Raw genomic sequence first — 57,671 nt, 5'->3', positions numbered from 1 at the left:
AAAATACAACATAAGGAACTTGACGCTAAAATGGCCCCTCCGTGATAACACAAATTATTTAAAGTTTCTCTTCATTTTATGCAAAAATAATCAAAAATTTTCCTCTTTATCATTCATTAATAGAAAGGACAATAACCTAAAGGCTATTGTCCATCTGAATTATCCATTAACGACTTCTGAACAACGGTTACAAATTCCCGCTTCATCGATATCATCTACAATTAACCAACAACGTGCACATGTATGCCCTTCTGCTGCTTCGACGATAACCGATAATCCATCAAATTGTAACGCTTGATCTGGCGCCTGACCTTCTTCGATGACTAAGTCAGACACAATGAAAATTTGTTTTAAATCAGCGTTTAATGATTCTAATAATGCTTTCTTCGATGCGTCTGGATATAAATGCAATGATGCATTTAATGATTTACCAATAACCTTTTCATTACGCGCAATTTCTAATGCTTTTAATACGTCATGGCGTAAGGCTAATAATTGGTTCCATTTTGCCGATACCTCATCCGCATTTTCATACAATTTAACCTCCGGCATATCTGTTAAGTACACAGATACCTCAGTGCTTCCTGGAATATATGAATAAACTTCATCCGCCGTATGAGGAATAACTGGTGCAAGTAATCGTACTAAATCGCAAACATGATGGTATAATACCGACTGAATTGAACGTCGTGCGTGGCTATCTTTTGCATCAATGTATAAAATATCCTTTGTAAAATCTAAATAAAAGGCGCTTAAATCATTTGAAATATAGTTGTTAATTGATTTAAAGACATCATCAAAACGATATTCCTCGTATGCTGCCTTTAATTCAGCTGTTAATTCATTTAAACGAATCATCATAAATTGATCCACTTCGTTTAAAGAGTCATAATCTAATAAATCTGTTTCAGGATTAAAATCATTTAAGTTTCCTAATAAGAATCTAAATGTATTACGCATTTTACGATAGCTTTCAGAAACTTGTTTTATTAAATCTTCAGAAATACGTACATCTGCCTGATAATCAACTGAGGCTACCCACAATCTTACAATATCTGCTCCATACGTGTTAATTAATTTTAATGGATCCACTGTGTTTCCAATCGATTTAGACATTTTGCGTCCTTGTCCATCAAGTACGAATCCATGACTCACAACAGTTTTATACGGTGCTTTTCCTGTCATTGCAACTCCCGTTGAAAGAGAAGAGTTAAACCATCCTCGATACTGATCTGAACCTTCTAAATATAAATCAGCTGGATATGGTAAGCCACGCTCTACTAAAACGCCGTGGTGAGATGATCCTGAGTCAAACCACACATCCATGATATCCATTTCTTTTCTGAATTTTCCATTTGGGCTTCCAGGGTGAGTAAATCCTTCCGGTAATAAAGCTTCAGCCTCTAACTCAAACCAGATATTTGAACCTTTTTCACGGAATAAGTTAGCCACGTGGTTAATCACAGCCTCATCTAAAATAGCCTCACCATTTTCCGCATAAAAAACAGGAATTGGAACTCCCCAAACACGTTGTCGTGAAATACACCAATCTGCACGATCCTTAATCATATTTCCTAATCGCACTTCTCCCCATGATGGTAACCATTTTACTTCCTTAATTTGTTCCATCATTTGAGGCTTTAATGCTTCGATTGAAGCAAACCATTGTTCCGTTGCACGGAAGATAATAGGTTTTTTTGTACGCCAATCATGTGGGTAAGAGTGAGTAATAAACTTTAATCCAAGTAACGCACCATTTTCCTCTAGCTTTTGTCCTACAGCTTTATTCGCATCTTCATAGTATAATCCTTCGAATTCCAATGCTTCTTTTGTCATATAGCCGCGATGATCAACTGGACATAAAACTTCTAAATTATATTTACGTCCTACGTTAAAATCGTCTTCCCCGTGTCCTGGAGCCGTATGAACAAGACCTGTCCCAGCTTCTAGTGTGACATGATCCCCTAAGATTAACAATGATTCACGATCAAAAATTGGGTGTTTTGCGGTCATATATTCAAAGTCTGACCCTTTATGTGTTGCAACAATCTCATAATTATCCCAATTAAATTCTTCAGCTAAAGATTTAACAAGCTCTTTAGCAACAATAAACTTACGTCCTGAAACAGCTACTGTCGCATACTCTAAATCTGCATTGACACAGATCGCTAGATTTCCTGGAATCGTCCAAGGTGTTGTTGTCCAAATGACAAACTCTTCATCACCTGACAGAATATCTTTTCCATCCACCACCTTAAAGGCAACATAAATAGATGGTGATTTCTTATCATGGTATTCAATTTCTGCCTCTGCTAGTGCTGTTTCCGATGACGGTGACCAATAGATAGGCTTTAATCCCTTATAAATCAAACCATCTTTCACCATTTTACCAAACACTTTAATTTGCTCAGCTTCAAACTCCTTTTGTAATGTAATATAAGGATTGTCCCAGTCACCTAATACACCTAGACGTTTAAATTGTGTTTTTTGTCCTTCTACTTGTTCTAAGGCATATTGTTGGCATAATTCACGGAATTCTGCTACTGTTTTTTCTTTACGATTAATTTTTTTATTATTTGTTAACGCCTGCTCAATAGGTAATCCATGTGTATCCCAACCCGGAATATAAGGAGAATAAAAACCATTCATATTTTTATAACGAATAATAAAATCTTTTAATATTTTATTCATCGCATGACCCATGTGAATATTTCCATTTGCATATGGAGGCCCATCGTGTAAAACAAACGGTGTTTTATCTTTATTTTTATCTAATACACGTTGATAAATCTTTTCATCATACCACTTTTGTTCAATTTGTGGTTCTCGTTTAGGAAGATTCCCACGCATTGGGAAATCTGTTTTAGGCATTAATAACGTTTCTTTTAATTCCATCGTACAATTACCCCTTTTTATCTTTTTATATAGTTTCATGAGAATAAAAAAAACTTTTCATCACCTAAGGACGAAAAGTTTCGTGGTACCACCTTAATTCACAGTAAAAAAATAAAAGTTTTACTGCCTCTTACCATTTATCGCATGGATAACGTCATGCTTTTTATTCACATGAAAGCTCCTGGATGATTCTATATTATCCTTTTTGCCGATCTTTCACCGTCATCGACTCGCTGAAAAAAAGTTGATATTATAGCATGGCCCACTCATCGCTCATATTTACTATATTTGTATATCATTTTAAATAAAAACGATATAAAAATCAACATATTTTTAGTTTTTTCTAAAACAATTTCGAATGTCATCCACTTTTGTATTTAAAAAATCAATCAGTTCATCTTTAATTTGCAATTGTTGTTGTTCAAAAATTGCTGTTTCATCAATTATTCTTTCTACATCTTCCATCGCCTGTTCAATCATTACCTTAGAGATTTTTTCTGTTTCTTGAATAATTTTAAGTGCATCTCGCTTCGCGTGGTTCTTTAATGTTTCAATTTGTTCTAATTCATTTTTTAAGTGCGATTGAGAAGCCTGTTGCATGAGTTGAACTTCTTTTTTTAAAGATTTATTTTGATTCTCTAGCGATTCAATTTGTTCAATTAATAAACAAAAGACACGATAAAGTTCTTCATCTGAGAACTTCTCCCACGATTTTTTCATCTGAACTTTTAACATTTCTGCCGGTGTCATGTCTTTCCCCCTAACTACACTACTTTTCCTACGATAACAATTTTTCGTCCACTTTTAGTTTGCGATTTAATTTCCAATAGTTTATAGCGTCCATAACGTTTAATTGAAATCATATCTCCAATGTGACATTCCTTAGAATGATTTTGCTCGACCTTAAAGTTATGTTGAATATTGCCTTGCTTGATTGATTCGGACGTAAACGAACGTGACTCCTTCGTTAACGCACAGACAATAACGTCTAACCTCATTGATGAAACGATTATTTCACGTCTTTCATAGGTTTCAATACGCTCTAATTCATTTATTTTTTTCTTCACCAGACTAATCGAGTGTCTTCCAACCTTGACTAAGGCTTGCTCAATAAAAGGTGCCATCTCCTCACATACGGCTAGGAAGATTCTCTTATCTGCTAATATTAAAATATCACCGATAATCTGTCTTTCAATTCCTAAGGACATGATTGTCCCCAATACTTGAGGGTGTCTCAGATCCACCATTTTATGGGCGTATCTCACTTCATACCCTATGACTGTATAACTAAAATCTTGGTCGTTTAGATAAGTTGGAATCAATATAGCCCGCTTTCTTTCTGCATTTTTAAATCCACCAATCCATTGAACCTCAACATCAGAAAACTCATTTACTAGCATCTGAACAATTTCCTGTTCTCGAGGCGTTAAAAATTTCGTTGTCTTTAGTTGATAGCCTTCATAGACTTGGTGGATTAAATCTTCCATCCTTACTATAAAACCGTGCTCCTCTTTTTTAAAATGAGCTAAATTCATAGTAAAATATTTATTAGACCTTGCATCGCAAACTCCAATACGATAAATGCGACAATCGGTGAAAAATCAAACATTCCCAGCGGTGGAATAATTTTTCTAAAAATTGATAAATACGGTTCGACAACTGCACCTATTGCACGTCCAATCTGTGTCGAGCGAGTTTCTGGAATCCAACTCATAAAAATATAGATCAACATTAAAAATTGATAAATCCCTAAAACTGATCTAAATAGTAATATGATGTATGTCATATCTATTACTCCTCTATTTCTTGATGAGGCTCGTTCATTGTTACTTGACCCTCAGTTTCTACACTCTTTGGTGTACATAAAAATAAATTTGTTCCCACACGTTTGATATCTCCATCAATCGCATAAATTGTTCCACTTAAGAAATCAACCACACGCTTCGCTTGAGATTTTTCTAAACGTTGAAGGTTAATAAAAACTGGATAGTTTTCTTTTAAACAATCCGCAATATCCTGAGCATCAGAATACTCATTTGGTTCGCGAATAATTACTTTATTTAAATTACTATCAAATTTTAATCGATTTAATTCATTATTCATTGGCGTCACAACACTCTTTCCTTTACTCGTTGATGTATGAGTGGCGTTTGAAACAACCGTTAAATCAGGTTTAGGCAGCGGTGCCGGCTTAATAACTTCTGGCTCTTCAAACTCCTCTTCAAAATCATCCATTTCATATTCCTCTTCGTCTATTCCCATCATTGTTTTAAGCTTATCTTTAAAACTCATCTTCTTCTCCTCCTATAATTATTTGTGTTTGTGTCTGAAATATACTAGTCTTGAAATAAAATGGATCCGAGTCTTATATGCGTTGCCCCTTCCTCAATGGCAATCATATAATCTTGACTCATTCCCATCGATAAGCGATCGCAAGTTACTCCCCCTTGGTTTAACGTTGCAATCTTTTCCTGTAATTGCTTCAAACCTTTAAAGCAGCGACGTATCACAGTTGGATCATCGGTATTCGGCGCCATGGTCATTAATCCAACAACTTTTATCATTGGGTACGATTTTAACGCCTCTAAAAATGAAATTACCTCATCCACATCAATTCCATGCTTACTCTCCTCTTTACTAACGTTGACTTGAATAAAGCAAGGTAATGGTTCCCGACGGTATTTTTGTATTTCCTTTGCCAACGATAAACGGTCGAGCGAATGGAGACAAGAAATTTCGTTAATAACCTCTTTTACTTTACGTGATTGTAGGGTTCCAATAAAATGCCACTCTATTGGTAAAGATATCTGTGATTTTTTCTCAAGCAGCGCATCTACACGATTTTCCCCCATCATTGTAATTCCACAAGCAAAAAGGTCCTTAATTTGTTGCACACCCACATACTTTGTTGCTGCAACAATATTTACATTTCGTCCATCAGCAGCAACCAATTCAATATTTCGTCGCACCTTGTCGACATTTTTAGAAATATTCATACTATCCACCTATCAATTCATAATATTACTGCATGATACTATAAATTATACCATAATTCATAGGGAATGGAAAATTTTTTTCTTCTCCTTTGCGGATATTATTTGATTACCCACTTCGACACCCTTCTGTAAACTTAAAAAGGAAAGGACAACACGGCCCTTTCCTTTTTTATTCCGTTGCAGATTTACTTTTCACTAAAATTCGTTCAATTGTTGAGCCACATTAACGATAATAACATCCTCTCCAATTTTTAAAATTTGATTCCACGGAACGACAACTGATGCCTCATCTTTAGAAAAAAAACTAACAAATTTCATTGACGGTTGAACTGTAATTGCGATAATTTGTCCAGAGTTCGTATCAATTCTTAAGCTAGATACAAAACCAATTCGCTCACCTGTCACCACATTAATGACATCCTTCTCTTCAATATCACTTAAAGTCATAATTGAATCTTTCATCATTTCCCCCACCTTTATATCCATGTAATTCATTTTATGTCCTTCTTTTCAGAAATATGTAAGCTATCCCTATTTATCTACTCTGATGAAAGCCTATAAATAATAACCACGTGATTTTCATCAAAAAAAGTGTGCTAAGGGCTATTCCCTTTACACACTTTTTTTGAATGAAGCAACAACAAAAGTTAAATTAACTTTTCATCATTTCTTCCATGATATGTAACGCATTCTTTTCTAATCTTGACACCTGGGCCTGAGAAATTCCAATTTCGGCGGCAATTTCCATTTGTGTTTTTCCCATAAAGTATCGATCATGAATAATCCGTTTCTCACGACGACCTAATCGCTTAAACCCTTCTTCTAACATTAACTTAGCACTCCATTTTTCATCCGTAATACTATCATCTTTAATTTGATCAATTAAATGGATGGTATCTCCTCCGTCATTATAAATAGGGGAGAAAATAGAAACCGGATCTGAAATAGCCTCTACTGATAACACAACGTCAATGGGTTCCACACCGATTGCCTTAGCGATTTCCTCATTCGTTGGGTCACGTTGCAATTCAATCGACAATTGATCTTTCATCTGTAACACTTTATATGCAGTATCACGTAATGAACGAGAGACGCGTAAAGAATTATTATCACGTAAATAACGTCGAATCTCACCAATAATCATAGGCACAGCATAAGTAGAAAATTTAACTTCATGAGATAAATCAAAGTGATCAATAGCTTTCATTAAACCTAGACAACCAACTTGAAATAAATCGTCTAAATTTTCTCCCCTATGATTAAATTTTTTTATAATACTTAATACGAGTCGTAAATTCCCCTTAATGAGGGCTTCACGAGCATCCATATCACCACTTTGAAACTTTTTAAATAATTCAATCATTTCTGCATTTGTTAGTACTTCTAACTTTGATGTATCGACTCCGACAATATCAACTTTATGTTTGGACATGATGGTCCCTCCTGTTGCACTACATTGTTCCTACACAGAAGTATGAGCAACATCATGTCAAATCATTCATAAATTATCATTTTATTGTCATTTTCTTTCGACACATTATTTTATTTTTAAAACCTCTTTACGGATCTTATCAATAATTTTCTTTTCTAATCGCGAAATGTACGACTGTGAAATATCTAACTTTTGTGCAACTTCTTTTTGTGTTAAAGGCTCTTCTCCACATAATCCAAATCGCATATACATGATCTCACGCTCGCGTCTTTTTAGGCGATTAATAGCATCAAATACGAGTTGTCTTTCAACATCTTCTTCAATATCTTTATAGACCTCATTTTCCTCAGTTCCTAAAATATCAGATAAGAGTAATTCATTTCCATCCCAATCTACATTTAATGGTTCGTCTAAAGAAACTTCATGTCGAATTCTGTTCGTCTTTCGTAAATGCATTAAAATCTCATTTTCTATACATCTAGACGCGTAAGTGGCTAACTTAATATTTTTATCCATCTTAAACGTCTGCACTCCCTTAATCAGGCCTAATGTCCCAATACTGATCAAATCCTCTAGATTAACACCTGAACTTTCAAATTTCTTCGCAATATATACCACTAATCTTAAATTATGTTCGATTAATGTTTGTCTCGCCAGCTCGTCCCCTTCTTGAAAGTTAGTTAAAACCCTGAATTCTTCCTCCTTAGATAAAGGCTCTGGTAGTGTTTCATTTCCTCTAATATAGTTTACGTAATTTTTCTTTCGTTTACTAATCTTTTCAAACCATTTAATAAAGAACATCATTAAAGCCTGCATGTCATCTCCCCCTTGACTCCCAATCCATCTAGATACTTCTTACTATACTTGGTTGAAGTAAAAAATCGTATTCATAAAATTGATTTTCTACAACCCCTATGAGCACATTCTGTATCACCTTATCATTAATTAATAACAGTGTCGGTTTAAAAACTAACAATCTCTGTTGATCATCATTTATGACCGAGTAACCAGTCGACCATGATGAGATCGATTGCCTATTCAAGAATTCTTCAATCTCCCCTAAACAAAGCATCTCTTTTGGAACCATCATAATAGGTAATGCTGTTTTTTCATCTGTTAAATGATTCCCGGTATCAACGAATCCACTCCCCTTTAGCTCAGTTGATCCACAAAAAATACGCACCTCATAAATAAACTGGTCAATTAACTGCTGACTATTTAACCAGCGAACCTTTAAGATATATATTAATGTCACAACAAACGAAAGCACCATTAAAACACAAATATATGGAACAATTGTTAAATCAAATTTAATAAAATGACTAATCGTATAAATAGAACCACTTAAAATAAAACTCAAGCAATAAAAATATAAGGTTTTGGTAATAAACCCTTTAAGATTCCCCTTTGAAAAGACAATGAGTAAAACAACAATTGGAACACCGCCTGCTAATGCGGTAAAGTCTATCATGAATAACATAGCACTCAGTACTAGACTACTCAAAAGTCCCAAACTTAAGCGGGAGAGCTTCATTCTTTCTTCAGTTAAGATGGCTACACCATTTAAAATGAGATAGTCGTAAATTAAATTTTGAATGATGAACAAATCTAGGTACATCTATATCTCCCCCCTTTTCTATCCCCTCGATTACCTCTACATTTTATCCAAAACCATGTGTAAAATCTGTCAATTCTTTGTTCAATCCTGACTTTATTTAGAAAAAATAACCACTAATTTTGCTTCTTTTTAACAATCGACGTATAAAATAAAGGGGATTTTCTATAATAATATTAAAAATATTTATTTAAAGTCTCTTAGATAATCACGCAGTTCAAACGAACTATGTCTACATAAAAAAAAGAGAGACATAGCTCTCTTTTTATTTATAACGATTCATTAACCAGTTAGGGATCATTTCAACATTATCCCCACCGAATGGTTGACGTTTAGGTTGTGATGGTTTTGGTTGCTCCGGTGTTGTTGGAGCTTCTTGCTCCGCTTGTGGTGTAGTTGTCTTTTTATTTCTATTATCACCAATTAACATTTCTACCGGTTTTGCTGTTGCATTTGTTTCATCAAATCCAGTCGCAATAACCGTTACAATTAAATCTTCCCCTAAATCAGGATTAATTGTAGCACCATAAATAATATTAATTTCTGTTGTTGAGGCATCACGAATTGTTCGTAAAGCTTCATCAACTTCAAATAAGGCAATATCCATTCCACCTGAAATATTAATAATAGCATCTGTTGCCCCATCAATATCATTTTCTAATAATGGACTCGCAATCGCTTTTTTCGCCGCCTCTGTTGCACGATTTTCACCTGTTCCTAAACCAATTCCCATAATAGCTGATCCCTTATTATGCATAACTGTTTTTACATCGGCGAAATCGAGGTTAATTAAACCTGGAACGGCAATAATTTCTGAAATTCCTTGAACACCTTGACGTAAAACGTTATCCGCTTCGCGGAATGCTTCTAACATTGGAGTCGTACGATCTACAATTTGTAATAATCGATCATTAGGAACAGAAATTAATGTATCAACATTCGCCTTTAGTTCTGCAATACCGCGTAAAGCAAAATCTGTTCGGCGTTTTCCTTCAAATGTAAACGGGCGTGTAATAATTCCTACCGTTAAAGCTCCACTTTCTTTTGCAGCTTTGGCAATAACAGGTGCTGCACCAGTTCCTGTTCCTCCACCCATTCCGCAAGTAATGAAGACCATGTCGGCTCCCTTTACTAACTCTTTTAATTCACTTAAATTTTCTTCAGCTGCATGTTGTCCAACCTCTGGATTCCCTCCTGCGCCTAATCCGCGTGTTAAATCACGTCCGATTTGAAATTTACGATCTGCAATTGCTAAATTTAACGCTTGTGCATCCGTATTAACAACGACAAACTCTACTCCTTGCACATCATTTTCAATCATACGATTCACGGCATTACTTCCACCGCCACCTACACCTACAACAATAATTCTTGGGGCATATGTAAATTCATTTCCAAATCCGAAACCTTCCATCCCTGAAACCTCCTCTTTCCTTTTACTTCTATTCTACTTTTTCATCAAATATCATATCGAAAATCCGAACTAAGACACCACTATTTTCTAGCTTATGGTCCATAAACGTCCTCTCTTGTTGTTCCTTTATCTTGGGTGTTTCTTCTACCACTTCAAGTTCCTCTCGACTATCAATAGCATGGACTAGGACATTTTCATATTTGCTAAAGTCAATTATATTACTTTTTTGTCCAGTCAACAATGATATTTCATGAATAAATGTTGCCATCCCAATTAATTTTACATATTTAGCACTTCGGGCTCCTAACATCATTGGCGTACAAATTGTCACCTCTTGATGAAAAATCTTTTTCGCTAATGTGTTAAGTCCTTCTATTTCGCTTGCACCACCCGTAAAAATATAATCCATTTGATCATACTTATAGCAATTTTCCATTAAATACTGTTTGACTAACTTCAAAATATTCTCGTATTTAATAGTGAGACTATCGCTTAACATTTGACGCGTAATGCATGTAAATTGTCCCTCTACTTCATCTGCATAAATAATTTCAGTCGACGAAGATTCAGAACAAACTTTACCGAAATTTAGTTTTAACATTTCTGCTAAGGGTTCATCAATCTTGAGGTTTTCACTAATGTGCTTCGTTACATCTTGACCACCCGTTGACAATGATACCGAAGAAACAATTTTCCCCGAGTGGACAACCGTAATCGTGGTCATCCCCTTCCCAATATTGACATGGCATGCTCCTTTTTTCAATTGTTCCGGTGTTAACACATACATCATCTCTGTGATACTTCCTAAAACAATATCCGCAATTCGGAATCCTGCTAACTCAGCAATATTAATGAGATTATACACGACAGACGCAGAAGCCGTTATTTTTTGTGCATGTAAGACCAATTCTTTTCCAATAATCCCAAGAGGGTTTTGAATTGTATTTTTATCATCTACCACAAAAGCTCGCGGCATCACATTAATGGCTACTTGATCATGATATGTCGGTTGCGTAATAATATCACGGAACAACTGTTTAATATTAGCGTGACTAATTGGTTGATTAGAGTCTAGTTCCAATGATTTAACAACGTTATCAATACGGCATTCTACACTTGGAATAGCTAACACAACATTTTGAATGTCTTGCTTAAGATCCGCCTCAACATTAGCTTTTAATCGTTTTAATTTTTCAACAATTTGATTTACGTTAACGACAGTTCCATTTTCAATTCCAGCCGTTACAATAGATTGTTGTGATAAAACATACAGGCGTTCCTGCCTAATATTACACACCATCAATCTAACTTCTGCACAACCTATTTCTAAGCAAGCATAAATATTATTTTTCACCTCTAACCACTCCACTAACATACGGTTTTATTACCATAATATCATAATTTATTTTACTATATTTTTGAGACGATGAAAAGAGTATTTACAAAATATAATGACGATTAATCACATATTATACACATTATTTATCCACAGTCTATTCCTCTTGCACGTCCTGTTCTCCTTTATTGTCGAATAAAACCGAATTAGCACCCGAATAAGGTTCAAAATAATCCCCTACGTCTAAATAATAGGTTCCACATTGCCCTTCGGACAACTGTCTCACCTGATCAACCATTGTTTGATAATATTTTAACTTTTCAACCATACTGTAGCTATTTACCTTAATCGTATTACCATCCTGTAGAAATAAGGAAAACCGGTTGTTATCCCCATATAAGGGTTCATAGTGGATTTCCTTTATTAAGTTAATTAAAATCGGATCTAGCTTCATCATGGACTCAATAAATAATCCCAAAACTGGTTCCTTTAATGTTTTTTCGGTTAACCCGTAAATAATTGTTCCGGGACAGACAACATCTAACGTATTACTTTGTTCAATCAAATGACCATCACTTAATACATACTGATATCCATCTCCCATATCAACGCACCCAATAACATCCTTTTCCTCTACTAAAATTCTTAATTCATTTAATCCTACCCTTGTAACTACCGCCTTTGTAATGAGTGGATGTTTTTGAATTTGCGACGCGATTTTCTTTGTTTTAAGTTTAAAATAGTCATCATCATAACTAAGATTTGCTAATTGCAAAACCTCAGAACGTGATACGTAATTGAGCCCCTCAAAATACACCATAGATAATTTTCTCAGGGGAGACGTAAAATAAAAAACCCCTCCAATAACGCCCATAACAAAGAGACTAAAAAAGAAGGTATTAAGCCTCTTTTTTAGTCTTTTTTTCGGTTTATTCTGTTTATTTTTTTGACGGTACTGCTCCATAAAAACAACTTTTTTTACATTCATGCTCCCCTTCACCTACCAGTTAAACATTTCAACCTCTGGATGTAACTCGATTCCACTTTTTTCAAATACGACGTTTTGTACGTGTTGGATTAAATCATAGATATCTTGTGCAGTGGCATCTCCTACATTTACAACAAAATTACAATGTTTCTTTGAAACTTCAGCTCCACCTATTCGTACCCCTCGTAATCCTGCCTCCTCAATTAGTTGCCATGAATAATGAGGTAACGGATTTCTAAAAGTACTTCCAGCCGATGGTAGATTAGTAGGTTGTGATTCAATGCGGCGAATTTTACGCATTTTCATTAACTCAACGATTTCTTCATAGACTCCCTGCTCTAATTCTAAAACGGCTTCAACAATTGTCCAATGACGATTCATTTGCATAATCGATGTTCGATAGCCAAAGTTTAACTCATCCGGTGATACCCAATTTAATTCACCCTTATCGTCTAGAATTAAAACCTTCACTAAAACATCTTTAATCTCTTTATTATAAGCCCCAGCATTCATGTATATTGCCCCACCAACTGAACCTGGAACACCTGATATAAATTCTAATCCTGATAAATTTTGTTTAGAGACACGGTTTGCAAGAAGAATCGTCGAAACCCCGGCACCTACTGTAACGTAATTCTCGTTAATCTCAATATGATCAAGTCCTTTATCACACTTAATGATTACGCCATCAAATAAATGATCTGATGGTAATAAATTTGAGCCACGTCCAATCACCTTATAATTCAAATGATACTTTTTAACAAGACTTATGGTTTGGATTAAAGACTCCTTTGCATTCGGCACGACAAAGATACGGGCAGGCCCCCCTACCCGAAACGTTGTATGCTTAGCAAGTGGCTCATTCTCAATTAGTACCCCAAGGTCATTCCCTCTATACTCCTCTATAAAACTTTTAAACATTAAAAACACCTACTTTTTCTCAATAATTTCATTCATCACATTAATTAAACGATGCGCTGCATCTGGAATCCCTAGTTGTTTCGAGGTGTTTTGCATATTTAAACGCAATTGGCAATCTTTCATTATACGATCAATCTCCTGATAGAGTCGTTCTCCCGTTAACTCTTTTTCAAGCAACAAAACTCCCCCGCCATGGTCAGTTAAACTTCGTGCATTATATTCTTGATGGTTAGCCGTCACATACGGTGAAGGAATCAAAATACACGGAACACCTAGTGCCGTCACTTCAGCCAAAAATGTTGCCCCTGAGCGCCCAACAAACAGATCCATATTCACAAGATATTGTGGCATGTTATTAATAAAGGGTAACACGTGAACATTTTTTAACTGTTCCACATTTTCTATTTGATTTTTAATCGTTTCATAATGTTTGTTTCCTGTCACAAAGACGACCTCATAATCCGCTTCCTCGTATTTTTTAATCATAGACAAGACCGCCTCATTAATCGGCTCTGCTCCACGGCTTCCACCACTAATCATTACGGTTTTCTTATGAGGATTTAAACCAAGGGCACTTTTTCCAAGCTTTAATGTTGCCGCTACCTCTGTTGCTCGCGGATTCCCTGTTAACACTACCTTATCTTGCGGAAAATATGAGCGCGCCTCTTCAAAACAAATCGCGACTTTATTCACATATCGTGATAAAAATTTATTCGTAACCCCCGGTAAACTATTCTGTTCATGAATAATAGTTGGTACCTTTAATCTCGATGCACTGTAAACAACAGGGCCACAAACATATCCCCCAGTTCCAATCACAACATCCGGTTTAAACTCTTTAATATATTTTTTTGATACTGAGACAGATTTAAAAAATTTCATAATTGTTTTGACATTCTCAAAAGATAAAGAACGCTTAAATCCAGCTATCTCAATATACTTAAACGGTATTCCCTCTCGGGTCACAATTTCATTTTCTAATCCTTTTTCAGTTCCTATGTATAAAACTTCCAGTTGGTCATCCACCTCTTGCAATGCTCGAATAACAGCAAGCGCAGGATAAATATGACCACCCGTTCCACCACCAGTGACAAGGACGCGCATATTCTCACTCCTTATTAGACCTTATTGTCTTTTTATCATTTTATATTCTAACATATTTTAAACAAAATCTGTTAGCGTATTTTAAAATTCATCGAAATATTATTTAATTTCATTTTTTTCGTTAAAAAAAATTTTTTTTCATTTCCAAAACTTCACCTCATTTATATTTTTTTAATATTTATCTCAATTCCCTTCACTTTCTGTCATATACATTATTATATATTTTGAAGCAAAGGGGAATTCTAATGAAAAACAAATTACCTTCAATTGATTTATTAACCCTACTCCTCGCTTTAAGTATTAGTACCATCGGTTTAATTTTTGTCCTCTCCTCTTCTTATATTTGGGCAGAATATAAATTTGATGATGCTTTCTACTTTTTCAAACGACAATTGTTGTTTGCTGGAATAGGAGTTATCGGGATGCTTGCAGTTTCGCGAATTGATTATCCCATCTATAAAAAATATGCCTCAACTTTTTTCTTCGGAAGTTTAATTTTACTTATTCTTGTTCTCGTCCCAGGAATCGGAATGGTTCGTGGGGGGGCGCGAAGTTGGATTGGAATCGGTGCCTTTTCCATCCAACCTTCAGAGTTTATGAAATTTGGTCTCATCATCTTTTTGGCCAAGTACATGAGCACCTATGTAGAAGATGCAAAAACATTCAAAAAGGGAGTTATTCCTTTACTTTTTTGCATCCTACTGGTCTTCGGTGTGATTATGCTTCAACCCGATTTTGGTAGTGGGATGGTGCTCGTTGGAACAGGGTTTGTCATGCTATTTGTTTGTGGTGTCCCTATTCGTTATTTTATGTACTTTATCCTCACCGGGGTCGCTGGAATTGTGGCCTTAATTATATCCGCACCTTATCGTTTAGAGCGAATTACCGCTTATCTTGATCCTTGGAGTGACCCAATTGGTTCAGGATTTCAGATTATCCAATCATTATATGCCATTGCCCCAGGGGGGTTATTCGGTGCAGGATTAGGAAATAGTGTTCAAAAGTATTTTTACCTCCCTGAGCCCCAAACCGACTTTATTTTCGCTATTGTTTCCGAAGAGTTAGGGTTTATTGGTTCAGTTGGAGTCCTAATTCTATTCATCCTTTTCTTTGCTAGATGTACCTATCTTATTTTAAAAACAGATGATCTTTTTGCAAAATATATTGTCGTTGGAATAATGTCTATGTTAATGATTCAAGTTATGATTAATATTGGGGTTGTTATTGGCCTATTGCCCGTAACAGGAATTACCTTACCATTAATGAGTTATGGTGGATCATCTTTAACAGTCACCTTATTATCAATTGGGATTATTTTAAATATCAGTCGTTATATTAAGTAATTTAAACAATAAATTTAGTAAGTATCGTAGTTCTAACCACTAATAGTTTATTCAAAATGACTTTAAATGCTCCTTCTTAAAAAAACCGCCTTCATCTAAATGAAGACGGTTTTTTTCATGCCCACCATTTTTACAATGATACACGCTTACTGCAAATCAGACCGTACCTTTTACATCCCCCTCAGTCTAAACATTGTTAAAAAAATATATACGCCCACCATACCAAGCACTATTAATCATTTATTAATTTGCCGCGGGTTTTGAAATTGTCGTTTTATCTTCCCTTCCATAAGCTAATAAAAAATAGAAGTCTTTCATTTAATAATCAATTATCCCTCATGAAATGCCACTCCTCAAATCAATCTAGATAGTCAACGAGAAAAACAGGATAGATCCGTAGTAAATACCTATTTATGAGCCTTTTTCCTTGAATCATGTTGTCATATATTCCATAAAAAAACTAGGAGATGGATCGTATCCAATGCTCCTAGTTCAATCATTTAATTTTCTATAAGTTTTTATTTTTAAGTTTCTCTACTAAGTCAATAAAATGATCCCCGCGAGTTTCAAAATTTGGATATTGATCCCAACTTGCGCACGCTGGAGATAAGAGAACATGATCCTTCTCGCGGGCAACCTTAACGGCGGCATCCATTGCCTCCTCCAACGTATCAACGGCTACGCATGGAAGTGAATATTCATCAGCCAATTGTTTAAAACGTTCTTTCGTCTGCCCGAAAGAAATAAGCATTTTTATTTTAGGGAAGTATGGAATTAGACCGCTCAAATCATGTTGGCGATCCAAGCCACCCGCTAAAAGAATGATAGAGTCATCAAAGGCATTTAATGCTGTTTGGGTAGCAATGACATTAGTTGCCTTTGAGTTATTATAATAATCAACCCCAGCAATGGTCGCCACATATTGTAAACGATGTCTAACCCCAGAAAAACGCATTAATACACGTTGAATCGAAGCCGTGTCACATCCGTACAATTTACTAACTGCGACCGCACCTAATACATCCTGTAAATTATGCTCCCCTTTTAATAAGATGGCATCAACATCAATAATTTTTTCACCTTTAAAATAAATCGATCCATTAGATAGATATGCTCCCTCTACCTCCCTGTAAAGAGAAAAAGGAACGCATGTTGCTGCCGTTTGGGTAATTCCCTTGACAATCACCTCATCATCCGCATTGTACACACAATACTGATCAGATGTTTGATTAGCAATGAGATTAAGCTTTGCCTGACGATACTCCTCAATATCCGAATGATAGTCTAAATGCGCCTCCGTAATATTTAATAGCAGTGAGATTTGTGGTTTAAATGAGTCAATTCCCATCAATTGAAAGGAAGATAGTTCGGTAACCAATACCTGATCTTGACTTGCTCCTTCCGCTACCAATGAGGCAACTTCCCCGATATTCCCCGCAATCAATGGATTTAATTGACCTTCTTTTAACATTTCATAAATCAATGTTGTTGTTGTCGTCTTCCCATTTGTTGCTGTAATCCCAATAAAAGGGGCTTCGCTCACATCGTAAGCCAATTGCACTTCTGTTAAGACAGGAATCTGGCGTTTGAGTGCCTCCATTAATAACGGAACCTTTAAATAAGGAATCCCAGGATTTTTAACAATAAAATCAAAATTTTGATCTAATAATTCTAGGGGATGCCCTCCTACCACTACCTCAAATCCCTCTGCTACCATTTCCTTAGCATCTGAATTTTCAGGCAATGGTTGACGATCATTAATCACAACATGGGCACCTAATTTTCTTAAAAGTCTCGCCGCAGCCTTTCCACTTTTGGCTAATCCCATGACTAAGACTTTTTTATTTTTATATTTCACTATTTTTTTCATTTCAATCATCCTTTTCCACAATCTAAGGGTCTCCTACCTTAGATTGCGATAACTAATCCGATTGCGGCACACACTAAAGTAACAGACCACAAGAAAATAACAACCTTCCATTCACTCCAACCGCATAACTCAAAGTGATGGTGAATAGGTGCCATTTTAAATAGACGCTTCTTCGTCCGTTTATAGTATGCAACCTGAATAATAACTGATAATGTTTCAATAACATAGACAAGTCCGATAATCACCAATAACAACTCTTGTTTCAGTAAGATAGAGACGGCTGCAATAGCTGCTCCAAGTGCTAAAGATCCCGTGTCACCCATAAATACTTTAGCTGGATTTAAATTAAAAACTAAAAATCCAAATAGGGCCCCCACAACTGCAAAACAAAATAAAGCAATACTCGGTTGTTGCATCGCAACGGCAATCATTCCGAATGCTCCAAAGGTAATAACGCTCACGCCACCGCATAATCCGTCTAAACCGTCTGTAAGATTAACAGCATTTGAAAATCCGACCATCCAGAATAAAATAAATAATCCATAAAGCCAATGTAAATTTACACTAAATAGATTAAAGAACGATAACTCTGTAGAATATCCACTCTTTAAAAATAAGTAGAAAAAGACTGCTGCTAATACAAGTTGTGCCAATAACTTCTGTTTCGGTTTAAGTCCTTCATTATTTTTACGAACAACAATAATAAAGTCATCAATAAAACCAATGAGCCCAAAACCAACCAATGTTAAAAGCAACATCATTAGTTCGTTTGTCATACCCGTATACTTCGTAAAGAGTACCGCCACTAATAATATAACGACAATCGAGGTAATAAAAATAATCCCTCCCATCGTTGGTGTCCCAGATTTTTTACGATGGGATTGTGGACCCTCTTCCCTAATCGCCTGACCAAACTTTAGCCGATGTAAAAAAGGTATGAAGAATGGTCCAATAATCGTCGCCATAAAAAACGAAAAAATTAATACAAATAAAATTGATTTTAACATTATTATATACCCCTTTTTCTAATCACTTCTTCAACGACTATTTTATCATTAAAAGGAACTACTTTACCATTAATATTTTGGGTTTTTTCGTGGCCTTTCCCTAAAATAACGACTAGATCATTAGGCTTAGCCTTCTCAATCGCCGCTTCTATCGCCTGCTTACGATCCACAATAACCGTATAGTTACGGTGAGTTGTCCCTGACAAAAGATCATAGATGATACTTAATGGATCCTCATTACGTGGATTATCACTTGTAAAGAAGACATAATCCGATAATGTAGAAGCATGATTACCCATGATTTTACGTTTAGCTTTATCACGATTTCCCCCTGCTCCTAAAACAGTGATAATTTCACCTTGAGAAATAACATTCAGATTCGTTAATACTTGAAAAATCGCATCTGGGTTATGAGCATAATCAATAACAATCGTCACCCCGTTTTTGGTTTGCACATATTCAAAGCGCCCCTCGACAGATGAAACATTTTCAATAAAAGGAATAATTTCCAACACTGGATAACCTAACGAATAAAAATAACCAATAACTGATAAAACATTATAAACATTATACTTTCCAAATAAGGGGATTTTTACACGCTTCACAAATTCTCCCTTCACATAAAGCGAAAAGGTAGTATGGTCAATGGCGTAAACAATATCCTCTGCATAAAAGTCAGCCTGCGGGCGACAACCGTAGGTTAAAATACGTCCATTAGTTACTCCAATAAAATAATCTGAATGCTCATCATCGCAATTAATGATGGCCATTCGGTGATCCTGGTAATCATTCATTTGTACAAAAGGTCTCATTTTAGTGAATAAATAATCTTCAAATGTTTTGTGATAGTCTAAATGTTCCGGTGTAATATTCGTAAAAATCAAGCGATCAAAATGAATTTGATCCACCCGATTTTCCTTAATTCCGTGTGAGGAAACTTCCATTACAAGATATTGTAAATTATTTTTAACACTATCCTTTAATAAATAATTCAAATCTAAACTCATTGGGGTCGTGTGCGTAGCCTTCTTTTTACTTCCAACCCACGATCCGTTTGTTCCAATTAACCCACTATTGATGCCCAAGCATTCAAACACATGTTGAATCAAATAGGTGATTGTTGTTTTTCCATTTGTTCCAATAACCCCTACTAAATTAATGTCTTTTGATGGTGTTTCATAATATTCATTAGAAATAACGGCTAAGGCTTTTTTCGTATTAAAAACTTGAAAATAAGGAATACTTAACGTTAAATCCTTCTCCCCTACAACTGCAATGGCGCCATTTTCTATCGCCTTTTCAATATAATCGTGACCATCCTGATCTTGTCCTCGAATAGCAAAGAAAACGCCTCCGTCTTTCACATCTCGTGAGTCATAGGCTAAATTTGAAATTAATTGATTCTCACCCGTAAATCGAATGCCTAACAACTCACTCATCTCTACTAAATTCATACGACTTCCTCCTATCCTTTCCTAATTTCCTAAATATAATCGGACAGTCCCACCTTCGATTGTTCGGGAATATGCCTCTGGTTGTTGGGAAATAACTTTAGACCCTTCCCCGTAATATTCAATTTTATAAAGAGCAGATGGTTCAATGTCTTTTGGTTCCTTACCCACAAAATCTGGAATGGCTACATATTTTGTATCTGTCCATAAATATTTCTTTTCAATTTGTTCTTCGCTCGGTTTCACTCCAATATACGGAAGTGCCTCTGCTAAAATAGAGCGTGCTATTGGAGCTGCAACAACCCCACCATATTGAATGGTATTCTTCGGATTATCAATTGCAACATAAACAACGAGTTCAGGATCATTCATCGGGGCAATTCCAACAAAAGATAAGATATACTCCCCGCTAATATATGCGCCGTCTTTAGCCTTTTGTGCCGTTCCGGTTTTTCCACCGACACGATACCCATCTATATAAGCACTTTTACCACTTCCCTGTGCCCCTACCATTTCTAATGCATAGCGCATCGTTTCAGATGTTTCTTCTGAAATCACTCGGCGTCTCACTGAAGGCTCACGTTCATATAAAATTTCGTTTGTATAAGGATGAATCATTCGCTTAACGATATATGGCTGCATTAAATTTCCACCATTTACAGCAGCACTTACCGCCGTCACTAATTGGATAGGGGTCACTGAGTTTCCTTGTCCAAACGAAGAAGTTGCTAACTCAACATTCCCAATATTATCTGGATTGAAAATAATACCTTGCGATTCCCCTAACATATCAACGCCCGTTTTTTCATTAAATCCATAAGCCCTAATATATTCAAATAATTTTTCCTTTCCAAGGCGTTGACCTAATTCAATAAATCCGGGGTTACATGAGTTCATAATTACCTCAAGCATCGATTGATCCCCGTGTCCCCCTGCTTTCCAGTCACGGATACGAACACCATCAACAATTGCATATCCCGGATCAAAGAAACGATCTTCTAACTTCATAACGCCTTCTTCAAGCGCCGCAGAAAATGTAACAATTTTAAAGGTTGATCCTGGTTCATATGTTGACCAGATTGGAAGATTACGGTTGTAAATTTCTTGATCATACTCCTGATAATTTTCTGGCTCATACGTTGGGCGTGATGACATAGCTAAAATTTCGCCTGTCTTTGGATTCATAATTAAACCGATCATTTGATCAGGACTATACTTTGCCACCGCATTATCAAATTCCCGTTCAAGAATTTCCTGCAAGTGTAAATCAATCGTTAATTCCATATCTAAACCACGGGAAGCTAACGAGTAATCATCAGAAAACTGTGGTAAAAAATTCCCCTTTGCATCCGAGAAATATTTCCACACTCCATTCTCCCCCATTAGATAATCATTATAAACATATTCTAGTCCAGTAATCCCCTGATTATCAATTCCTGTAAACCCTAGTGTATGCGCTAATAAACTTCCATAAGGATAACTACGTTTCACATCATTTACTAGATAAACACCGTCTAAATTCGCTTCTTGAATCGCTTGAACTTGTTCTAACGACAATTTACGTCCTTCGGGTTGAATCCGTTCAATAGAAACCCCTTTTGTCACGTGTTTCTTCGCTTCCTCTACACTCACGTTTAAAATCTCTGCTAGTACCTCCGAAGTATGGTCCACATCTGTCACCTGACGTGGAATAACAATTGCTGAGGGAGCAACCACATTTTCTACAATAGCATCGTGATTACGATCATAGATAATTCCGCGTTGCCCTTCAATTGGTAAATTCCTTGACCATAACGACTCCGCCCGATCAACTAAGGTTTGCGAATCAAAAATTTGTAAATAAGCCAACCGAATCATGAGCGCGATAAAGTAAATTAAAATAATTGAGAGTAACACGACCAATCGTCGTTGGATAACTCCAGACTGTTTCATCTCTTATCCCCCTTGTTAAATAGTCTTAAGATTCATTTATTACTTCCTATACGTCCATAGTAACTATATGATTACATCTTCAAGTAAATACATAATCCTTATCTTAAAACCTTATTTATTCTACTTTATTAAATAAATTCCCATTTTATGATTTTTCTTACTCTGCATTAGGGTGCACATAAAAAAGGACAACTGTGATTTAGAAACAGTCGTCCTTTTTTATCCTTATTCAGAAGAATTAGATGAATCCATAGATGGCTTAGCGTCTTTAGACAATGTAAGCGTCACTTTTAATGAATCTGTAACCATTTCTCCCGCTGCTACAGATTGATCAATAATATACCCCTCACCTTCATAATCCACCTCTAATCCTGTTAACATTGCAAACTGAACCACTTCATCTTTTGTCCATCCAATAAAATCAGGTAACTCATACTCTTTTGAGGTCTGTATAAAAACTTTACTTGATGCACTTACGATAGATGCAGCTTTCGGTGATTGAGCAAACGTCTGTGTCCCGCTTCCGATAACAACGGGCGTTAAATTTGCCTGTTCTATTTTTTCTACCGCAGTCTCTACGGGTTCATTCATTAATTGTGGCACCGTCGAATTTTGATAGAAATCCGAAATATCAACCATCGGGGTTTTCTCAGCCCCTAAATAAATAAGCGAATTTTGCATAACAAATCGATAAAGACTTCCTAATTGATCATGTCCTCCCGTCTCTGGTTGGTTCATAGCTACATACATGACAAGATTGGGATCATCTACCGGAGCAAAACCGATATAACTATAAACATAATCATTTGCTAAATACCCGTTTGCACCATCGGCGATTTGAGCAGTCCCTGTCTTCCCACCACTCGTAAACCCATTTAACGAATAGGCAATTCGACCTGATCCTGTTTCCTTCTCAGTTACTCCTACCATCAACTGCTTGACCTGTTCAGCTGTCTCAGCAGTAATTGGCTTTTCACCTAACTCCCGAGTAAATTGATAAAGTTCCTTTTCAGTATTTAAATCATAAACTTTAGAAATTAATTGAGGCTTAACAATTTGCCCCTCATTCAAAATAGCGGTAATCGCTTGAATATGTTGAATTGGAGTTGTTAACATCCCCTGCCCGAATCCCGCCGTAATTTTTTGCATCGAATCTCGTTGACTTGGTAATGTTCCGGCACTCTCTAACGGCAATGGCAATCCTACCTGACTACCAAACCCGAACTTTTTCAAATACTCAATATTTTCATCCGGAGTAATCCAGTGAGTCAACATATCAATAATAGCCGTATTGGATGATCGATAAAACCCTTCATCATAAGAAATTGTTCCCCATGTCGTATTATAATCTCGAATCGTTGAGCCATTAACGAGTCTCGAACCAGATTCAAATAACTGTCCCCCAGAATATTTTCCTTCGTTAATCACTGCCGCATATGTATATATTTTCATAGTTGAACCTGGTTCAAAAGGCTCGGAAACTACTGGATTGTTATAGCCTTCTATATCTCGAATATTTGGGTCAAAACTCGATCGATTTCCCATCGCCAAAATTTCCCCTGTTTTTGGATTGGCAACAACAGCCACCAGACTACTCGGATTAGCTTGTTCCCAAACCTTATCCATGGCCTCTTCTAAAAAGGTTTGGATGGTGGCATCCAATGTTAAATAAAAATCGTATCCATCCTTAGCTTGTTCAATAACATATTCCGTTTTATTCGGCTGTAAATACCCCTTTTTATCTTTAATATATTGGACTAGGCCATCCGTTCCTGTCAAATAATCATTAAGTGATAATTCTAATCCCATCTCACCTGTCAACGTCCCGGTCTCTTCATCCAATTTAGTATATCCGAGCGTATGTGATGCAAAGACACCGTTAGGATAAAAACGCTTATTGTTTTGTCGAAACTTTATTCCGCTCAATTTTAAATTTTCAATTTTTTCTTTTTGCAAATAAGTTAATTGACGACCGGCATTTCCAAATTCCACCTGACGAGCTTCCCTAGATAGCACATCCACAATTTCTTCCTTTGTTAAATCAATAACTGTGCTCAACTTTTCAGCCGTCTCTTCGATATTTTCTACCACATCCCCATATTCTCTATATAAATTAGCATATAAAGTATAGGATGTTAACTGTTCAGCTAGAGCGTTTCCATCACGATCATATAATGTTCCTCGCCGTCCTGTTACAACATCTTCAACTAAGTACTTTTCTAAGGCATACTCATATAAATCCATGCCTCTTGTTTCACCAGTAACTGCAATTTTTATAAAACACCCTGCTACATAAACAAACAGGATTCCAGAGGTAATCATCGTTCCGAAAATTAACTTTCTTCCCGTATTATTCAACTGTTGTCTTTGTTTCTTTTTCTTCACCTACACCAACCCCATCAATCATTATTTCTCCAGTTTGGATTAACAAATAAAGCACACTATAGCTCTATCACTTACTTTAATTCAGGCATTCCCTCCTATATCAAAGCCAAAGATTTTTACAGCTGATAAACTACATTTTTATAGCGTGATTACAAAGATAGAGAGTAACCGGGGCTACTCTCCAATCGTAATCGTGTTTTCATAGGTTGATAAACCATTATTCTTGGCAACTTCCATTGCCCTTGAATAAGTAGATAGTTCTGAAATTTTAGAATATAACTCTTCATTCACTACCGTTTGTTGGTCTATTTCTAATTTTTTCTTTTCAACACGATAGTGAATCTCATTAATTTGCGCATCTAAATATAATTGACCAATCAAAAGCATAAAAACTAAGACTGAACTAATCCCAATCAATCCCTGTAAAGAATATAACCCCTTTTTCTTTACCTTTTGTTTCTTTAACGTTGACGCTACCTTTTGTTTTGGTATTTCATGATGCTCAATCCTTCTTTGTAATGGACTCATCTAATTCTCCCCCTTATTCTACTTCAAACGCATAGCTACCCTTAACTTAGCTGAATGTGAACGATTATTCTCTGCCAACTCCCCTTCATTAGCAACGATAGGTTTCCGTGTTATCACTTTAAATTCTGGTTGAAACTCTTCCGGAATAATCGGTAATCCCCGCGGAATATCCTTCGATTCACTACGTTTTTTAAACATATGCTTACAAATTCGATCCTCTAACGAATGAAACGTAATAACGGCAACACGGCCATTAACGTTTAACATATCCATCGCATCCTTTAAGGCATATTCAAAAACTTTTAATTCATCATTAACAGCAATCCTTAATGCCTGAAACGTTCGTTTCGCCGGATGACCACCCTTACGACGCGCCGGAGCTGGAATAGCGGACTTGATAATCTCAACCAATTCAAACGTAGTTTCAATGGGTTGTTTTTCACGGTATCGCTCAATTGCACGAGCAATTTGTTTTGAAAACTTTTCATCACTATAGACGCGAAAAATAAATTCTAAATCTTTATACTCCCACTCATTGACAATCTCATAGGCAGATAGACTGGCCTCTTGATCCATGCGCATATCCAATTTTGCATCGTGGTTATAACTAAACCCACGCTCAGGGGTATCAAATTGTGGAGATGAAACACCTAAATCAAAAATAATTCCGTCAATTTTCTCTATCCCACGTGCATTTAACTCTTCTTTTAAATGGACAAAATTACTTTTTATAATGGTGAAATTATCCCCTATTTCCTTTAGTCGTTTTGTCGCATTTTCAATAGCAAACATGTCTTGATCAAATGAGTAAAGATGACCTGTTTTTAAACGCTTTAAAATCTCGCTACTGTGTCCGCCACCACCTAAGGTACAATCCACATAAATACCATCCTCTTTAATAGCCAAATTTTCAATTGATTCATGAAGTAAGACTGAGTAGTGATTGAACATCGTTGAACCCTCCTATAAATCAACTTATCTCTTAAACTGATACAAATATTATTTATAATCCTAACTAAGTAGGCTCTTATATCCACTTTTCAGAACTAATTATACCGTATATAACCTAAATTTAAAATAAAATTTACCGTATTTAGAAAAAAAAGTTCTATCAATCCCATTTTCAACATATAATGTTCCTTCCCATCACTTAACTTAAAATTGCTCAACATGCCGACCCGTTTTAATCCATCGAAAAGTAAAATCACTAACTTGACCGCTCCCTAGCCCCTATAACACTGAAAGACTCCTACATCAACTTTATAAGGGACTAAAAAACGGCATGAGCTCATCCTTCACTTGAACTCATACCGTTTTTTATTTTAATTTTATTCTTGCTCCATTTCAACTATAATTTCGTGGTATTGTTTGATTAAATCTTCAAAAATTTCTAAAACTTCTTCACGCCCCTCGTGTGTTTCAGATGAATAAGCAACAAAAACATCATCTTCATCAAAATCAAGGGTCTCTTTAATAAGCTTTTCTTGTTTTTTGTACTGACTGCGATTAACTTTATCTTTTTTTGTACCAATCACCAATGTTGGAATTTCATAATACTTATATAATCCATACATTGCAATATCCTCAGGTGTTGGTTTATGACGATAATCTACAAGTAAAACTCCTAAAATGAGTTCCTCACGTTCAACCAAATACTCTTCAATCATTCGTCCAAATGATTCCTTTAGTGAACGATTAACCTTAGCATAACCATACCCTGGAACATCTACTAAATACATTTCATCATTTATATTGTAGAAATTTAATGTTTGTGTCTTCCCTGGACGGCTCGAAACACGGGCTAAGTGCTTTCTATTGGTTAGAGAATTAATAAATGATGATTTTCCAACGTTTGAACGCCCCGCAAAAATCATTTCCGGTAATCCATCTGTTGGATAGTGATCAGCTCGAACACAACTTTTTACATATTCTGCTTTATTAATTTGCATATTATTCACACCTTATCGTAACGCCTGCTGTAAAACTTCATCTACTGTAGAAACAGGAATAAATATCATTTCATCTTTAACACATTTTGGAATATCTTCTAAATCTTTTTCATTATCTTTTGGCATAATAACAACTTTTAATCCCGCACGATGAGCTGAAATTGTTTTTTCCTTTAAGCCACCGATTGGTAAAACTCGACCACGTAATGTAACCTCACCTGTCATTCCGACTTCCCGCTTAACAGGTTTCTTCGACAATGCAGATACAAGAGCGGTCGTCATTGTTACCCCTGCAGATGGTCCGTCCTTCGGAGTCGCTCCCTCGGGAACATGGATATGGATATCATGATCCTTAAATAAAAGGGGATCAATGTTTAATCGCTCCGCATTTGCTCGCACATAACTAATTGCTGTCTGTGCCGATTCTTTCATCACATCACCTAGTTTACCAGTCAATACCATTTTACCTGTCCCTTTATAATAGGTTACCTCTACTGGTAAAATATCGCCACCGAATTGCGTGTAGGCTAAGCCAGTGACAACCCCAATCTGATCCTGTTCTTCAAGTAATCCATGAGTAAACTTGTGTTTTCCTAATAACGTTTTCAACATCGTAGAATCGACATGAATGCGGTCAATTCCTTCACCTAAAAGCTTTCTAGCCGTTTTCCTACAAATTGAACCAATCAATCGTTCAAGCTGACGAACCCCTGCTTCACGCGTATAGTGTTGGATAAGCTCCATCACCACCTCATCCGTAAGCGTTAATTGATGAGCAGTTAACCCGTGTATTTCTAATTGTCGTGGAATTAAATAACGAATGGCAATTTGAAACTTCTCTTGCTCAGTATAACTATCCACGTGAATGATATCCATACGATCTCGAAGAGGAGCCGGAATATTCTCTAAATAATTGGCTGTTGCCACAAATAGAACCTGTGATAGATCATACTCCTCTTCTAAATAATGGTCACTAAAATGACTATTTTGTTCAGGATCTAAAACCTCTAGCATCGCAGAAGCGGGATCTCCCTTGTGATCACTGGCCATCTTATCAATTTCATCTAATAGGAAAACAGGATTTATTGTTCCCGCTTTTTTCATCGCTTGAATAAGACGTCCAGGCAATGCTCCAAGATAAGTTCTGCGATGCCCTCGAATTTCAGATTCGTCTTTAACGCCCCCTAAAGAAACCTTGACAAACTTTCTACCCAAGGCCTCTGCAATAGAACGTGCTAACGAAGTTTTCCCAACCCCTGGAGGACCGACTAAACATAGGATAGTTGAGGGATTTTTACCCGTCATCGTTTTTACCGCTAAATATTCTAAAATTCGTTCCTTCACCTTTTCTAGTCCATAATGCTGCTTATTGAGCGTTTCCTCCGCAAATAGAATATCTTTATTATCTTCAGTTTGAACACTCCATGGTAAGGCAACTAACCATTCTAAATAAGTTCGCACCACACCAGATTCACTAGAATTAGCAGGTAGCATTTCAAAACGTTTAATTTCCTCTAACGCTTTTTCCTTTACAGCATGCGGCATTCCAAGTGATTGGACTTTTTCTCTAAACTCCTCACTGACTGCCTCTTTCGAGTATTCGTCACCCAACTCTTTTTGGATGGCCTTCATTTTTTCCCTTAGATAAAATTCTTTTTGATGTTCATCTAACGCTCGCTTAACCTCCTGATTAATTTTCAGTTCTAATTGAGCAATATGTTTTTCTTTCTCAACCTCTTTTAAAAGAGCAGATAATCTGTCCTCAACTGAAGGCATTGAAAGATATTTCATTTTATCTTCTTCTGAAATACGTAAATAAAAAGCAATTATATCCGTGATAGCGATCGCATTTTCAGCCTCATCGATAAGTGAAGCGACATCGGTTGGATGAGCAAACAATAAACTACCATGCTCGGCAATCTCCTCTTTTAACAAACGAAGCATCGCTTCCTCTTTGTCAGAATTCGTTAATAAAGAAGGCATTGTTTGTACTCGTGCCTCAAAATATGGTTCGAGTTGCGTATACTCCTCTATCTCAATACGAGTAATAGAGTTAAACTTCACTTTATAGTGTCCGTTTGGAAGTTTAATTTTCATTGTAATCTTGGCAATAGTCCCGTAATGACATAAATCTTCACTTTGCGGTCTTTCAACATTTGGATCGATTTGTGAAACTAACGCTACATAATTCCCATTCGCTTCGCATGCCTCTAGAGCTTCAATTGATTGTAAACGACCAATCTCTAAACGAACCTCCGTATTAGGCAATGAAACAACACCTCGAACAGGTAACACAGGGAGTGTATGCACCTCAACGTTGTTTACATCTATTCTCATTTCCACTCACCTCACTAGTACTTTTAACACTACATCTTTTAGTCAATAACGAAAATCTTAAAACTTTCTGTTATCATAATAGCTCCGTTTATTAAAACGATGACCGTATTTCCTAAGCGAATATTTTAACTAATATAGAAAAGGAAGCTATTAGCTTCCTTACTCTACCTTTTATTATAGCACAAATCCATTCAAATATATGACTAAATACACATTATGCTACATCATTTTTAAAAACTAATGTTGGTCTTTCATTATGTTCAATTACTTCACGGGTAATGATACATTTTTCAATATTATCCGTTGAAGGGATTTCAAACATAACATCCGTCATAATAGCTTCGATAATTGAACGTAATCCACGTGCACCCGTTTTACGCTCAACCGCCTTCTCTGCAATGGCCGAAATCGCACCTTCATCAAACTCTAAAGAAACATTATCCATTTGGAAGATTTTTTTATACTGTTTTGTCAATGCATTTTTCGGTTCTGTTAAAATACGTACTAAGTCTTCCACCTCTAATGGATTTAACGCACCGATAATTGGAAATCTACCAATGAACTCCGGAATCAAACCAAATTTCAATAAATCATCCGGCTGAATATGACTGTAGATTTCTTTTTTACTCATATTATTAGCGACTGAGTCTGCCCCAAATCCAATAACTTTTTTACCAATACGACGTTTTACAACCTCTTCGATTCCGGCAAAAGCCCCACCTGCCATGAATAAAATATTCGTTGTATCGATTTGGATAAACTCTTGATTTGGATGCTTACGCCCACCTTGTGGTGGTACATTTGCTACAACACCTTCTAAGATTTTTAACAATGCTTGTTGAACCCCTTCACCCGAAACATCTCGTGTAATTGAAGGGTTGTCAGAACGACGTGCAATTTTATCAATTTCATCAATATAGATAATTCCACGTTGTGCTTTTTCAACATTAAAATCAGCGGCTTGTAATAAACGAAGTAAAATGTTTTCAACATCTTCTCCTACGTACCCTGCCTCCGTTAATGACGTTGCATCTGCAATAGCAAACGGAACATCCAACACTTTAGCTAGTGTTTGTGCGAGTAATGTTTTTCCACTTCCCGTTGATCCAAGCAATAAGATATTACTTTTTGAGATTACAACTCCATCGTCACCTTCATGATTTGAAGTTAGGCGCTTATAGTGATTATAAACCGCTACAGCTAGCACCTTTTTCACTGCTTCTTGACCAATTACATATTCATTTAATAATTCATAAATCTCTTTTGGTTTCGGTAAAGTTTTAAACTCTTCGCTTAATTCATCTGACTGTTCATTCTCAATAATTTCCGAGCACATCTGAATACATTCATCACAAATGTAAACCCCCGGTCCGGCAATTATTTTATTGACTTCATCATGACTTTTCCCACAAAATGAGCAGGTAATATCAATATTATTCATCCTTTACACCTCCATACAGTGACAAATCTCATTATTGAGTAACCACTACCAATATATTCAGTGCCTTACTAATTTATTAACATCTATTTTTGACATTTTTTGCAATAGCGTATATTGTGCAAAATGAGGCACGAATATCCGCGCCTCATTAAAAGTAATGTGTTTGTGTGTGTAAAAGCTTATTATTTGCGAACTGATTTTTCAACAATAAAGTCAACAGCTTTTTGAACTTTTAAATCTTCTTTTAACATCGCTAAACTTGGTAATTGAGCCTTTAACTCTTCTAATTCACGTCCATAAGCTTGAGCAATTTCTGCTAATTTTTCATTAACTTCTTCTTCAGTTACATCGATATTTTCAGCTTTTACAATTGCTTCTAATGTTAAATTGTAGCTTAAGCGTTTTTCTGCCTCAGGACGTAATTGTGCCTTAAATTTATCCATATCCATTCCAGTAAATTGGAAGTATAAATCTAAATTAAATCCTTGCATTTGGAAACGTTGATCGGCTTCACGAACCATTTGAGCAACTTCTGAATCAATCATTTCAGATGGAATCTCAAATTTTGCGTTTTCAGTTACTTTTTCAACAACTGTATCAATAACATGGTTGCGTGCTGCTGTTTCTTTTTGATCTTTTAATGTTTTTTCTAAGTCCGCTTTTAAATCTGAAATTGTTTCAATTCCTTCGCGATCTAAATCTTTTACGAACTCATCATCTAAAGTTGGTAATTCACGAGTCTTCACTTCGTGTAAAGTAACTTTAAATGTTGCATCAGCACCTGCTAAATCTGCTGCGTGATATTCTTTAGGGAATGTCACATTGATTTCTTTTGTTTCTCCTGTTTTCATTCCAATTAATTGCTCTTCAAATCCTGGAATGAATGAGTTTGAACCGATCACTAATGGGTGGTTTTCACCTTTTCCACCTTCAAAGGCAACACCATCTTTAAATCCTTCATAATCGATAACAGCTGTATCTCCGTTTTCAACAGCTCCTTCTTTAACAACAATCTCAGCATGATTTTGTAATAATTTTTCTAATTCATTTTCGACGTCTTTTTCTGTTACTTCTGTCGATAACTCTTCAACTTCAATTCCTGTGTATTGTCCTAATTCAACTTCAGGTTTTACAACAACTGTTGCTTCAGCTACTAACTCTTTACCTTTTCCGATTTCTTTGATATCCCATGTTGGAGCAGCAACAGGAGCAATGTTTGTTTCTTCAATTGCATTTACATAAGCTTGAGGTAAGATTGCATCTAATGCGTCCTCGTATAAAGCTTCTACCCCAAATTTTTGTTCAAACATTGGACGTGGTACTTTCCCTTTACGGAATCCTGGAACTTGTAAATTTTTTGATACCTTTTTAAATGCAGCGTCTAATGCTTTATCAAATGATTCTGCTGAAAGAGTAATTGTTAATTTTACTTTATTTTTTTCAATTGTTTCAACTTTAACTGCCATTTCTTCTAACCTCCATTAATAAACGTTTCGTTTACATCCTTGTAACAACTTCTAAATTATAACATAGCCTTTTTCTAATTTCTACATTAATGATGATAAACTTAGGATATACTGACTCATTTTGTATGTAATGTCAGGATTTGTTGGAGCCGTTTCACAGCTATTCAACCCCTCTAAATCTAACCCAAAAACTTGCTGGGCCAACTCCTTTATCACGTCGTCCTCATAAAAATCATCTATAAAAGGAAATGAGTATTGATAAAAATACACAAGTAATTGCTTCAGCTCTTCCTGGATGCACTCGTCTAACTTTAACATCTCTAATCGTTCAATTGCATAGGCATAACACCTCTCCATTTTTTTTAAAACTGCTGGCTCTGCTAAAACACGCCTAGTAACTCCATTAGCTTTAAAGGTAATGACACCTTGTAAATTTTTACGACTCATCAATTCAAATAACGCTGTTTTAACAAAAGGAATTTCACAACTATTGGTTATATCTTCTAATACATGGGTGAATGGCATTAATCGCTCCTCTTCAACCTCATATAAATCTGAAATAATAGAGAATTTCAATTTTAAATTAGTCCCGGTTTGAAGGGTATCTATTTTTTTCACTATCTGTTCATACCAATAATTCTCATAATAATCCTTTAAAGAGTACATTAGCTCCTTTAAATTTTTTATAGAAAATGATGATAACTGATTAAAGTAAAAATTTTCTTTTTGTTGTCGCATTTCCTTTTGGTTTTGAAAAATAGCAACCAATATATCATGTGCAGCAATCGTTAAATCTAAACGTTTCTTTTCAAAAATAGAAGCAATTAATCGATCGACTGCATCAAATTCACGTTTTAGTGTATAGGCCGACATTAATTGTTTTTTTATTTCTGTCCCAATATCAACGCATGTAACGGATACTAAGAAGTCCTCTAACAAGCAAATAGCCTGATCAATATACCCCTTCTCAATCAACTCAATCGATTGTTCAATTTTCGCTCGATAATTAGTCTGTAATTCATAAATTTTGGCCACTCTTACCCCTCACTCTTTACTGCTTACAGAGAAAGCAGCTTAAAATACAAAAAAAGAACTACTTAGTGTAGTCCATCATTATCGTTAAATGGCATCCCGGGAGGGATTCGAACCCCCGACCGACGGCTTAGAAGGCCGTTGCTCTATCCAGCTGAGCTACCGAGACTTAATAGTTATTTAAATGAAATGGCATCCCGGGAGGGATTCGAACCCCCGACCGACGGCTTAGAAGGCCGTTGCTCTATCCAGCTGAGCTACCGAGACATGTTTTCCAATTACACAACTTATTCTAAATCATTTAGTTTCATTTGTAAAGCCTTATTTAACAATTTTTTTCTTTTTTCTTCAAACATTAGAGCCATTATGTTTGTTATTAATTAAAAAGAGGGAATTATTCCCCCTTTAATTAAACAAGATGATGAGCTTTATATGCCCCTTCTAACGTTGGAACATGAATACAACGAATGTCATATTCTCCATACGTCATACTTTCTAATTTATAAATCCATGCCCACGGATCACAAGGAAACATATGAATGACATCAACATATTTTTCATAGAAATCATTTAAATAGCGTCGGCACTCCTCTTCTGTCTGAAACGGCATTACAATTTTAACAAATGAGTTCTTATAGTCGCTCACCTTATCCTTAACAAAGGTTTCAAGTAAATCCCCTGTCAACGAAAGTTCACCCCTACTCCACGCTATAATCTTATCTTCCACCTCCTGTAACTGTTGATTAAAACCATCCTCAATCATCATTTGATTTACTACAGGTTTCCAATAGACGTTCATCGTCAATCCCCCCAAATGGTTTTAGTCGCACTTTCTTCATATTCCTCCTCCCTGCCCTTTAGAAAGCGCTTTACACCTAATCATACGTAACTAAGCTTAAAAAGATGAATACTTTAGATAAATTAAATTATTTTTGATTTTCGAGGCGACTCCACTTAAAAATCATCCTCCCCTTCATTAAACTAAATGCTAAGTCTAATTCATAAACTGAGATGGATGCAAATGGATCCGCTGTTGTATTATATTTCTTTTTTTTGATTTTTTAGCTTGATTAATCATCTAATTATGTTATAATTAAATTGTAAATGCCAGTGTGGCGGAATTGGTAGACGCAGTGGACTCAAAATCCACCGAAGTTTACTTCATGCCGGTTCGAGTCCGGCCACTGGTACCAATATTGCTAACTAACACCCTGAGTAATTAAGGGTGTTTTTTTTTGCATTAGGGCGATTATACAGACATTTTCTCCCCGCCTTCATAGATTATATTGAGGATACCAATTCAAACATCCATCTTAAAAACATCCTATTCATTCAAACATCCAACCTTCCTACACTTTTATTAACAAGATCTATTTACTTAATCACTTTCGGTATCCTCAGTCGATTAAGGACAGTAGAATAACTCTAATTATTCATTCTAATTTACAAATACAATTTCCTATCCATAACTTATCATTCTCCTACATTCTCTCTACTTTTTAAAAGTATTCCTATCCATTTTATACAGTTATTTTTATAAACTATTAAATTTACCACACCATATTACATTTTTTACACCACTATACTGTCACTTAAAAAAGATCTCCTGATTCAGAGACTCCCCTTCTAGGGGATGTCATCGGGAGGTCTTTTTCTTATTCTATCCTTCTCACCCCATCGCGTTTATCTCGTTAAACACTCATTAACCGATCCAACTATTATCAAATCATACAAAAAAAGGAACGCCAGTCAATCTATGAGCAGCGCCCTATAATAGAACATGAAATATAAATTCCTGTAAAGTTAATTTACATAAGGGGGAGAAACATACGATTCTTTGATGTTATCATTTTTATTTTTCTAAAATCACCTACTTATTATAAGTATTCAATTCAAAAGTTAAAAAAAGAGTTCACTTAAAATCCAATAAGTAATACACATTTCAAAAATGGCACCAAAAATAAAAGCTTCTATCGTCATATTAATCACTCCCCTACAAAAATGTCATATCCTTAGTATTTATTTTTTTTTATATTTTACACCATCTTTTTATGATTTTTTATTACTGTGAAATGGATGTTCGATAAACGAAATAACTCCCCTTCTTAAAGCCAATATATGAGTGTACATATCCTAATGTATCATTATGTGAGCGACCTAGAATTCGTTGCGTTAAAACAAGATCATGACCAGGTAGCGAATCCTGGCTTTTAATAGCACTCGAACGACTAACCGGCGCTACGACCCCTTTTAATGTCTGTTTCAGCTCACCTTTTTCATTATAAATAGCTTCAAGGTAATCTTGACTTCGCTTAGAGACATCTACTACCGTTACTTCCTGTGTATTTAAATTTTTAATTTCAACCTGATAATTTGGTAAATACGATACCTGAAATTTAAGCTTCTCCTCTAACATCTTATTACTAAATCCGAGCATCATTTTCGCCTCGTGATTAAAGAAAATGTAATAATCCACTTGGTTTCCCGTTCCACCACTAAAGATGTAGACACCGATATCTAATTGCCCGTTATGGGAAAAATCAACTAAGTCAATTCCTCCCCCCATCCCCTTTGACGTCGGAATAGGGTAAAATTCTCTTTCGCTAGTTACCCCACTTTCAATAACAAGCGTTATATCATGATAAATTAACTGATCCCCCTCCTTCATACCAAGCAAATAAATTTGGTCTACTTTCCCATTCCCTGCAAGTGATATACTTTCATGGGCAAGTTCAACAACTTCACTTCTAACGTACCGATAATCGGATTGATACCCACTAATTCCATATTCCATCTTATCGCCTCACTTTTACAATCTACTTTACTATATGCAAAACGTTCGCCTAACGAAACTAAATAAATCAAAAGGCACCTTATTTCATTTGTCGCCCCTATTTCTAATAATAAAAAAACGACGAGTAGAAAACATCTACCCATCGTTTTTTAATTTTCCCCTCGCACCATTTCCTCAAAAGTTGCTCGATCACTATACTCTATTTCATCGAGTTCCCATTCATAAAGAAATGCTAGTGGCGCACACTCTGTTGGTTTAATCATATTAAAGCGAATATACTGTTCATCCATTGTTTTTATAATGATTGAAGCCTTATTATACGTCTGATTTCCAAGTGCTAATTTAATTTTCATCCGTCTATATTGGTCCGTTTTAGCACAGCAATCCTCGTAATAGAAAAATCGATAATTTTCGCTATCAATAAAACGCTCCGTTAAGTATAGTTTATTTTGTTTATCATATTCTCTATTGGTTTCTTGCCCCAATGGATGTCTCATAATTAAATTCACATGGTAAGCTACGATTTCAAGTGGTGTCGGGTGACTAAAATTAATATAGTTTAACACAATAAGACCTATTATTGTCAACACCAAGACAACATAGTAACACCAAACTTCATTAAATAAAACAGGACCTACTACAATGTAGCGCATTAAAAATGCTAGGGCAATCAATAGGTCATACACAAATAAAAAGGTTCGATTAACTCTAAGCATTATAATCCCCCCTCTATCCTTTCAGGGTTAATAACCCTCTTTAATGCATTATATGAAAAAATAAAGGATATGGAACTTAAACCTATCAATTAATCCATCTTTTTACCTAACTCATTAAAACAACAGATAAGAAAGAAGCATTGATAAAATCATTCCAATAATCGACGGAACAATGGTCCGCTTCACTAATCGATACGGCGCAACCTTCAACATCGATGAAATAATGATAACCGTTGGTGAAACAGGAGAAATACTTTTTACTAAATGAGACACAAATTGCATAGGAATAGCCAACATTAACGGATTGACAAATGGAGCAAAACTTGGCATAAACTCAACACAGGCATAAAAAAGAGCTAATCCACTTCCACTTAGTAAACCAATTCCTAACGCAAGCAAACAGAAAAATAACATTAGAATAAAACTAGCTCCTGCTAATTGATGAATTTCTCCAGTCAGGAAATCAATCACCCCTATTACCTTTAATCCTTCAACAAATGTCATCGCCGCAATAACTTGAATAACAACGGTCGTCAATCCAACCCCCATCCCATCAAAAAAGCATTGAATAGATTCAAAGCCATGTTGAATTGAACGTTTTCTAATAACCTCACATAAAATGGCAAGGACAAAAGAACACAATGTGACCTCAACCATTCCCACATTAACTTTCTTTAAAATGACATTAAAAATAATGAGAATAATTAACGGCAACATTGGTAAAATAGCATAAAATCGTGGGACACAAGTAGCCCCCACACCTGACTCTATAATTTCGGATTTAAATGAAAAGCCTGACGCTTGCTCCCTCTTATCACAGAATCGTTGCCAAAAAAAGTGAATCACCGCTAGAATTAAAATAACGGGTAATGAAACTTTCGCATGATAATCAAAAACGTATGTCCCTACGTCCATTGAAAGTGCATCCGCCGCTAAAATATTATCTGCACCTAATGGAGTCGGTGCAATCGTAGCGGCCATTGCAATGACAGCCCCAACACTGAGTGGAGAAACACCTGCCGAAACTAAAATTGGATAAGCTGTTGTCATCAGGAGAACTGATAAGCTAGAAGCACTTGGGATCATTAGCCCTAAAACATTTCCAATCAAATAAAAAAATGGAATTAATAACGCCTTGTATTTAAGCCTTGATAAAGGACGACTAAATAAATAAACAGTCATTTGGTTAGCCCCAATCTCCCTCATGAAGGCAGTATAACCGAATAATAACATTAAAATAAAACTAGCCCCTGTTAATTGCTTAGTAAACACTTCTCCAATCAACTTAAATAAATCAAAAAATGGAACACCGCTACTTTTTTCTTCCGTTAAAAGCGGGATGTGTAAAAAAATGGCGCAAATCATTAAAAGAATCCCACTGAAAAACATTACCCACTTAATCTCAACCTTCTTTTTAATTAAATAACCAGCGATCATTAGTACCAATAAGGTGATTAAAACGATAATCATATCTCATCTTCCCTTCTCAATTATCCTATAAATAACCTTATTATACTAAAATACTACAAAAAATGCTATAAAAAATCCTTCGCAAGAAGTTTTCTCCTTGGAAGGACCTTATTTTATAAATGCCAATCAATCTTATCCGACTGAGGGGCCCGACATTGCGGACAATATTTATCATTTTCACTCAATTCATAACCACAATTTTCACACGCCCGAATTTGTTTCACTTGGTTAATCTCTACTTGTATTTTTCGAATTTTTGATTTTTGTAATGAAATCTGATGAAAAAGTTCCTGCACTTGTTCAGAATGTGAGAGATCTGTTACTTTATTCGTATAAACAAATTCACCCAATTGCTCAAATAGTTCGTTTAACTCAAGCTTTGCGGCATTTAATGACATTGTTAGCTTCCCAATCTCTAACCATTTATTTGTTTGTTTAAGACCTGATTCGGCCGTTTTAGATACTGTTTTTTGTAGATCATCCCAAAAAGCCACATCATCACCTTCTTCCCTACATTATCATATTAAGCGAATCACTATTTGGTCCATATTTCCTATGATATTTCACATAAGAAGAAGTCAAAAATTTAAACTTCTTGTATAATAAAAGAAAGACCATTACATTTAAAAGGAGGATTCATAAATGGCTGATGCACTAAGCGTTTATTTACTTGATAATTACAATATAACACTTACCCCTGAACAAAAACAGGCGGTTGAAGCCTTAGATGGACCGACCTGCGTTATTAGCTGTCCTGGAAGTGGAAAAACGACAGTCACTGTCATTCGGCTTGCCAATCTAATTGTTAAGGGAAACGTTTCACCTCATCAAATTTTAGCCTTAACCTTTTCTAAGGCTTCAGCTAAAGATATGAATGAGCGTTTCCAATCCCTTTTTCCAACGTTAGCCCCTCACGTGAAATTCTCCACTATTCATAGTTTTGCCTTTCACGTTATTCGACACTTCGAAAAAATAACCGGATCGCATTACCAATTTATTGAGTCGACCGCACCATCTCACATAAATAAAAAACAACTCCTTTCTGCCATCTACCTTGAACAAACCGAACGTTATTTAAGCGATGATGAATATGAGACCTTAACTGGACAAATTAGTCTTCTAAAAAATCTAATGATTTCTCCGAGTCAAACAAATGAAATCAAGCAATACGTCGAAGAGGAACAGGCATTATTTATCCAAATTTATCGGGCATATGAAGCAAAAAAAGAAGCCCACCATTTTCTCGATTATGATGATTTGTTAACAACCGCCTTTTACATCTTAAAAAACCATGATTCCTTACGAAATTTTTATCAACAAAAATATACTCATATTCAAATTGATGAAGCTCAAGATACCTCGAAAATTCAATACGAGTTCATTAAACTACTTGCGGCCCCTTTAAATAATCTTTTCTTAGTGGGCGACGACGATCAGAGTATTTATGCGTTTCGCGGTGCCTACCCCAAACAACTATTAGATTTTAAAAAAACATATCCAGAGGCAACCTTTATCTATTTAACCGATAATTTTCGTTCTAGCAAAGACATTGTCGACCTTTCGTCTAGATTTATTAGTTCTAATACCGAGAGGTACCCTAAGGAGATTAAAACCCCTAATCCAAAGGGTCCCCTTCCCATTCTTCATCATTTTCAAAATGAACGCGAACAATTTGATTATCTCATCGAACAACTAAAGCAAATAAATAATCTTAATCAAGTGGCAATTTTATACCGGCAAAATGTCTCTGCTATCTCACTCATCGAACATTTAGAACGAAATCAATTACCTTTCTGTTTACAAGAGGGACGTATCTCCTTTTTTTCACATCCCATTGTTAAAGATATCGTCGCCTTTTTTCACTTGTCTCTTTATCCTCAAGATGCCGAAGCTTTTAAACGCATTGCAAAGGTGCTATATTTATCGGCCGCCACGATCTCAGCGGCACTTTCGCAGACTAAAAACTCATACCTTGACTTTCTAACCCAGGAAGTTACCTTTAAAACGACCTTCCAGCAAGAGAAAATTAGAAAATTCAAACTCCTTCTTCCAAAAATAATCACTCTTCCACCAAGAAGAGCCATTAACTATATTTTGGATTCCCTTGATTATGAATCCTATTTGGTAAAAAAGGGATTTTTAAAGGATGAAAAGGAGCGTACTTATACCCAGGGAATTGCTATCATTGAAACATTAAAAGGTATCGCAACGGAAACGAGCGATGTCCATAAATTTTTGAATCGATTATCTCATCTCTATCGCCTTAGCCATCAAAATATAACATCTGCTCAAAATGCCGTTCGCCTGCTCACTTTCCACGCTTCAAAAGGATTAGAATTTGACACCGTGTTTCTGATCGACTGCATGGATGGAATAACTCCCTCTTCAAACGCGCTTACTCAACACCTTTTAAAAGATGATGCAGAGTTTGAGGAAGAACGACGACTTTTTTATGTAGCCATGACGAGAGCGCGTCACCAGCTATACCTTCTGAGTATTTCTAGTAAGCATAACATGATTTTTGATCGCTCCATCTTTATCAAAGAAGTCCATAAAATCCTGAATCCTAATCCACAATTCCAATCCAATGAATCTACTAAACGTACATTAAACGGTAAGAAAATAAATGATTTGAAAATTTTACCTGGGTCTTTAGTTAATTTAGATGATTATACGGTTGGAACATTAATTTCTCATCAACAATTTGGTGACGGAATTATTACGGACCGTGAAGGAGAAATTGCTACTATTCAATTTCATTCATCCAAACAAGAAAAACGTATCAGTTTAAAAATTACGGTATCAAACGGAAATCTTACTTTAAAGTCCTCTTAAAAAGGTCTATCCATTACACGGATAGACCTTTCTTTTATACACGTCCCGCTTTAACATGCCCATGTTTTGCTTTTCCCTGAATTTCTGGAACAGGTGGCATATCGTTTTTAGGATGTTTATTTTTCTTATTGCTTTCAGTTCCATGAGGTTCACTAGGATCTGGACGACGCATTCCTTTTTTAGCCATGCGAATCACCTCGCTTTCCCTCATAGTATAAACAAAAGCCAACAACTCATACCTCTAAACTACACACTCGAACCTAGAATAATCGTCATTGTGATTGAGCGAATTTAAGGCGTTCTTTTCCAATCTAGTTTTTTAAATCATTGGCTAACCATAAACGACTAACTTTAAACGTTCTTCCTTGAACATCTACAAAACCTAAATGCCTCAAGTCTTTCAATAAACGACTCAATGTTTCACGACGAATCCCTAATAAATCAGCTATTTCTTGCCTAGAAATCGGAACAATCACTTCAATCCATCCATCAGATCCTTGCGTTTCTTGCTTCAATAAATTAAACAGCCATTTTTTTAGACGCTCTTCCGCCCCCATAAAAACTTGATCGGTCGCTAGCTGTTGGATCCCTTCTAATCGACGATTCAGATATCGAAACCATTCATAGGTCGCCTCTTTTGTTGATAACACCCCTTCCTCTAACACTTGCCGTGGTAACTTCATCACTCGTGCCCGATTAATGGCAACGGCAGTCGCGGGAAACAAATGCGGAGGATTAAATAAAGTACTTAATGCCAGAAATTGTCCTGTTGTATACAGCGAAAGAATTTTTTCTTGTCCTGTTTCCGACACCCTTACAACCTTGACCATCCCGTGATTAACGTAATAAACATAATCGGCAACCTCAGCCTGAAAAAATAGTGATTGCCCTCTTTGAAGTTGTACTTCTTCCATTTGTACATTTAGCTTTTCCAGTGATTCGATAGACATCTTTTTTAATAGCGGATGATTGTTCACCTTCATTGCCCCCTTTACTACAGAAAACTATCATTTTTACTATTTATCTTATCCTTTTAAAAACCTACTATCCCCAAAAACATTAAAACCCCCTTCTGAATATTTCAGAAGGGGGGAGATATTACTTATTCGATGGGGTAAGCATGGTTGCTAGTAAGAAAACTAAAATTGCTGGTAAACACCAACCGAGTCCCATCTCATTAAATGGTAAATAATCTAAAACATCTTTAAGGCTCGTCACATCAAAAATATTAGCCAACGTTGTTATAGTACTTAGCCCAAGAACAACATAAACAGTACTTGCAATCACTCGATTAGATTTAACCATTCGTCCAAGTAGTGTTAATAAAATTAAAACAATTACAACTGGATAAATAATATCTAATGCCGGCCCTGCTAAAGCAACAATTGAATCTACATCATTTGTCGCCATCAAAATACTAATCACCGTTAGAACCACTGCATTCACAGAATAAGGAATACGTTCTTTAAATAAACGGGTAAAAAAGCTTGCGCTTGCTGTTAACAAGGCAATGGACGTTGTTAAACACGCTAAAATAGCTGAAACACTTAAAAAGACTGCTCCAAAAGATCCAAATACTTCTTTCGTAATATACATAACTAATTGTGTACGGGAAAAACTTAGACTTTCAAGTGATGAGGTTTGTGCCCCTAAATACATCAAGCCTCCATAAACGATGGCAAGACCGATAACCGAAATCAATCCAGAAAGTAAAATAACTTTTGACATACTACGGTGATCCTGATATCCTTTGGCTCTTACAGAAGAGAGTATAATTGAACCAAAAATCATAGCGGCAATGACATCCATCGTCTGATATCCTTCTTTAAATGATAAAGAAAAGGCTCCTTCAACGCCGAGTGACGCAACCTCTCCGATTGGAAATACAATCCCTTTAATAATAATTAAGATTAATACTGTTAATAATCCTGGCGTTAAAAATTTTCCAATTAAATCTACAATCGAAGTCGGTTTTAAAACGAAAAATAAACATATAGCAAAAAAGATTAATGTTGTCACTAAGGCATTAGCCCCAGGAAGAAGTGTAGCTACCCCCAATTCAAATGTAGTCGAAGCCGTTCTTGGAATGGCGATAATAGGACCAATGGCTAAAATTAAGATTGTGGCCGATATTTTAGCAAATAATGGACTTACGCGCGATGCCATTAATTCATAAGAACCCTCAGCACGTGAGCAGGCCATAATTCCAAGTAAGGGTAGACCAACGCCTGTCAATAAGAATCCAATTAATGCTGGTAAAAACTGATCGCCCATCATATTTCCTAAAAAAGCAGGGAAAATTAAATTCCCGGCACCAAAAAACATGGCGAATAACGCAAATCCGATAACAAGTGCGTCTTTAAATAACTTTTGATTCATACTTTTTCCTCCTCTAGCTACCTTTACAGATAACCACCTACAATATCTACTAAACTAAAATTAACGACACATCGTAATGTACCGTGTAAATTTTCCTTTAACAGCTGTACACTGTTCTAAAACTTCGAAACCTACCTCTTTTAATTGTTGGTTCATATTGACTTGTGTCACAATAATGAGTTCATCCGCAATACGACGGGCCTCTTTAATAATCATCCGCTGCACTTCAGGCTCAATTGGATTAAAGTGCCCATAAGGTAAATCCAGAATAGCAACCTCGTAATGCTCCTTAATATCTTGAATATCACCAATTTGAATAACCGGCTCATACCCATAGTGTTTTAAGTTTTCAATTGCTTTTTGTGCCACCTTTGGATTTAATTCATTCCCAACAATTTTTCCACCTACCGTTAAAACTTCGAGAATTACCGTCCCAGCTCCACAGCACGGATCAATAATTTGTCGATGAGGATGACGTCCCACCGCAATGTTAGCCACCGCGCGTGAAACGCGTACACTTAAGGAAAAAGAATAGGAATGGGGTTTATTTTCATGACTTACCCACTCATTCGAATTTGCCTCAAGGATTCCAAATAACCAACGCCCTTCAATTACGGTTAATCCTAATACCTGCTTTGGCTGATACATATCCGCTTCCCCGCCAATTAAGAAACCAATATCTTTTAATCGTTTTAAACGCTCTTGATATGAAAGCTCCTGTCCTTTAAACCTTAAAAAGAGACACTTAAATGTTTCAAGATTTAGAGGATTCTCCTTTACTTGTTGATACAATCCTTCATACGTTGGATGCGAGTATAAAATGGTTAAACGCTCTTTAATAAAAACACTTCGGGACGGGTCAATCGCTAGGCTAGAAAATAGATACTTACCTGTTAGCTCTTGATTAAATAGCACCTTCATCTCTAAACGACATAAAGACTCTTCGCCTTCTGCATAATTAATGATATATAAATAACCATCCATCGTTTCTGTCTTCATCACTTGTAAGCCATCCTTTTCTATTTAATCTTACGGTACATACGATATGTTTCATTATAAAGGACTTTGACTGTGATTTGCAACAAAAAAGAAGTTAAACCGACATTTTAGTCATTCCTTGGCAATTTAATAAAAAAGAATGAACCGATAGCTTCCCACTTCTACCTATTCATTCTCATAAAAGTTTTATAAACAATTCACGACCCTACTCGTTTTCGTCTTTTCTCTCTTGAAGGTTCCCAATCCTTCTTTATTCAAGCTACCAAAAAGGGTAAACCATTTCCGCTACCTTACCCAGGATAAGGTATTCAATCTCTTGTCATGTCCTATGAACTAAAGGTCTCCCATTCCTTTTTTTCATGCTACACAACTAAACGCTACCTAGACACTCCCATATAGACAATCAGTCATCTCATTCTGATTTATTCTCTACTCTCCTACCTTCTAAATCCACTAAATATATCTCTTGATTTCTCCTCGATTCTCCCTTAATCGATGAAATCCGATGACTCCCTAAAAATAACAATATAATCATCAATAAAATCCAAATAAAATTCATTTTTATTTTTTCATCCCTCATGTATGCTCTTCATCCTTTAAATCCTACTATTTTTAATCGTTTTATTCTTTTAACTCACCCTCTATTTTAAATCGATTATTCTACTTTACTTATCATCTCACTTACCCTTTCAGAACTCTTTTTATCACGTGTCGAATATATCATATTTAATTTTATTTTTATACCCCTTTGTGCAAACTGGACGATAACTGTAGCAGTTTGGACAAAATCGATCAAAAATTAAAGTTTTATATCAAAAAAAACAAGAAGCAAAGGAATTTATTTCCTCTACTTCTTGTTGAATAATTTCCCTAATATTAGCAATAATGCAATCCAAAAAACTGCAAATACAGGATACAATAAGAAGGTCAAAAGCGCTCTAATCGGTAAAAGACATATCATAGTCCCCATCACAAAAAAGACCATCATTAAAGAAATTTTCCTGTAGTAGACTTTCTCCTCTCTCTGAAGCGGCTTATTAGGGTGTTCAAGCGGAGCCAACCTATAGATGGTGTAAAAACTTAACCCTAATCCCACTACAATTAACCAACGAATCTCCAAAAAGGATAAATAATGAATTAAAATAAGCGTTACTGTATAGATGGTAGCAAATGTTAAGGTACAAAGCAGATAATTTTTAGCATGATAACCCCCAGTAAATTGACGTAACGTGCAATAACATCCTAAAAATAACCCTGTTCCAATCCACTCTCCAAAAATTCCACCCAATACAAACGCAATCAATACATTTACTATAAAATAAATCAAAATCTCAAATCCATAACGATAAATCTCCGCTTCTTGCGACTCAATCATTCCATAACGAATTAATTGTTGAACGAGCATATTAGCCAATGATTGAAACATATAGCCTCCTTAACATGACACTAAAATTTATCGCTCCTTATATAGAAGAAACAATATCATTCAAAAGTGGGAAACCTTCCCGAATGGAAAACAAATTGAAAGTTATATAACTATTGATTCCTGTTGCATTGGATGAACGTATCTGTATTCCCCATTTGAATTCTCATCTTCAGTTATCCGCCTGCCTCCCCTGACTAAGAAACTACAAGTTGTTTTAGAAATCATTGGGCATCTAACTACAAAGTGAGGTGCATAAATAACAAAGACCAAATCCTTTAAAAGCCCCATCTATCTTTTCCCCCCTAAATTAACTCTCCTAACGCAATCGTCAAGGCAGTTTTTAGGCCAGATAGACGATACTTGCTCACGGGAATTTCTATCCCACCCCGCATTTTAAGTGATTGCGACCCTAGAGATTCTACTTGTCTCAAACTAATAATGTAACTATTATGACAACGATAAAATCCGGTACCATCTAACTCATTTAAGCGTGTTTCCATTTCAGCAATGCTCATCCGAATCGAATGCGCCCCATTAAGCGTATGAATAATCAAATTAGGACGTTTAGTTTCAATATATAAAATAGAATGGACCCCGATACGAAAAATAGAATTTTTCTCACGTAAGACTAAATCCTGGGTTGTCTTTAAGCGTCGTTCCCTTATACAGGCTAGTATATGTCTTGATAATTTAGTTTCACTTACTGACTTTAGGATATACCGGTAAGCCCGAACTTCATATCCCTCCGGGGCGTAGTCAATGATTGAGGTTAAAAATAAAATATCAACTTGTGTATCATAAATTCTAATCTCTTTCGCTGTCTCAATTCCATTTAATTGTTTCATTTGAATATCTAAAAAAAGAATATCTAATTTTTTAGGATAATTTTCTAAAAGGTCTTCACCCGATTCAAATTCGTAAATATGATGAAAGATTCCAGCGTTATCTAGGACGCGTGTTAGCATTTCTTTAAACTTTAAACGAAACACAGCATCATCATCACATAAAGCGAGGTAAATCATCATGATTGCCCCTTTCTAATATACAATATAATTTTATTATAACATATTTCGACATCTTTTATCACTTAAATCAATTACCTCTAATGATCAAATTTTGATCGTCCACCTCTTCTTTTCCTCTCCTCCTTCCAACCTATAAAAAAACGCCCCGGGGGCGCTAACTTATTTATGCCTTCTATGTTTAGGTTTGAAAACCCAATTTAGAAAAATAGGGGTCATGACGGTCGTTACAACAACCATTAATACCACAGGAGCAAAAAATGCTGTTCCCATTAGTCCAACTGCCGCCCCTTTACTTGCAACAATTAGGGCAACCTCCCCTCTTGAAACCATTCCAACACCGATTTGCAAGGACTCTTCTTTCGAATAATGACACATTCTCGCACCTAAACCACAACCAATAATTTTAGACACAATCGCAATCACAACGAGCAAAATGGTAAACCAAAAAAACTCATGATTCATTCCTGTCAAATCTACCTGAATACCGATACTTGCGAAAAAAATAGGGGATAATAACATATACGAAATAATTTCGAACCGTGAAGTAATATAAGGAACACAGGGCGAATTCGATAAAATGAGTCCTGCAATAAAAGCACCCGTTATATCGGCAACCCCAAAAAACTCCTCTGCGCAAAATGATAATAACAAGCAAAAAACAAAGGCAATAATCACAAATCGTCGCATATCCTTGTGATAGCCTTTAACCCAATGACTATACACACGGTAAAAGATAATACCCGCTCCAATTGCAAACACGAAAAAAAGAACAATCTTCCCCAATACCATACTGACGTTGACTGAGGCATCTGCACAACTCGTTACAATTGTCAATGCAATAATTCCTAAAATATCATCAATAATAGCCGCCCCTAAAATAGCGTTCCCGGCCCGTGTATTTAAACAACCTAATTCTTTTAAGGTTTCCACCGTGATACTCACAGAAGTTGCTGTTAAAATGACCCCCATAAAGATATTTTGTAAAATGACATTTGCCTCTTCGGGACCACTCTCGTGATTATAAAAAGAAACAAGTAAAAATCCAAGTAAAAGTGGGACAAGCACCCCAAATAGGGCAATAATAAACGATGCCTTTCCTGTCTTTTTCAACTCGGATAAGTCTGTTTCAAGTCCCGCCGTAAACATCAAAACAATCACACCAATTTCAGCAACCTGTTTAATAAAATCCGTTTCATGTAAAACATTTAGCACCGCAGGTCCGAGAAAAAGCCCCGCTAATAACGCCCCTACCACCTGTGGCATTGAGAATTTCTTTGTAAGTAAGCCTAATATTTTTGTACTAAGTAAGATAATAGCGACATCGAATAAAAACTTATACGATAACATCTGTTTCACTCCAATCCCCTAAAGAAAGTTACTCTCTTCCGTTTATTACATCTTTCCTTTTATTTATATGCAATAAAAAGGCATCATCAGAACCTGACGATGCCTTTTTATTAATCTTTGATCTATAAGCCCATTAAAATACCAACAACGGCGCCTAATGCGATAAAGAAAATAGGATGTTTATTGATTTTTGTTGTCATAAAATACATCACTATAAACAATAACGCTGCTTTCCAGTTTAACAAATCAACGACCTGATGGGTAATTTCAAATTGATCGAGCGTTAAGACTGCTATTTTAAAAACTCCAAATCCAGCCACGGCAATAAGCCCAGCTACCGCCGGACGAAGAGCATAAAAGATTGCTTGCACCACTTGGCTTTTTTTAAACTTATTTAAAACATGAGCGACAATAATAATGACAATAACAGACGGTGTGACCAGTCCAACGGTTGCAATGATTCCACCTAAAATACCAGCGGCATTAAATCCTGCGTATGTCGCCATATTAATTCCAATAGGCCCCGGAGTTGATTGAGAAACGGCAATCATATTTCCTAGCATAGCCTCATCAAACCACGTATATTTTCCCGCTAATTCTGATAAAAAAGGTAAAGTTGCTAGCCCCCCACCTACGGCAAATAACCCAATCTTAAAAAACTCTAAAAACAATACTAAATATGTCATTAACGATGTTCCACCTTTCTTCCTTTAACAAATAATCCGATGAGGGCAGCAGCAACCACGATAAAGACAGGTGAAATATTCGTTAAAATTCCAATTAAAATCGTCAAAATGGCAATGAGCAGACAAACTTTGTCTACTACCGCTCCCTTCCATAACTTAATCACCGCTGTAAGAACTAACACACAAACAGCAACACGTATTCCATTAAATGCATGCTGAACAAGCGCAATTTCTGCAAAAGACTGTAAAAACGCAGCTAAAACCATAATAATAACAAGCGAAGGGAAAACAACACCTGAAGTAGCCACAATCGCCCCTAAAATTCCATGATGTTTATATCCAATAAACGTTGCGGTATTCACAGCAATAATCCCTGGGGTACATTGTCCCACGGCATAATAATCCATGACTTCCTCTTCTGTCACCCATTTTTTTGTTTCAACTACTTCCTTTTGTAACATTGGAAGCATGGCATAGCCGCCACCAAAGGTCAAACCTCCAATACGACAAAACGTCCAGAATAAATCAAAATAATCCTTCATCTCTAAACCTCCAAAGCAAAAATTTATTTCGTTGTCTACTCATTTTATAGTCTTTTAACCTCTATTTTATACGGCTTTCCCGTTAAGACTTTCATCAGTTAGAACATAAAATCCTTACTTTTGAAATAAGTAACCAACAATCCCTCCAATTAACACTCCGATTAATTTCATCCATCCAAGATCTAACTCACTGACATTAAACCCATGTGAAACAAGTGATATTAATAAAGTAGAAATAACAAGCCCCCCGATCACACACCGTGACATGTAATCCTTCGTTTCACTTTGTTTATGTTGATCCCTCCGCTTTTTTATTAGTCGTTTACTCTCCAAATAAAATACCTCCTGACAGGTAAATAGATAATTAAGAAACGAAACCATTATAAGCGATATTCCTCAATCTGTAAATATGACAAAAAAAGACACTTAATGAAAACGCTAATTATTTTCATTTTTTATCTTAAGATCCCTTTTTCGACATAGAAAACCACTTACTTATGATCGCCCTGCCTATCCATTGGTGGGGGATTGCCACGATGGTTTTAATCATTCAAAAACTAGTTTTCAATAAAAATAAAAGGAGTCTAGCCCCTCAAGACTAACTCCCTTCAATTCAATGGATAAAAGTTCTACACCTCTCCTCTTATAAAGAATTTTTTGAAGCGAAAAAGGGGACTAAGGATTGGAGTTATAACACGTAGCATCCATTGATTGACGGCTACAGCCCCCATTCCTCTTTTGCAAGCTCACGCATGTAAACAAGCTCTGCATGATGTTGTTCTAATAATTGTTCAACAGTTTCCCGTTCATCGGATAGAAATTGATTTTTCTTCGTCTCTAAATAATTCATATTCTCATCAACGTAGACCTCATACCCGATTCCTTGATCAACAAGCGTCACACCGTATTCTTTTATTTCTTTAGCGAATAACCCAGGCCACATAATAATTGCTAACGTATCCTCTAAATTTCCGATTGCTACATTTCCTGTGAACTGAGGATACTTAGGTAAAGATACCGTATACTGTGCTTGATCCGTTGTTTTGCCATAGGCCGTAAAGTATAAATCATACCCTTCACAATAAGGTTCATATGCTTTTTGATTCACATACCATACCCCATGAAAAATAAGTAGACTAACAACAATTATCCCAATAACTGCATAGACTTTTTTTAACTTCATAACTCAATCACCCGCTCTGCCATTCTCTTTATTTTTTCATCATGTGTCACTAAAATAATCGTTTTCCCTTCTTGATGAAGTTCCTTTAAAATCTGCATAATCCGATTAGCATTTGCCTCATCTAAAGATCCTGTTGGCTCATCCGCTAAAATAATTTCACTTTGTTTAAAAAATAGGCGTGCTAATGCCACACGTTGTTGTTCCCCACCAGATAATGTATATACTTTTTGCTTTAAAACTCCAGAAAGTCCCACCCGTTTTAACGCTTCTTCCATCGTTAAGTTCGTGCGATCTTGCTTACGAATAAGCTTTAAATTTTGTTCAACGGTCTTGTTTTCAACAAGCGCAAAATTTTGAAATAAAAAACCAAGTTTTTTTTGGAAATATTGCATCCTTTGTTTAGGCGTCACAATCGCTTCCCCATCAATCAATAATTTTCCAGAATCAAACGGCTCAATCATCCCAATCATATTTAATAACGTTGTTTTGCCGCAACCACTTACTCCCGAAAAGCAAACAAATTCACCAGATTCTATTTTAAAATTAAAGTTTTCAAATAAAACACGACCTTCAAATCGCTTACTTAATTCAATCCCTTCAATCATATCCGCTCCCCCTTTAAAATGGATGCCATTTTTAATTTTTCTAATTGCTTTGTCTTATATCCGATATAAATCAGTTCAATCACGGTTAGAAAAAGACTCAATCCTATAAAGTAAACGTCTATTTCTATCAATAAGAACTGACCAATAACCATTGCCAGTAAACAACTTATTAATGAAAGAAGTAGTGTTAACCCCACTAAAACTTTTTCTCTTTCAAACAAACTATACCCGAGTGTCTTTTTTAAAACCATTTCCATCGCTTTAAAGCTATATTCTAGCCGTAATACAAATAAAATCATGACACACTCAAGGGCAATCATAAAAATGGACAATAAGGCTGTTAATTTCATACAACGCTTAGCCATCGCCCAATTATACTGATACAACTCATACACATTCGTTTTCTTTAAAATTTGATTTTGTATTCCATAATCCTTAATAAATTCGGAGAATTCCTCATCAGATATATCATACATCACATCATAAGCATAATAGATCGCATTTCCGGTTGGGTCATGTTGAATCGTTGTTTGATTTAAAATGATAACAGGATTTTTTGAATAATGACTGCGATACGTATACATCGGGTCACTAATTCCAAGTAAGCGCACCTCTTCCTCATACGGAATAAACTCAATCAACGACAAATCGGTAAATGCCTCCCCTAAATACATTCGTAGCACCATTTGAAGATACGCTTTAAAACTCGCCTCTTGTTTAATCGATGAAGGGGTGAGAATATAAACCTTCTCCTCCGTACATTGACTTAAAACATCTGCAATCGGACTATTTTGCTTAAGCAACTCATGTTTTGTTTGCTCATTAATTAAACGAACCGTGTGCTCTTCATCTGATAAATCAGCATACATCAAACTCCGATTTTCAAACGTCTGATGAAATTTTTGAATAATCTCACTCGTTCGCTCCCCCGTTAAATCATCTTCTAACCGATAATTAATCTGATAATAAGCATAGTCTTCGTGTGCTTTAAAAAAATCCCGTTGCTGATAATAATCATACCCTTCGACAAAAACAATTAAATTTAACGTGATTAATAACAGTGTAAGAACAAACGTCATAGCTTTTATGCCATAACTCACGAAAAGTAAGCCTTGACCATTTACATCTTTTGCTAAATCTTTTTTTAGCTGATATCTCAAGCTAAACAGCCATAACACACCATTCAGTATCAAAAAGACGGCTAACATCCAAAAACTTAATGTAGACATAAACGTAACATTTGAAACCTTAGATAATAAAAGACTTCCAAGGGCATAACTCCCGCTAAAAACAAATGTATCTGCTAAAATATTTCGCCAAACCAATTGACGAATATCCTCACCTAGCATGTAACGCACCATTCGTTCTTTTTTACTAATTAACATTTCATAAGAGGACATGAGTAAAATAATCGCAAAACTTCCACCCCAAACAAGCACTAAATTCGCTACCGTCTGTTGATCAGAAGAGTAAAGTTTTGGCATCCCCCCCGAATATTTATCAACCAACTGGGTTTTAAAGGCTCGTAATGTTTCAACATCTTCTCCGATAAAATAACAAGATTTCATCTTCTTAATATCAAAAAATTCAGTAATCGGTCGTAACATGACCTCCGTTTTTCCAACAAATAAACTATCATATTCTTGAGTTTTAATTTGGCGATTCTCTAAGCTTTTTAATGCACCTTCTGTTCCATAAATCTTAATTTCCTTTTTTATATCCGATGTTATCTCACCATCTACAAAGAAAAAATCTACATCATAATGTTCGGCCGCTTCTAAAAAATCTGAAATAATCTCTGATGCCTCGGAAGTCGTCTCCTCAAAGACGAATGTTGCTTGATAATAGCTTTCTTGAAATTGATCTAAATGGAAAATAAATAGCTCCCCAGTAAAAATCAAACTCATGGCAATCAAAAGAATCCCAATGAGGTATTTCACCCACTTCACCCGACACACACCCTTCCTTATACACTAAAAGTGCGAATATAACATTCGCACTTTTTCATCTTACCATTCACAACTATAAATCACCGTTTGTCCAGAATGAACCACTTCAAGCTTTGACCATTGACCGCCAAAAGAAGACCTAGAAGTATGAGCCCCTTTTCCATTTTGAATTTTAGCATAATGGCTTGCTGACGGATGATAGGCATACGCCGTATCCTCATTAATTAAAACAGTATTATATCCATACTGCAATTTACTTCCATTACTTCCGGTAGCCGTTTTTTCCCAAGCACTCGTAAAATTGCTAGTTACCGTTTTAGATACTGAACCTGCATGGGCCGTCAACCCCACACCACTTCCTAAAGCTATAACAGTCATTAATGCTAATCCATAGTTTCCGATTTTTCTCATTTCCTAACCTCCATCTTAAATTTTTTAGTTATAGAGTCGTCCTCATTCATCTCTATAACTAAAACCTATCATAGAAACACCCTCATAAATTGTCATTTTATACCTTTTATGATTTAATTTTTTTATTTCATCCTCTAAAAGGAAAGTTTTCTATTCACAAAAATAAAAAACACCCTTCAATCCCTAGAGACTAAAAGATGTTTTTTACTTTATCTCACTAATTAAGCGATGCGATCCATTACAGGAACGATTTGTTTTTTACGAGAAACAACCCCTTCAAGTAACGTTGTATTTTCTGTTAATTCAACGTTGAAAGCTTTCTCAACAATATCTGTACGCTCACCTAAAGCAATAATTTGTGAATTACTATTTAAAATATCTGTGATCACTGCAACAAATAAATTTAATCCTTTTTCATCGATGATTGATTTCATCTCAGCTTCTAATTCTGCTTTACGTGTCATCATATCCTCGATACTTACGACGTTAATTTGTGCAATTTCAACAGTTGATGCTCCCATTGGGAATACTTTTGCATCGATTCCTAATAATTGACCTGCTGTTAAATCTGAAAGATCTGTTCCTGCTTTTAACATTTCAAGCCCATAAGTTTCCACTTCAAGTCCAGCAATTTCTGCAAGCTCACGGCAAGCTTTTTCATCTTGTGGCGTGCAAGTGGGTGATTTAAATAATAAAGAATCTGAAATAATCGCACTTGCCATTAACCCTGCCATTTTAGCATCGATTTCAACGTTATTTTCTTTATACATTTTATATAAAATCGTTCCTGTACATCCAACTGGCTCCGCACGATAGAATAAAGGTTCTGATGTTTGGAAGTTCGCAATACGGTGATGATCCACTACCATTTTAATTGTTGCTTTCTCAATTCCAGTTGCACTTTGATTAAATTCATTATGGTCAACTAAAATCACTTCATCTGCTTCCGTTACACCATCAATTAACTCTGGTGCTTCAACAGAAAAATAATTCAAAATGTATTGTGTTTCTTTATTTAATTCACCTAAACGGCAGGCTTTTACATCCATCCCTAATTTTGTTTGTAAATCCGTCATGACTAATGTTGACGTAATTGAATCCGTATCAGGATTTTTATGTCCGAAAACTAATGTCGTCATTTATTCATTCCTCCTTCTAAAATTTCACTCCTTTTATTTTACACTATCTTCACCTTAAAATTCAATTTTTAAAATAACATTTTAATCTCCAATAAAAATTAGAACCCTCCCGCTAAATAATAATTTCTTAACCTTCCAATAGATGGTTACATAAATGAAGGCTATAAAAAAACGGATAAACTAAATTATCCGTTTTCTATATAATTTCATTTAACCACGTTGTAATTTGAGAATAGACCTGGAATTTTTCTCGTTCATTTAAAATTTCATGTCTCATCTTTGGATATAATGTGTATTGAATATCTAAAAGTCCCGCTTCTTTCATCGCCTCATAGGATTTAAGAACCATTCTTCCATACCCACCAACAGGATCATCTTCTCCAGACAACATAAGAACCGGTAAATCATGTGGCATTCGCTTAATATTTTCCCTATTCGTCATGTATAGCAATCCGGTAAATAAATCTTCAAACCCCGCGGCAGTAAAAATAAAACCACATTTTGAATCTTCACAAAAGGCTTTAACTACTTCATCATCATAACAAATCCAATCACTTGACGTCTTTGCCCCTTTAAGTTGGCGATTAAAAGATCCGTAAGAAAGTTGATAAATTAACATACTACGATGTCGGGATCCCTTTAATTTCTTTATTAATTTTGCAGCAAATTTTCCTAGTTTTAATTGATAGGACGGTTGATGTGCCGTTCCCGTTAAAATTAAACCATTAATCGTTTCTCCATAATCAATCGCGTAATGTCTAGCTAAAAAAGACCCCATACTATGACCAAGCATCACGATTGGCAAGTCTGGATGTTGGGCATGAATCAAATCATTAATGACTTTTAAATCTTCGACCATATCAAACCATCCATTGGTTTCACCAAAATACCCATAATCCTCCGGATTGAGGACAGATTCTCCATGTCCTCGATGATCATTCGCGTACACCACATACCCTAATTCGAGTAAATAGCTAATGAACTGCTCATAACGTTTGGCATGTTCACATGAACCATGCACTAATTGAATGACTCCTCGTGTCCGAACCTCTGATTGTGGCTCGTAAACATAAAGTTCTATATCAAACCCATCTACCATTTGAACCTTCAAGAAAATGGCCTCCTTCGTCTTACATACCTATAATGTACCATAATTCTATAAGGAAACCAACTCCTAAAAATTCGAAATAATTTCATTTTTACCTTTTAACATCAAATGATTGATTTTAATAAAGCCCAGTCAAAAACAAGATTGACATCATTTTATATTTCCCTGTTCACCAATCACCATATCATAAGGAATAAACTTCCCTTCCTGATAAGTTAAATAAATCTCAATTACCCCAAGATGATCCACCATTGCAGTCCCAATAATGACTTGCGAAGATAAAAGACTATAGGCCCCTTTACCTCGTGGCGTCATAATAGGAGATAATCCACCTAGCGGAAGAACTTCCCCTTCTACCCCTTCTCTAGTTTTTCCCTCGCTATCATAATATTTTTGTAAAAATTCTTTATTTTTAAAAGATAAATTGAGTTCATACGTTTGATTAAGCGTATCATTTATGACTTCTACCTGATAATGATCTAAAAATCGAACGCTCCATTCGTATAATTGGTTTAAAGACTGATAATCAAGCAATTGTACAGGCGTTTTATCTTTAAAACTATAAATATAATAATAATTAATATTACCACTTCCACCCGAACTAATTGAGACATAAATATCAGAAATCTCATCTTGATTAAAATCACCTAAAAACAAAGCACTCCCATATCCCCCATTTAGGTCTAAAACTTGCTCAGTCACCTCATTTGTAACCCCATCGACGACCGAAATAGTAATCCCCTCCTGATAAATGGCATCCGGGCTTTTTTTATGTCCAGTTAAATATACAAAATCGTCTATGCCATCTCCCGTTACATCTCCAATCTTGCGATCAAACGTACATATTTGCTCTTCCTGGATAACCATCTCAATTGGTGGGGGAGTCACCGCATCTATAAACATCCTCATCAAATCCTTTCTCATCTTCCATACCATGTTAACAAGAAAATTACCCTCTTCGAAAAATGCCAATCCTACAATCACTCTAGGTGATAAAGTAAAAAATGATGTTATTTTACGGAAGAGAAGAACTTATTTCCTCTTAGAAGTGTGCTTCCCTTTCACACCTTACCTCATGTCATTATAGCAATGGCTTAAAAAGCGCAACAACATTTGGCCTCCTCTTCGAATATAAAATGTCTTTCTTATGCCAATCATTCCTCTGTTTAAGAGCACCGTCACTTCTCCTTTTCTAACCTAGAAAGACAAGTCTTATTCCTTGAAAACAACTGTAATTTTATATAGATTTAGTATGCGCCACTTTAATCCATTTATGAGTCTTCTTCCTATCTTAAATAAAAAAAAGAGGTCTTTTATTGGTTCTATAATATTTAGTGTTGCTGATTAAGCAGCACTTTTTTCATAGGATAAAAAAAGGTTCTATAACTATTAATGTGCAAAACTACTTCCAATTAATTTCCAGCTATAAAATACCAGTAAAAAAAGAAAAAACATTAACTTAAATCCCTGTATAATTAAGTCTCCTACAACCAATTAACGAGGGGGAATTAAGTTAATGTTCATGGATAGTATTATATCAGATTCAAATTCAATTTTCAAATTTTTAAAACAACTTGATTTAGATTTATTCTTATCTAAACCTCAGTTTAATCAT

The 57,671-nt window shown here is 35.7% G+C and carries 52 protein-coding genes, 3 tRNA genes and 1 other annotated feature (1 of these 56 running past the window's edge); of the genes, 4 read left to right on the top strand and 51 right to left on the bottom strand.

Translation table 11 applies throughout. The features are described from left to right. Positions 1-159 precede the first annotated feature (159 nt). The 15 genes from ileS to murG all read right to left on the bottom strand — a co-directional run bounded on the left by ileS (position 160) and on the right by murG (position 14,701). Positions 160-2,895 (bottom strand): isoleucine--tRNA ligase, encoded by a 2,736-nt coding sequence (gene ileS / locus AC6I0I_RS05030; RefSeq protein WP_161831719.1) that lies wholly within the window; start codon positions 2,893-2,895, stop codon positions 160-162. A 63-nt stretch (positions 2,896-2,958) separates the two neighbouring features. After that, positions 2,959-3,174 (bottom strand) — a binding site (T-box leader). A 54-nt stretch (positions 3,175-3,228) separates the two neighbouring features. Beyond that, positions 3,229-3,645, bottom strand: coding sequence for a hypothetical protein (locus tag AC6I0I_RS05025; protein WP_161831718.1), 417 nt, complete (start codon positions 3,643-3,645; stop codon positions 3,229-3,231). Positions 3,646-3,659: 14 nt separating this feature from the next. After that, positions 3,660-4,430: a YlmH family RNA-binding protein gene (locus tag AC6I0I_RS05020; protein WP_411040337.1), complete on the bottom strand. Its 771-nt coding sequence runs from the start codon at positions 4,428-4,430 to the stop codon at positions 3,660-3,662. Then, positions 4,427-4,681: a YggT family protein gene (locus tag AC6I0I_RS05015; protein WP_161831716.1), complete on the bottom strand. Its 255-nt coding sequence runs from the start codon at positions 4,679-4,681 to the stop codon at positions 4,427-4,429. Before AC6I0I_RS05015 ends, AC6I0I_RS05020 begins: the two co-directional genes overlap by 4 nt. Before the next feature lie 5 nt (positions 4,682-4,686). After that, entirely contained in the window at positions 4,687-5,187 is a 501-nt protein-coding gene (locus AC6I0I_RS05010) for a cell division protein SepF (RefSeq protein ID WP_161831715.1), read from the bottom strand. Between the two features lie 44 nt (positions 5,188-5,231). Further along, positions 5,232-5,891: a YggS family pyridoxal phosphate-dependent enzyme gene (locus AC6I0I_RS05005; protein WP_161831714.1), complete on the bottom strand. Its 660-nt coding sequence runs from the start codon at positions 5,889-5,891 to the stop codon at positions 5,232-5,234. Positions 5,892-6,086: 195 nt separating this feature from the next. After that, positions 6,087-6,353 carry a YlmC/YmxH family sporulation protein gene (locus tag AC6I0I_RS05000; protein WP_161831713.1) on the bottom strand — a complete coding sequence of 89 codons (267 nt, stop codon included), beginning with the start codon at positions 6,351-6,353 and terminating at the stop codon, positions 6,087-6,089. A gap of 190 nt (positions 6,354-6,543) precedes the next feature. Beyond that, positions 6,544-7,323 (bottom strand): RNA polymerase sporulation sigma factor SigG, encoded by a 780-nt coding sequence (gene sigG, locus AC6I0I_RS04995; RefSeq protein WP_262953728.1) that lies wholly within the window; start codon positions 7,321-7,323, stop codon positions 6,544-6,546. A gap of 105 nt (positions 7,324-7,428) precedes the next feature. Then, a complete protein-coding gene (gene sigE / locus AC6I0I_RS04990; RefSeq protein WP_161831711.1) occupies positions 7,429-8,139 on the bottom strand; it encodes an RNA polymerase sporulation sigma factor SigE in 711 nt (236 codons plus the stop codon). 28 nt (positions 8,140-8,167) lie between these two features. Further along, entirely contained in the window at positions 8,168-8,941 is a 774-nt protein-coding gene (locus tag AC6I0I_RS04985; RefSeq protein ID WP_161831710.1) for a sigma-E processing peptidase SpoIIGA, read from the bottom strand. A gap of 262 nt (positions 8,942-9,203) precedes the next feature. Further along, complete coding sequence (gene ftsZ, locus AC6I0I_RS04980) at positions 9,204-10,352, bottom strand: cell division protein FtsZ (RefSeq protein WP_161831709.1); 1,149 nt, start codon at positions 10,350-10,352, stop codon at positions 9,204-9,206. A 28-nt stretch (positions 10,353-10,380) separates the two neighbouring features. Next, positions 10,381-11,706, bottom strand: a complete 1,326-nt coding sequence (locus tag AC6I0I_RS04975) for a cell division protein FtsA (RefSeq protein WP_262950427.1) — start codon at positions 11,704-11,706, stop codon at positions 10,381-10,383. A gap of 139 nt (positions 11,707-11,845) precedes the next feature. Further along, positions 11,846-12,676: a cell division protein FtsQ/DivIB gene (locus AC6I0I_RS04970; protein WP_161831707.1), complete on the bottom strand. Its 831-nt coding sequence runs from the start codon at positions 12,674-12,676 to the stop codon at positions 11,846-11,848. Between the two features lie 12 nt (positions 12,677-12,688). After that, the gene (murB, locus tag AC6I0I_RS04965; protein WP_161831706.1) at positions 12,689-13,597 is read right to left on the bottom strand and encodes a UDP-N-acetylmuramate dehydrogenase; all 909 of its coding nucleotides are present in this window, start codon (positions 13,595-13,597) and stop codon (positions 12,689-12,691) included. A gap of 9 nt (positions 13,598-13,606) precedes the next feature. After that, positions 13,607-14,701, bottom strand: a complete 1,095-nt coding sequence (murG, locus tag AC6I0I_RS04960) for an undecaprenyldiphospho-muramoylpentapeptide beta-N-acetylglucosaminyltransferase (RefSeq protein ID WP_161831705.1) — start codon at positions 14,699-14,701, stop codon at positions 13,607-13,609. 245 nt (positions 14,702-14,946) lie between these two features. On the opposite strand from murG, the gene spoVE reads away from it, so the two are divergent. Beyond that, complete coding sequence (gene spoVE, locus AC6I0I_RS04955) at positions 14,947-16,044, top strand: stage V sporulation protein E (RefSeq protein ID WP_161831704.1); 1,098 nt, start codon at positions 14,947-14,949, stop codon at positions 16,042-16,044. Positions 16,045-16,552: 508 nt separating this feature from the next. Here spoVE and murD read toward each other — a convergent pair. The 15 genes from murD to AC6I0I_RS04880 all read right to left on the bottom strand — a co-directional run bounded on the left by murD (position 16,553) and on the right by AC6I0I_RS04880 (position 34,241). Further along, positions 16,553-17,914 carry a UDP-N-acetylmuramoyl-L-alanine--D-glutamate ligase gene (gene murD, locus AC6I0I_RS04950; protein WP_161831703.1) on the bottom strand — a complete coding sequence of 454 codons (1,362 nt, stop codon included), beginning with the start codon at positions 17,912-17,914 and terminating at the stop codon, positions 16,553-16,555. Positions 17,915-17,952: 38 nt separating this feature from the next. Further along, a complete protein-coding gene (gene mraY / locus AC6I0I_RS04945; RefSeq protein ID WP_161831702.1) occupies positions 17,953-18,921 on the bottom strand; it encodes a phospho-N-acetylmuramoyl-pentapeptide-transferase in 969 nt (322 codons plus the stop codon). Positions 18,922-18,923: 2 nt separating this feature from the next. Then, a complete protein-coding gene (locus tag AC6I0I_RS04940) occupies positions 18,924-20,375 on the bottom strand; it encodes a UDP-N-acetylmuramoyl-L-alanyl-D-glutamate--2,6-diaminopimelate ligase (RefSeq protein WP_262953727.1) in 1,452 nt (483 codons plus the stop codon). Positions 20,376-20,396: 21 nt separating this feature from the next. Next, on the bottom strand, positions 20,397-22,304 hold the full coding sequence (locus AC6I0I_RS04935) for a stage V sporulation protein D (RefSeq protein WP_161831700.1): 1,908 nt from the start codon (positions 22,302-22,304) through the stop codon (positions 20,397-20,399). Positions 22,305-22,529: 225 nt separating this feature from the next. Next, a complete protein-coding gene (locus AC6I0I_RS04930) occupies positions 22,530-24,689 on the bottom strand; it encodes a penicillin-binding transpeptidase domain-containing protein (protein WP_262950430.1) in 2,160 nt (719 codons plus the stop codon). A 174-nt stretch (positions 24,690-24,863) separates the two neighbouring features. Continuing rightward, entirely contained in the window at positions 24,864-25,217 is a 354-nt protein-coding gene (locus tag AC6I0I_RS04925; RefSeq protein WP_161831699.1) for a cell division protein FtsL, read from the bottom strand. 18 nt (positions 25,218-25,235) lie between these two features. After that, positions 25,236-26,168 (bottom strand): 16S rRNA (cytosine(1402)-N(4))-methyltransferase RsmH, encoded by a 933-nt coding sequence (gene rsmH / locus AC6I0I_RS04920; protein ID WP_161831698.1) that lies wholly within the window; start codon positions 26,166-26,168, stop codon positions 25,236-25,238. 377 nt (positions 26,169-26,545) lie between these two features. Next, positions 26,546-27,166 (bottom strand): ribosome biogenesis GTP-binding protein YihA/YsxC, encoded by a 621-nt coding sequence (yihA, locus tag AC6I0I_RS04915; protein ID WP_161831697.1) that lies wholly within the window; start codon positions 27,164-27,166, stop codon positions 26,546-26,548. A gap of 12 nt (positions 27,167-27,178) precedes the next feature. Continuing rightward, positions 27,179-29,503, bottom strand: coding sequence for an endopeptidase La (lon, locus tag AC6I0I_RS04910; RefSeq protein WP_262950431.1), 2,325 nt, complete (start codon positions 29,501-29,503; stop codon positions 27,179-27,181). Between the two features lie 214 nt (positions 29,504-29,717). Beyond that, a complete protein-coding gene (gene clpX, locus AC6I0I_RS04905; protein WP_262950432.1) occupies positions 29,718-30,944 on the bottom strand; it encodes an ATP-dependent Clp protease ATP-binding subunit ClpX in 1,227 nt (408 codons plus the stop codon). A gap of 182 nt (positions 30,945-31,126) precedes the next feature. Then, positions 31,127-32,410 (bottom strand): trigger factor, encoded by a 1,284-nt coding sequence (tig, locus tag AC6I0I_RS04900; protein WP_161831694.1) that lies wholly within the window; start codon positions 32,408-32,410, stop codon positions 31,127-31,129. Between the two features lie 81 nt (positions 32,411-32,491). Beyond that, positions 32,492-33,445, bottom strand: a complete 954-nt coding sequence (locus tag AC6I0I_RS04895; protein WP_161831693.1) for a hypothetical protein — start codon at positions 33,443-33,445, stop codon at positions 32,492-32,494. Between the two features lie 89 nt (positions 33,446-33,534). After that, a tRNA-Arg gene (locus AC6I0I_RS04890) sits at positions 33,535-33,611 on the bottom strand. A 21-nt stretch (positions 33,612-33,632) separates the two neighbouring features. Continuing rightward, positions 33,633-33,709, bottom strand: a tRNA-Arg gene (locus tag AC6I0I_RS04885). Between the two features lie 142 nt (positions 33,710-33,851). Beyond that, a complete protein-coding gene (locus tag AC6I0I_RS04880) occupies positions 33,852-34,241 on the bottom strand; it encodes a hypothetical protein (RefSeq protein WP_161831692.1) in 390 nt (129 codons plus the stop codon). A 307-nt stretch (positions 34,242-34,548) separates the two neighbouring features. On the opposite strand from AC6I0I_RS04880, the gene AC6I0I_RS04875 reads away from it, so the two are divergent. Beyond that, a tRNA-Leu gene (locus AC6I0I_RS04875) sits at positions 34,549-34,635 on the top strand. Between the two features lie 869 nt (positions 34,636-35,504). Here AC6I0I_RS04875 and AC6I0I_RS04870 read toward each other — a convergent pair. The 4 genes from AC6I0I_RS04870 to AC6I0I_RS04855 form a co-directional block, all read right to left on the bottom strand. Beyond that, a complete protein-coding gene (locus tag AC6I0I_RS04870) occupies positions 35,505-36,236 on the bottom strand; it encodes a YybI family spore inner coat protein (RefSeq protein WP_161831691.1) in 732 nt (243 codons plus the stop codon). Positions 36,237-36,385: 149 nt separating this feature from the next. Then, complete coding sequence (locus AC6I0I_RS04865; protein ID WP_161831690.1) at positions 36,386-36,952, bottom strand: hypothetical protein; 567 nt, start codon at positions 36,950-36,952, stop codon at positions 36,386-36,388. 114 nt (positions 36,953-37,066) lie between these two features. Beyond that, on the bottom strand, positions 37,067-38,422 hold the full coding sequence (gene dcuC, locus AC6I0I_RS04860) for a C4-dicarboxylate transporter DcuC (protein WP_161831689.1): 1,356 nt from the start codon (positions 38,420-38,422) through the stop codon (positions 37,067-37,069). Positions 38,423-38,535: 113 nt separating this feature from the next. Then, entirely contained in the window at positions 38,536-38,916 is a 381-nt protein-coding gene (locus AC6I0I_RS04855; RefSeq protein WP_161831688.1) for a zinc ribbon domain-containing protein, read from the bottom strand. A gap of 148 nt (positions 38,917-39,064) precedes the next feature. Between AC6I0I_RS04855 and AC6I0I_RS04850 the strand changes: the two genes are divergently transcribed. Beyond that, positions 39,065-41,257: an ATP-dependent helicase gene (locus AC6I0I_RS04850; RefSeq protein ID WP_262953726.1), complete on the top strand. Its 2,193-nt coding sequence runs from the start codon at positions 39,065-39,067 to the stop codon at positions 41,255-41,257. Positions 41,258-41,291: 34 nt separating this feature from the next. On the opposite strand, the gene AC6I0I_RS04845 is transcribed toward AC6I0I_RS04850, so the two are convergent. From AC6I0I_RS04845 to AC6I0I_RS04765, 17 genes are all read right to left on the bottom strand, one after another. Beyond that, positions 41,292-41,444: a hypothetical protein gene (locus AC6I0I_RS04845; protein ID WP_172676248.1), complete on the bottom strand. Its 153-nt coding sequence runs from the start codon at positions 41,442-41,444 to the stop codon at positions 41,292-41,294. 124 nt (positions 41,445-41,568) lie between these two features. Further along, positions 41,569-42,234, bottom strand: a complete 666-nt coding sequence (locus AC6I0I_RS04840) for a Crp/Fnr family transcriptional regulator (protein WP_161831686.1) — start codon at positions 42,232-42,234, stop codon at positions 41,569-41,571. 121 nt (positions 42,235-42,355) lie between these two features. Then, on the bottom strand, positions 42,356-43,636 hold the full coding sequence (brnQ, locus tag AC6I0I_RS04835) for a branched-chain amino acid transport system II carrier protein (RefSeq protein ID WP_161831685.1): 1,281 nt from the start codon (positions 43,634-43,636) through the stop codon (positions 42,356-42,358). A gap of 60 nt (positions 43,637-43,696) precedes the next feature. After that, positions 43,697-44,635 carry a TRM11 family SAM-dependent methyltransferase gene (locus tag AC6I0I_RS04830; RefSeq protein WP_202618730.1) on the bottom strand — a complete coding sequence of 313 codons (939 nt, stop codon included), beginning with the start codon at positions 44,633-44,635 and terminating at the stop codon, positions 43,697-43,699. A gap of 847 nt (positions 44,636-45,482) precedes the next feature. Further along, entirely contained in the window at positions 45,483-46,061 is a 579-nt protein-coding gene (locus AC6I0I_RS04825) for an accessory gene regulator ArgB-like protein (protein ID WP_262953725.1), read from the bottom strand. Between the two features lie 302 nt (positions 46,062-46,363). Beyond that, complete coding sequence (locus AC6I0I_RS04820; protein ID WP_338507301.1) at positions 46,364-47,086, bottom strand: LytR/AlgR family response regulator transcription factor; 723 nt, start codon at positions 47,084-47,086, stop codon at positions 46,364-46,366. A gap of 159 nt (positions 47,087-47,245) precedes the next feature. After that, positions 47,246-48,433 carry a cation:proton antiporter gene (locus AC6I0I_RS04815; RefSeq protein ID WP_161831681.1) on the bottom strand — a complete coding sequence of 396 codons (1,188 nt, stop codon included), beginning with the start codon at positions 48,431-48,433 and terminating at the stop codon, positions 47,246-47,248. A gap of 122 nt (positions 48,434-48,555) precedes the next feature. Then, positions 48,556-49,119, bottom strand: coding sequence for a chromate transporter (locus AC6I0I_RS04810; protein ID WP_161831680.1), 564 nt, complete (start codon positions 49,117-49,119; stop codon positions 48,556-48,558). Continuing rightward, positions 49,119-49,661, bottom strand: coding sequence for a chromate transporter (locus tag AC6I0I_RS04805; protein WP_161831679.1), 543 nt, complete (start codon positions 49,659-49,661; stop codon positions 49,119-49,121). The genes AC6I0I_RS04810 and AC6I0I_RS04805 overlap by 1 nt, the downstream gene beginning before the upstream one ends. Before the next feature lie 114 nt (positions 49,662-49,775). Beyond that, on the bottom strand, positions 49,776-49,994 hold the full coding sequence (locus tag AC6I0I_RS04800; protein WP_161831678.1) for a hypothetical protein: 219 nt from the start codon (positions 49,992-49,994) through the stop codon (positions 49,776-49,778). A 385-nt stretch (positions 49,995-50,379) separates the two neighbouring features. Next, on the bottom strand, positions 50,380-50,844 hold the full coding sequence (locus tag AC6I0I_RS04795) for a hypothetical protein (protein WP_262953724.1): 465 nt from the start codon (positions 50,842-50,844) through the stop codon (positions 50,380-50,382). Next, entirely contained in the window at positions 50,841-51,449 is a 609-nt protein-coding gene (locus AC6I0I_RS04790; RefSeq protein ID WP_262953723.1) for an ATP-binding cassette domain-containing protein, read from the bottom strand. The genes AC6I0I_RS04795 and AC6I0I_RS04790 overlap by 4 nt, the downstream gene beginning before the upstream one ends. Continuing rightward, complete coding sequence (locus AC6I0I_RS04785) at positions 51,446-53,398, bottom strand: bacteriocin-associated integral membrane family protein (protein ID WP_262953722.1); 1,953 nt, start codon at positions 53,396-53,398, stop codon at positions 51,446-51,448. Before AC6I0I_RS04785 ends, AC6I0I_RS04790 begins: the two co-directional genes overlap by 4 nt. Before the next feature lie 60 nt (positions 53,399-53,458). Next, positions 53,459-53,809 carry a mediterrocin family bacteriocin gene (locus AC6I0I_RS04780; protein WP_262953721.1) on the bottom strand — a complete coding sequence of 117 codons (351 nt, stop codon included), beginning with the start codon at positions 53,807-53,809 and terminating at the stop codon, positions 53,459-53,461. A gap of 221 nt (positions 53,810-54,030) precedes the next feature. Beyond that, positions 54,031-54,948, bottom strand: a complete 918-nt coding sequence (locus AC6I0I_RS04775; RefSeq protein ID WP_262953720.1) for a manganese-dependent inorganic pyrophosphatase — start codon at positions 54,946-54,948, stop codon at positions 54,031-54,033. Positions 54,949-55,144: 196 nt separating this feature from the next. After that, the gene (locus AC6I0I_RS04770; protein ID WP_161832937.1) at positions 55,145-56,059 is read right to left on the bottom strand and encodes an alpha/beta hydrolase; all 915 of its coding nucleotides are present in this window, start codon (positions 56,057-56,059) and stop codon (positions 55,145-55,147) included. A 147-nt stretch (positions 56,060-56,206) separates the two neighbouring features. Then, positions 56,207-56,965 (bottom strand): FG-GAP repeat domain-containing protein, encoded by a 759-nt coding sequence (locus tag AC6I0I_RS04765; protein ID WP_237659002.1) that lies wholly within the window; start codon positions 56,963-56,965, stop codon positions 56,207-56,209. A 607-nt stretch (positions 56,966-57,572) separates the two neighbouring features. On the opposite strand from AC6I0I_RS04765, the gene AC6I0I_RS04760 reads away from it, so the two are divergent. Continuing rightward, positions 57,573-57,671: the 5' end (the start) of an IS701 family transposase gene (locus AC6I0I_RS04760; protein ID WP_161832744.1), read on the top strand. The gene runs 1,092 nt beyond the window's last position; only the first 99 of its 1,191 coding nucleotides appear in the window; it begins with the start codon at positions 57,573-57,575; the stop codon falls past the right edge of the window.

The sequence above is a fragment of the Turicibacter sp. St.80E1 genome, assembly GCF_059728495.1.
The sequence above is the reverse complement of the archived record's forward strand: the minus strand, read 5'-3'. Positions and strand labels throughout refer to the sequence as shown.

What these genes read in the sequence shown, in the direction of transcription:
- AC6I0I_RS05015 (WP_161831716.1), bottom strand. Translation starts at nt 4,681, where the DNA reads ATGACATACATCATATTACTATTTAGATCAGTTTTAGGGATTTATCAA.
- AC6I0I_RS05000 (WP_161831713.1), bottom strand. Translation starts at nt 6,353, where the DNA reads ATGAAAGATTCAATTATGACTTTAAGTGATATTGAAGAGAAGGATGTC.
- AC6I0I_RS04985 (WP_161831710.1), bottom strand. Translation starts at nt 8,941, where the DNA reads ATGTACCTAGATTTGTTCATCATTCAAAATTTAATTTACGACTATCTC.
- sigE (WP_161831711.1), bottom strand. Translation starts at nt 8,139, where the DNA reads ATGCAGGCTTTAATGATGTTCTTTATTAAATGGTTTGAAAAGATTAGT.
- AC6I0I_RS04820 (WP_338507301.1), bottom strand. Translation starts at nt 47,086, where the DNA reads ATGATGATTTACCTCGCTTTATGTGATGATGATGCTGTGTTTCGTTTA.
- AC6I0I_RS04795 (WP_262953724.1), bottom strand. Translation starts at nt 50,844, where the DNA reads ATGAAGTTAAAAAAAGTCTATGCAGTTATTGGGATAATTGTTGTTAGT.
- rsmH (WP_161831698.1), bottom strand. Translation starts at nt 26,168, where the DNA reads ATGTTCAATCACTACTCAGTCTTACTTCATGAATCAATTGAAAATTTG.
- AC6I0I_RS05005 (WP_161831714.1), bottom strand. Translation starts at nt 5,891, where the DNA reads ATGAATATTTCTAAAAATGTCGACAAGGTGCGACGAAATATTGAATTG.
- tig (WP_161831694.1), bottom strand. Translation starts at nt 32,410, where the DNA reads ATGGCAGTTAAAGTTGAAACAATTGAAAAAAATAAAGTAAAATTAACA.
- AC6I0I_RS04815 (WP_161831681.1), bottom strand. Translation starts at nt 48,433, where the DNA reads ATGTTATCGTATAAGTTTTTATTCGATGTCGCTATTATCTTACTTAGT.
- ftsZ (WP_161831709.1), bottom strand. Translation starts at nt 10,352, where the DNA reads ATGGAAGGTTTCGGATTTGGAAATGAATTTACATATGCCCCAAGAATT.
- AC6I0I_RS04925 (WP_161831699.1), bottom strand. Translation starts at nt 25,217, where the DNA reads ATGAGTCCATTACAAAGAAGGATTGAGCATCATGAAATACCAAAACAA.
- AC6I0I_RS04780 (WP_262953721.1), bottom strand. Translation starts at nt 53,809, where the DNA reads ATGAGAAAAATCGGAAACTATGGATTAGCATTAATGACTGTTATAGCT.
- AC6I0I_RS04845 (WP_172676248.1), bottom strand. Translation starts at nt 41,444, where the DNA reads ATGGCTAAAAAAGGAATGCGTCGTCCAGATCCTAGTGAACCTCATGGA.
- AC6I0I_RS04830 (WP_202618730.1), bottom strand. Translation starts at nt 44,635, where the DNA reads ATGAAGACAGAAACGATGGATGGTTATTTATATATCATTAATTATGCA.
- AC6I0I_RS05025 (WP_161831718.1), bottom strand. Translation starts at nt 3,645, where the DNA reads ATGACACCGGCAGAAATGTTAAAAGTTCAGATGAAAAAATCGTGGGAG.
- sigG (WP_262953728.1), bottom strand. Translation starts at nt 7,323, where the DNA reads ATGTCCAAACATAAAGTTGATATTGTCGGAGTCGATACATCAAAGTTA.
- AC6I0I_RS04805 (WP_161831679.1), bottom strand. Translation starts at nt 49,661, where the DNA reads ATGAAGGATTATTTTGATTTATTCTGGACGTTTTGTCGTATTGGAGGT.
- AC6I0I_RS04880 (WP_161831692.1), bottom strand. Translation starts at nt 34,241, where the DNA reads ATGAACGTCTATTGGAAACCTGTAGTAAATCAAATGATGATTGAGGAT.
- brnQ (WP_161831685.1), bottom strand. Translation starts at nt 43,636, where the DNA reads ATGAATCAAAAGTTATTTAAAGACGCACTTGTTATCGGATTTGCGTTA.
- AC6I0I_RS04790 (WP_262953723.1), bottom strand. Translation starts at nt 51,449, where the DNA reads ATGATTGAAGGGATTGAATTAAGTAAGCGATTTGAAGGTCGTGTTTTA.
- AC6I0I_RS05010 (WP_161831715.1), bottom strand. Translation starts at nt 5,187, where the DNA reads ATGAGTTTTAAAGATAAGCTTAAAACAATGATGGGAATAGACGAAGAG.
- AC6I0I_RS04825 (WP_262953725.1), bottom strand. Translation starts at nt 46,061, where the DNA reads ATGTTTCAATCATTGGCTAATATGCTCGTTCAACAATTAATTCGTTAT.
- lon (WP_262950431.1), bottom strand. Translation starts at nt 29,503, where the DNA reads ATGAGAATAGATGTAAACAACGTTGAGGTGCATACACTCCCTGTGTTA.
- murG (WP_161831705.1), bottom strand. Translation starts at nt 14,701, where the DNA reads ATGCGCGTCCTTGTCACTGGTGGTGGAACGGGTGGTCATATTTATCCT.
- clpX (WP_262950432.1), bottom strand. Translation starts at nt 30,944, where the DNA reads ATGAATAATATTGATATTACCTGCTCATTTTGTGGGAAAAGTCATGAT.
- spoVE (WP_161831704.1), top strand. Translation starts at nt 14,947, where the DNA reads ATGAAAAACAAATTACCTTCAATTGATTTATTAACCCTACTCCTCGCT.
- AC6I0I_RS05020 (WP_411040337.1), bottom strand. Translation starts at nt 4,430, where the DNA reads ATGAATTTAGCTCATTTTAAAAAAGAGGAGCACGGTTTTATAGTAAGG.
- ileS (WP_161831719.1), bottom strand. Translation starts at nt 2,895, where the DNA reads ATGGAATTAAAAGAAACGTTATTAATGCCTAAAACAGATTTCCCAATG.
- AC6I0I_RS04970 (WP_161831707.1), bottom strand. Translation starts at nt 12,676, where the DNA reads ATGAATGTAAAAAAAGTTGTTTTTATGGAGCAGTACCGTCAAAAAAAT.
- AC6I0I_RS04940 (WP_262953727.1), bottom strand. Translation starts at nt 20,375, where the DNA reads ATGAATTTAGTAGAGATGAGTGAGTTGTTAGGCATTCGATTTACGGGT.
- murD (WP_161831703.1), bottom strand. Translation starts at nt 17,914, where the DNA reads ATGAAAAAAATAGTGAAATATAAAAATAAAAAAGTCTTAGTCATGGGA.
- dcuC (WP_161831689.1), bottom strand. Translation starts at nt 38,422, where the DNA reads ATGATTATCGTTTTAATCACCTTATTGGTACTAATGATCGCTGGTTAT.
- AC6I0I_RS04865 (WP_161831690.1), bottom strand. Translation starts at nt 36,952, where the DNA reads ATGCTTAGAGTTAATCGAACCTTTTTATTTGTGTATGACCTATTGATT.
- AC6I0I_RS04870 (WP_161831691.1), bottom strand. Translation starts at nt 36,236, where the DNA reads ATGGAATATGGAATTAGTGGGTATCAATCCGATTATCGGTACGTTAGA.
- yihA (WP_161831697.1), bottom strand. Translation starts at nt 27,166, where the DNA reads ATGCAAATTAATAAAGCAGAATATGTAAAAAGTTGTGTTCGAGCTGAT.
- AC6I0I_RS04850 (WP_262953726.1), top strand. Translation starts at nt 39,065, where the DNA reads ATGGCTGATGCACTAAGCGTTTATTTACTTGATAATTACAATATAACA.
- AC6I0I_RS04810 (WP_161831680.1), bottom strand. Translation starts at nt 49,119, where the DNA reads ATGACATATTTAGTATTGTTTTTAGAGTTTTTTAAGATTGGGTTATTT.
- murB (WP_161831706.1), bottom strand. Translation starts at nt 13,597, where the DNA reads ATGTTTAAAAGTTTTATAGAGGAGTATAGAGGGAATGACCTTGGGGTA.
- AC6I0I_RS04935 (WP_161831700.1), bottom strand. Translation starts at nt 22,304, where the DNA reads ATGAAACAGTCTGGAGTTATCCAACGACGATTGGTCGTGTTACTCTCA.
- AC6I0I_RS04765 (WP_237659002.1), bottom strand. Translation starts at nt 56,965, where the DNA reads ATGAGGATGTTTATAGATGCGGTGACTCCCCCACCAATTGAGATGGTT.
- AC6I0I_RS04775 (WP_262953720.1), bottom strand. Translation starts at nt 54,948, where the DNA reads ATGACGACATTAGTTTTCGGACATAAAAATCCTGATACGGATTCAATT.
- mraY (WP_161831702.1), bottom strand. Translation starts at nt 18,921, where the DNA reads ATGTTAAAATCAATTTTATTTGTATTAATTTTTTCGTTTTTTATGGCG.